The 55976-nt window shown below is 70.1% G+C and carries 53 protein-coding genes (1 of these 53 running past the window's edge); 26 read left to right on the top strand and 27 right to left on the bottom strand.

Annotation, left to right across the window (positions count from 1 at the left end):
* The 7 genes from MFF06_RS11480 to MFF06_RS11450 all read left to right on the top strand — a co-directional run.
* Positions 1–258, top strand: partial view of a hypothetical protein gene (locus MFF06_RS11480; protein WP_238203886.1) — the 3' portion only. 24 nt of this gene lie to the left of the window's left edge; 258 of the gene's 282 nt are visible here — the last part of the coding sequence; the start codon falls outside the window, past its left edge; the stop codon is at positions 256–258.
* 143 nt (positions 259–401) lie between these two features.
* Positions 402–584, top strand: coding sequence for a hypothetical protein (locus MFF06_RS11475; RefSeq protein WP_238203884.1), 183 nt, complete (start codon positions 402–404; stop codon positions 582–584).
* Positions 585–615: 31 nt separating this feature from the next.
* Positions 616–882, top strand: a complete 267-nt coding sequence (locus MFF06_RS11470) for a hypothetical protein (protein ID WP_238203883.1) — start codon at positions 616–618, stop codon at positions 880–882.
* Between the two features lie 84 nt (positions 883–966).
* Complete coding sequence (locus MFF06_RS11465) at positions 967–1218, top strand: hypothetical protein (protein WP_238203881.1); 252 nt, start codon at positions 967–969, stop codon at positions 1216–1218.
* Positions 1215–1661, top strand: a complete 447-nt coding sequence (locus MFF06_RS11460; protein ID WP_238203879.1) for a UCP034077 family protein — start codon at positions 1215–1217, stop codon at positions 1659–1661. Before MFF06_RS11465 ends, MFF06_RS11460 begins: the two co-directional genes overlap by 4 nt.
* A gap of 205 nt (positions 1662–1866) precedes the next feature.
* Positions 1867–2220, top strand: a complete 354-nt coding sequence (locus tag MFF06_RS11455) for a hypothetical protein (protein ID WP_238203877.1) — start codon at positions 1867–1869, stop codon at positions 2218–2220.
* A 140-nt stretch (positions 2221–2360) separates the two neighbouring features.
* Positions 2361–2738, top strand: a complete 378-nt coding sequence (locus MFF06_RS11450) for a PH domain-containing protein (RefSeq protein ID WP_238203875.1) — start codon at positions 2361–2363, stop codon at positions 2736–2738.
* Between the two features lie 21 nt (positions 2739–2759).
* On the opposite strand, the gene MFF06_RS11445 is transcribed toward MFF06_RS11450, so the two are convergent.
* The 11 genes from MFF06_RS11445 to MFF06_RS11395 all read right to left on the bottom strand — a co-directional run bounded on the left by MFF06_RS11445 (position 2760) and on the right by MFF06_RS11395 (position 14432).
* Positions 2760–3086 (bottom strand): Rieske (2Fe-2S) protein, encoded by a 327-nt coding sequence (locus MFF06_RS11445; RefSeq protein WP_238203873.1) that lies wholly within the window; start codon positions 3084–3086, stop codon positions 2760–2762.
* Positions 3079–3783, bottom strand: a complete 705-nt coding sequence (locus tag MFF06_RS11440) for an ABC transporter ATP-binding protein (protein ID WP_238203870.1) — start codon at positions 3781–3783, stop codon at positions 3079–3081. Before MFF06_RS11440 ends, MFF06_RS11445 begins: the two co-directional genes overlap by 8 nt.
* Complete coding sequence (locus MFF06_RS11435; RefSeq protein ID WP_238203869.1) at positions 3776–4603, bottom strand: ABC transporter ATP-binding protein; 828 nt, start codon at positions 4601–4603, stop codon at positions 3776–3778. Before MFF06_RS11435 ends, MFF06_RS11440 begins: the two co-directional genes overlap by 8 nt.
* Entirely contained in the window at positions 4600–5634 is a 1035-nt protein-coding gene (locus MFF06_RS11430; protein WP_238203867.1) for a branched-chain amino acid ABC transporter permease, read from the bottom strand. Before MFF06_RS11430 ends, MFF06_RS11435 begins: the two co-directional genes overlap by 4 nt.
* Positions 5631–6503, bottom strand: a complete 873-nt coding sequence (locus tag MFF06_RS11425; RefSeq protein ID WP_238203866.1) for a branched-chain amino acid ABC transporter permease — start codon at positions 6501–6503, stop codon at positions 5631–5633. The genes MFF06_RS11430 and MFF06_RS11425 overlap by 4 nt, the downstream gene beginning before the upstream one ends.
* Positions 6504–6665: 162 nt before the next feature.
* On the bottom strand, positions 6666–7814 hold the full coding sequence (locus tag MFF06_RS11420) for an ABC transporter substrate-binding protein (RefSeq protein ID WP_238203865.1): 1149 nt from the start codon (positions 7812–7814) through the stop codon (positions 6666–6668).
* Between the two features lie 29 nt (positions 7815–7843).
* Positions 7844–9049 (bottom strand): xanthine dehydrogenase family Fe-S subunit, encoded by a 1206-nt coding sequence (locus tag MFF06_RS11415; RefSeq protein WP_238203864.1) that lies wholly within the window; start codon positions 9047–9049, stop codon positions 7844–7846.
* Positions 9046–9921: an FAD binding domain-containing protein gene (locus MFF06_RS11410; RefSeq protein WP_238203863.1), complete on the bottom strand. Its 876-nt coding sequence runs from the start codon at positions 9919–9921 to the stop codon at positions 9046–9048. Before MFF06_RS11410 ends, MFF06_RS11415 begins: the two co-directional genes overlap by 4 nt.
* Positions 9918–12272, bottom strand: a complete 2355-nt coding sequence (locus MFF06_RS11405) for a xanthine dehydrogenase family protein molybdopterin-binding subunit (protein ID WP_238203862.1) — start codon at positions 12270–12272, stop codon at positions 9918–9920. Before MFF06_RS11405 ends, MFF06_RS11410 begins: the two co-directional genes overlap by 4 nt.
* On the bottom strand, positions 12269–13138 hold the full coding sequence (locus MFF06_RS11400) for an alpha/beta hydrolase (RefSeq protein WP_238203861.1): 870 nt from the start codon (positions 13136–13138) through the stop codon (positions 12269–12271). Before MFF06_RS11400 ends, MFF06_RS11405 begins: the two co-directional genes overlap by 4 nt.
* 10 nt (positions 13139–13148) lie before the next feature.
* Complete coding sequence (locus MFF06_RS11395) at positions 13149–14432, bottom strand: amidohydrolase/deacetylase family metallohydrolase (RefSeq protein WP_238203860.1); 1284 nt, start codon at positions 14430–14432, stop codon at positions 13149–13151.
* A gap of 127 nt (positions 14433–14559) precedes the next feature.
* On the opposite strand from MFF06_RS11395, the gene MFF06_RS11390 reads away from it, so the two are divergent.
* Positions 14560–15123, top strand: a complete 564-nt coding sequence (locus MFF06_RS11390; RefSeq protein WP_370876749.1) for a MarR family winged helix-turn-helix transcriptional regulator — start codon at positions 14560–14562, stop codon at positions 15121–15123.
* Positions 15124–15241: 118 nt separating this feature from the next.
* On the opposite strand, the gene MFF06_RS11385 is transcribed toward MFF06_RS11390, so the two are convergent.
* A complete protein-coding gene (locus tag MFF06_RS11385; protein WP_370876748.1) occupies positions 15242–15556 on the bottom strand; it encodes a PilZ domain-containing protein in 315 nt (104 codons plus the stop codon).
* A 1305-nt stretch (positions 15557–16861) separates the two neighbouring features.
* Between MFF06_RS11385 and MFF06_RS11380 the strand changes: the two genes are divergently transcribed.
* Positions 16862–17782: a GNAT family N-acetyltransferase gene (locus MFF06_RS11380; RefSeq protein ID WP_238203858.1), complete on the top strand. Its 921-nt coding sequence runs from the start codon at positions 16862–16864 to the stop codon at positions 17780–17782.
* A 254-nt stretch (positions 17783–18036) separates the two neighbouring features.
* Positions 18037–18930: a hypothetical protein gene (locus MFF06_RS11375; protein WP_238203856.1), complete on the top strand. Its 894-nt coding sequence runs from the start codon at positions 18037–18039 to the stop codon at positions 18928–18930.
* A gap of 51 nt (positions 18931–18981) precedes the next feature.
* Here the strand turns inward: MFF06_RS11375 and MFF06_RS11370 are convergent, their stop codons facing one another.
* Positions 18982–21018: a YgiQ family radical SAM protein gene (locus MFF06_RS11370; RefSeq protein WP_370876747.1), complete on the bottom strand. Its 2037-nt coding sequence runs from the start codon at positions 21016–21018 to the stop codon at positions 18982–18984.
* 144 nt (positions 21019–21162) lie between these two features.
* On the opposite strand from MFF06_RS11370, the gene MFF06_RS11365 reads away from it, so the two are divergent.
* The 7 genes from MFF06_RS11365 to MFF06_RS11335 all read left to right on the top strand — a co-directional run bounded on the left by MFF06_RS11365 (position 21163) and on the right by MFF06_RS11335 (position 29204).
* Entirely contained in the window at positions 21163–22230 is a 1068-nt protein-coding gene (locus MFF06_RS11365) for a spore photoproduct lyase family protein (RefSeq protein ID WP_238203855.1), read from the top strand.
* A gap of 126 nt (positions 22231–22356) precedes the next feature.
* Entirely contained in the window at positions 22357–22845 is a 489-nt protein-coding gene (locus MFF06_RS11360) for a hypothetical protein (protein ID WP_238203853.1), read from the top strand.
* Between the two features lie 81 nt (positions 22846–22926).
* Complete coding sequence (locus MFF06_RS11355) at positions 22927–23337, top strand: FixH family protein (protein WP_238203851.1); 411 nt, start codon at positions 22927–22929, stop codon at positions 23335–23337.
* Positions 23334–24884, top strand: a complete 1551-nt coding sequence (locus MFF06_RS11350; RefSeq protein WP_238203850.1) for an efflux RND transporter periplasmic adaptor subunit — start codon at positions 23334–23336, stop codon at positions 24882–24884. The genes MFF06_RS11355 and MFF06_RS11350 overlap by 4 nt, the downstream gene beginning before the upstream one ends.
* Positions 24881–28054 carry an efflux RND transporter permease subunit gene (locus MFF06_RS11345; protein ID WP_238203849.1) on the top strand — a complete coding sequence of 1058 codons (3174 nt, stop codon included), beginning with the start codon at positions 24881–24883 and terminating at the stop codon, positions 28052–28054. The genes MFF06_RS11350 and MFF06_RS11345 overlap by 4 nt, the downstream gene beginning before the upstream one ends.
* Positions 28055–28092: 38 nt before the next feature.
* Complete coding sequence (locus MFF06_RS11340; RefSeq protein ID WP_238203848.1) at positions 28093–28839, top strand: MauE/DoxX family redox-associated membrane protein; 747 nt, start codon at positions 28093–28095, stop codon at positions 28837–28839.
* Positions 28840–29003: 164 nt separating this feature from the next.
* Positions 29004–29204, top strand: coding sequence for a hypothetical protein (locus tag MFF06_RS11335; protein WP_238203847.1), 201 nt, complete (start codon positions 29004–29006; stop codon positions 29202–29204).
* Between the two features lie 79 nt (positions 29205–29283).
* Here the strand turns inward: MFF06_RS11335 and MFF06_RS11330 are convergent, their stop codons facing one another.
* The 5 genes from MFF06_RS11330 to MFF06_RS11310 all read right to left on the bottom strand — a co-directional run bounded on the left by MFF06_RS11330 (position 29284) and on the right by MFF06_RS11310 (position 35308).
* A complete protein-coding gene (locus MFF06_RS11330; protein WP_238203846.1) occupies positions 29284–30138 on the bottom strand; it encodes a PPC domain-containing DNA-binding protein in 855 nt (284 codons plus the stop codon).
* Positions 30135–31553, bottom strand: a complete 1419-nt coding sequence (locus MFF06_RS11325; RefSeq protein ID WP_238203845.1) for an FAD-binding oxidoreductase — start codon at positions 31551–31553, stop codon at positions 30135–30137. Before MFF06_RS11325 ends, MFF06_RS11330 begins: the two co-directional genes overlap by 4 nt.
* Positions 31554–31608: 55 nt before the next feature.
* Positions 31609–32910 carry an MFS transporter gene (locus tag MFF06_RS11320; protein ID WP_238203843.1) on the bottom strand — a complete coding sequence of 434 codons (1302 nt, stop codon included), beginning with the start codon at positions 32908–32910 and terminating at the stop codon, positions 31609–31611.
* Positions 32911–33452: 542 nt separating this feature from the next.
* Positions 33453–34781: an MFS transporter gene (locus MFF06_RS11315; protein ID WP_238203842.1), complete on the bottom strand. Its 1329-nt coding sequence runs from the start codon at positions 34779–34781 to the stop codon at positions 33453–33455.
* An 83-nt stretch (positions 34782–34864) separates the two neighbouring features.
* Positions 34865–35308, bottom strand: coding sequence for a DMT family transporter (locus MFF06_RS11310; protein ID WP_238203841.1), 444 nt, complete (start codon positions 35306–35308; stop codon positions 34865–34867).
* A gap of 285 nt (positions 35309–35593) precedes the next feature.
* On the opposite strand from MFF06_RS11310, the gene solA reads away from it, so the two are divergent.
* The 8 genes from solA (at position 35594) to MFF06_RS11270 (ending at position 42509) form a co-directional block, all read left to right on the top strand.
* Positions 35594–36763 carry an N-methyl-L-tryptophan oxidase gene (gene solA, locus MFF06_RS11305; RefSeq protein WP_238203840.1) on the top strand — a complete coding sequence of 390 codons (1170 nt, stop codon included), beginning with the start codon at positions 35594–35596 and terminating at the stop codon, positions 36761–36763.
* 82 nt (positions 36764–36845) lie between these two features.
* On the top strand, positions 36846–37688 hold the full coding sequence (locus tag MFF06_RS11300; RefSeq protein WP_238203839.1) for a transporter substrate-binding domain-containing protein: 843 nt from the start codon (positions 36846–36848) through the stop codon (positions 37686–37688).
* 37 nt (positions 37689–37725) lie between these two features.
* Positions 37726–38475, top strand: a complete 750-nt coding sequence (locus tag MFF06_RS11295; protein WP_238203838.1) for an amino acid ABC transporter permease — start codon at positions 37726–37728, stop codon at positions 38473–38475.
* Positions 38472–39317 (top strand): amino acid ABC transporter permease, encoded by an 846-nt coding sequence (locus MFF06_RS11290; RefSeq protein ID WP_238203837.1) that lies wholly within the window; start codon positions 38472–38474, stop codon positions 39315–39317. The genes MFF06_RS11295 and MFF06_RS11290 overlap by 4 nt, the downstream gene beginning before the upstream one ends.
* Positions 39318–39319: 2 nt before the next feature.
* Entirely contained in the window at positions 39320–40099 is a 780-nt protein-coding gene (locus tag MFF06_RS11285) for an amino acid ABC transporter ATP-binding protein (protein ID WP_283207265.1), read from the top strand.
* A 242-nt stretch (positions 40100–40341) separates the two neighbouring features.
* A complete protein-coding gene (locus MFF06_RS11280; protein WP_238203836.1) occupies positions 40342–41196 on the top strand; it encodes a YfdX family protein in 855 nt (284 codons plus the stop codon).
* 154 nt (positions 41197–41350) lie between these two features.
* Positions 41351–41836 (top strand): hypothetical protein, encoded by a 486-nt coding sequence (locus MFF06_RS11275; RefSeq protein ID WP_238203835.1) that lies wholly within the window; start codon positions 41351–41353, stop codon positions 41834–41836.
* Positions 41837–41870: 34 nt separating this feature from the next.
* A complete protein-coding gene (locus MFF06_RS11270; protein ID WP_238203833.1) occupies positions 41871–42509 on the top strand; it encodes a VOC family protein in 639 nt (212 codons plus the stop codon).
* A gap of 33 nt (positions 42510–42542) precedes the next feature.
* Here MFF06_RS11270 and MFF06_RS11265 read toward each other — a convergent pair whose 3' ends face one another.
* The 4 genes from MFF06_RS11265 to MFF06_RS11250 form a co-directional block, all read right to left on the bottom strand.
* Entirely contained in the window at positions 42543–44072 is a 1530-nt protein-coding gene (locus MFF06_RS11265; protein WP_238203831.1) for a putative bifunctional diguanylate cyclase/phosphodiesterase, read from the bottom strand.
* Positions 44062–44613, bottom strand: coding sequence for a heme NO-binding domain-containing protein (locus tag MFF06_RS11260; protein WP_238203829.1), 552 nt, complete (start codon positions 44611–44613; stop codon positions 44062–44064). The genes MFF06_RS11265 and MFF06_RS11260 overlap by 11 nt, the downstream gene beginning before the upstream one ends.
* A 290-nt stretch (positions 44614–44903) precedes the next feature.
* Entirely contained in the window at positions 44904–47153 is a 2250-nt protein-coding gene (locus tag MFF06_RS11255) for a CHASE domain-containing protein (protein WP_238203828.1), read from the bottom strand.
* Positions 47154–47390: 237 nt separating this feature from the next.
* Positions 47391–47975, bottom strand: a complete 585-nt coding sequence (locus MFF06_RS11250) for a phospholipase A2 family protein (RefSeq protein ID WP_238203827.1) — start codon at positions 47973–47975, stop codon at positions 47391–47393.
* A 273-nt stretch (positions 47976–48248) separates the two neighbouring features.
* Here MFF06_RS11250 and MFF06_RS11245 point away from each other — a divergent pair, with 273 nt between their 5' ends.
* Entirely contained in the window at positions 48249–48824 is a 576-nt protein-coding gene (locus MFF06_RS11245) for a c-type cytochrome, methanol metabolism-related (RefSeq protein ID WP_238203826.1), read from the top strand.
* A gap of 23 nt (positions 48825–48847) precedes the next feature.
* Here the strand turns inward: MFF06_RS11245 and MFF06_RS11240 are convergent, their stop codons facing one another.
* The 5 genes from MFF06_RS11240 to MFF06_RS11220 all read right to left on the bottom strand — a co-directional run bounded on the left by MFF06_RS11240 (position 48848) and on the right by MFF06_RS11220 (position 55530).
* Complete coding sequence (locus tag MFF06_RS11240; RefSeq protein ID WP_238203825.1) at positions 48848–51496, bottom strand: MGH1-like glycoside hydrolase domain-containing protein; 2649 nt, start codon at positions 51494–51496, stop codon at positions 48848–48850.
* A gap of 117 nt (positions 51497–51613) precedes the next feature.
* Positions 51614–52930 (bottom strand): MFS transporter, encoded by a 1317-nt coding sequence (locus MFF06_RS11235; RefSeq protein WP_238203824.1) that lies wholly within the window; start codon positions 52928–52930, stop codon positions 51614–51616.
* Between the two features lie 121 nt (positions 52931–53051).
* Entirely contained in the window at positions 53052–53315 is a 264-nt protein-coding gene (locus MFF06_RS11230) for a hypothetical protein (RefSeq protein ID WP_238203823.1), read from the bottom strand.
* 126 nt (positions 53316–53441) lie between these two features.
* On the bottom strand, positions 53442–54836 hold the full coding sequence (guaD, locus tag MFF06_RS11225) for a guanine deaminase (RefSeq protein WP_238203822.1): 1395 nt from the start codon (positions 54834–54836) through the stop codon (positions 53442–53444).
* Position 54837: 1 nt separating this feature from the next.
* Entirely contained in the window at positions 54838–55530 is a 693-nt protein-coding gene (locus MFF06_RS11220) for a cysteine hydrolase family protein (protein ID WP_238203821.1), read from the bottom strand.
* Between the last annotated feature and the right edge of the window lie 446 nt (positions 55531–55976).

Genomic DNA, 55976 nt, shown 5'->3' with positions numbered 1-55976 from the left:
GTCATGTCCGTGGCGATGATGATGGGCGTCGGCACCGCCGACGCGAAGGGGTGCATCAAGGGAGCGATCATCGGCGGGATCGCCGGCCATTACCTTGCGGAGCGCGGGGTCGTCGGTGCGGTGGCCGGGTGCCTCGCCGGGCGCGCCATCGCCAACCGCCGCGCCCAGCGCGACGTCGATTACGGCTCGCGCGTCCAGCCCCGCGACACGGGCTACGGGCCGTCCCCGACCTATCCGCGCCGGAGCTACTCCTACTGAGACCGGGGCGGGGGCGCCGTCCGGCGCTCCCGCCGCGATCCGGACGGACACGGGGTCGTCCTCTCTCACCTCTACTGGTATCAACGGGTTGCACCGGGGCGGAACTGACGCGACACTGCCCCGCGACCTCGTGGAGGCCGATCATGGTCCGTTGGATACACGCGCTCCGTCTCTGGCTGTGGCGCCGCCAGGTAGTGGCCCTGGCCCGCGACTGCCGGCCCTGCGGCACGGGCGAGGGGGACGGCGCCGCCGCCACCGTCGCGGCGGGCATCGCCGCGTCCGGCCATGGCGGTCCCGCCTCCTACTCGACCGGCGCGGTGGCCTGACGTGATCGAAACCGGCGACCAACCCGGACAGATGACGGAGATCGCCGGTCTGGCCTCCTCGCTGGCGGACCGCATCCTCGAGAAGCATGCGGCCGGCACGACCATCCCCCCGGACCTGTTCCGCATGCTGGTCCGCGCGGCGCGCGTCCTGCACGACGGCGGCATCCCCTGGCCGCCCTCGGTGGACTTCCTGATCATGGAGGTCGGGCGGCGGGTCGAGGAGGCGGAGGCCCAGGGCGGCGACATCAACGCCCATCTCGCCCAGGTCCTCGACCGCGCGAAGCAACCGAGCGAGTAGCCGCGCCATTCCCGAACCGTCGCGGCCCCCTACGTGATGGGCGATCCGCGCGGAACCACGGGACGCGGTTCGGGAGGGTCGGTCATGCCGCCGAGACTGATGAAGACGATCATCGGGGCCGTCATCGCCGTCGCCCTCGCGGCAGCCGTCTCCTACGGCCTGATCAGCCAGCAGACGGCGGACCAGATCCAGACCCAGGCGAACCAGTCGCTCGCGACCGACCAGCCCTCGGCCGGCACGCAGCGGCCCCTGCCGACCCCGCCGGAGAACTCGATCCCGCAGGCGCCCGCCCAGCCTGGCTCGTCGCCGCAACCGCCGGCGCCCGCCCCGAAATGACGGGCGCATCCCTCCGGCCGGGGATGCGGGCACTGGGCCTACTCCTCGCCTCGCTCGCCGCCGTGACGGCGCCGGGGCACGCGGGCGCGCAGGAGACGCCCGTCAACAACTGGGCGGAGTTTCGCCGGACCGTGGCGGCCTGCTGGACAGTGCCGCCGGGCACGGAGGGCTCGCTGATCGCCTACCGTTTCGGCCTCGACAAGACCGGCGCCATCCGCGGCAAGCCCCTGATCACCGCCCGCCGCCTCACCGGGGACCGGGATGCGCAGAAGAGCTTCGAGGATTCGGGGGCGGAGGTGCTGGCCCATTGCTTCCCGGTCAGGGTCACGCCCTCCTTCGGCGCGGTGTTCGGCGAGAGTCCGATCTACCTGCGCCTCGTCAACACGCCGCCCACGGCTGCCTACCAGATCAACAACAACGTCACGATCTTCGCGCCGCAATGAGAGCCGCTCGCGAAACTTTCCTTCGCTGGGAGGGCTCTCCCGGCCTTGCCGGTGCGGGGAAGGCGTGTGGAAGGCTTCGAGTTTCGCGGCCTCCCGCGCCCGTCCACGGGTGAGCGTTGAAAGCCGAGCAGTTTCAGCGGATGACATCCCGGCGAACCACTTCGAACCTTGAGCGTTGTGGTTCCTCGAAATGGGGATTTGCAACATGAAGGTGATCTCGGCGACCCTGGTGGGGCTGACGCTGCTGGGCTCCGTGGCTCCCGCCCTGGCCCAAGGCTACGGCCGCGACTACGGCTACGACCAGGGCTACGACCGCGGCGATTACGGCCGCCGGGACCGCTACGACTACGACCGTCGCAGCCGCGACGACGACTACCGCGACCGCGGCGATTACGGCCGCCGGTCGAGGGGCGAGCCGGGCGACTACGCTTTCGACGAGCAGGAGTACCTGCGCTGCAACCCCGACGTGCGCAAGGCGGTCGTCAACGGGCAGGTCAAGAGCGGCCTCTTCCACTACCGCAAGGTCGGCCGCGCCGAGGGCCGCCGCCTTAGCTGCTGAGGATTGCCGACCTCGCGAGCCACGCGAAGCGGGAGCGGTGAGTGTGCGAGGGGACCCCGTGACGTCTCCGGTCGCGCTCCCGGCATGAGGGGGCGGGGACGGGCGCACGGCGTCCCGTCGGTCTGCGAAGGGAGACAGCAATGGGTCTGCTGGACGGATTGTTCGGGCACGGCAGCGCCGTCGATGCCGCCTCTCTCCGCGACCGGCTGGATGGGGTGCTGATCGAGGGCGAGAGCGTGCGGCTCGCCTTCCGGATCATCCGCGACCTGTTCGTCTTCACCGAACGGCGCCTCATCCTGGTCGATGTCCAGGGCGTCACCGGCAGCAAGATCGAGTTCACCTCGGTGCCCTACCGGGCGGTCGTGCGCTTCTCGGTCGAGACCGCCGGGACCTTCGACCTCGACGCCGAACTCAAGATCTGGGTGTCGGGCACGGGCGAGCCGCTCACGCGGACCCTGAAGAAGGGGACGGACGTGCGCGGCATCCAGCGTGCGCTCGCCGAGGGCGTGCTGCGCTGAGGCGGCTGGACGTGTCCGCCCTCATCCGAGGGTGAGCCAGAGACCGTCGGGAGCGACCTCCACCGCGAACAGGCGGAGCGGCCGGAACGACCAGCCCGGCGAGACGGAGCCATCCCGAAGGTTGAAGGAGGCGAGGTGCCTCGGGCAATGCAGCCGCCCGCCGCCGCACCGGCCGAGCGACAGGTCGGCCCCCTCGTGCGGGCAGGCGCGCTCGGTGGCGACGATCCTCTCGCCATCCCGCACGAGGAGCAGGGAGCGGCGTCCCACGGTGACCGGCACCAGCGCCCGGTCGCCGAAGGCGTCCGCCGGGCCGAGGTGGATCCGTCCCGCGCAGCCGGGCTCAGCCACCGAGATAGGCGTCGCGCACATGGGGGTCGGCGATGAGGGCCTCCCCCTTGCCTTCGAGGACGATTCGGCCGGTCTCCAGGAGGTAGGCATAGTCGCAGAGTTCGAGGGCCGCGAAGGCGTTCTGCTCCACCAAGAGCACGGTGGTGCCCGCGTCGCGGATCGCGCCGATCACCGAAAACATCCGCTCCACGATGTTGGGGGCGAGGCCGAGCGACGGTTCGTCGAACAGCACGAGCTTCGGTCGGCCCATCAGAGCCCGGCCGATCGCCAGCATCTGCTGCTCGCCGCCCGACAGCGTGCCCGCCGCCTGGTCCCGGCGCTCCGCGAGGCGGGGGAACTCGGCGTAGATCCGCTCCCGGTCGGCGGCGACCCCCGCCTTGTCGCGGCGGAGGTAGGCGCCCATGGCGAGGTTCTCGGCCACGGTCATCTGCGGGAAGACTCGGCGGCCCTCCGGGCAATGGGCGATGCCCGCCTCCAGGATCCGGCGGGGCTCCGCGCCCGCGATGTCCCGGCCCGCGAACCGGATCTCCCCGGAGCGCGGCGGAACGAGGCCGGAGATCGCCCGGAGCGTCGTGGACTTGCCCGCCCCGTTCGCGCCGACGAGGGCCACGAGCTGGCCCTCGCCCACGGTGATCGTCAGGCCCTTCAGCGCCGTGACGTGGCCGTAGCCGCAGACGAGGTCGCGGATCTCAAGCATGGACGGGTTCCCGAGCGGATCCGTGCGCAGATTTGGCGGCCTGCCGGGCGGAGCTGCCCTGGCCGAGATAGGCCTCGATCACCGCCGGATCGTTGCGGATCCGGTCCGGAGGCCCCTCGGCGATGAGGCGGCCGTAGTTCAGGACGACGATGCGGTCGGAGACCTCCATCACCATCGGCATGTCGTGCTCGACGAGGAGGATGGTGATACCCCGCTCGCGGACCTGCCGGATCAGCCGCACGAACACCCGCGTCTCGGACGCGTTCATGCCCGAGACCGGCTCGTCGAGGAGCAGCATGGCCGGTTCCGTAGCGAGCGCCAGGGCCACCCCGACGAGGCGCTGCTCGCCGTAGGCCAGGGCCCCCGCCTTCTCGTGCATCCGGCCCGAGAGCCCCACCCAGTCGAGCAGCGCGGCCGCGCGGGCGCGCAGTTGCCGCTCGCCGGCGCCGGCCCGGCCCAGGAGCGCGTCGAGGACCGGCGCCCGGCCCAGACGGCCGCCCACCTGATGCAGGCCGATCATCACGTTGTCGAACACCGTGTCGTCCGGGAAGACGCTGGTGCGCTGGAAGGTGCGGGCGAGGCCGAGCCGGGTGATCGCGTGCGGCGCCAGCCCCTTCAGGGAGGTGCCCCGGAAGCGGACCTCGCCCTGGCTGGGCTTGAGGAAGCCGGTCATCACGTTGAAGGCGGTGGTCTTGCCCGCCCCGTTCGGCCCGATCAGGCTGACGATCTCGCCCTCGCGGACGTCGAAATGCAGGTCGGCGATGGCGACGAGGCCGCCGAAGCGCACCCCGACGTGATCGACGGAGAGGATCGCGCTCATTGCGGCACCGCCGGGCTGGCTTCGAGGACGGGGGCGCTACGGGCCGGGCGGCGGCCGAGCCGCGCGGCCATCCCCGGCACGATGCCCCGGGGCAGCACGAACAGGATCACGATCAGCACGAGGCCGTAGACGATCCACTGGGCCTCCGGCGCCATCACCGGGCGCAGAGCCACGGGCAGGAGGCCGAAGATCAGGCCGCCGACGACGGGGCCCATCAGGGTCCCCTTGCCGCCCGCCACCACCATGATCACCATGGTGACCGTGGTGGCGAAGAGGAACACGTCCGGGTCGATGATGCGCAGGTAGTGGGCGTAGAGGCTGCCGGCGGCGCCTGCCATCGCGGCCGAGATCACGGCGGCCACCGTCAGGGTGCGGGTGGCGTTGATGCCGACGGAGAGCGCCAGGGACTCGTTCTCCTTCAGCCCCCGCATCGCCCGGCCGAAGCGCGAGTGCACGAGGCGGGCGATCAGCAGGTAGCAGAGAGTGCCGACGGCGAGCACGAGGTAGTAGTTCTGGAGCTTTGACTTCAGCGTCCAGAAGCCGAGGCCGGGCAGGCCCAGCGTGAATGCCGGGATGTTGGTCAACGCCAGCGGCCCCTGGGTCAGCTCCACCCAGTTGAGGGCCACGAGGCGCACGACCTCCGCGAAGGAGATCGTCACGATCACGAAGTAGGCGCCCCGCACCCGGAAGGAGAGCCGCCCGATCAGGTAGCCGCAGGCCCCCGCCGCCACCGTCGCCAGGAGGAAGCCCACCACCGGCGGCCAGGGCTCGTGGACGGCGCGGAGGCCGAAGCCGAGCTCCACGTCGAAGCCGAGGCTCGTCAGCGCGCTGACATAGGCGCCGATGCCGAAGAAGGCGATGTGGCCGAGGCTGAGCTGCCCGGTGAAGCCGAGCAGCAGGTTCAGGCTCATGGCGCCGATCGTCAGGATGCCCGTCACGATCAGCGCGTTGAGGAGGTAGGGGTTGGCGCCCAGCGCCAGGGGCAGGGCGACGAGGCCGGCGAGGAGGGCGAGGGGGAGGAGGCGGGTCATCCGATGCGCTCCGCCTTCGCGAACAGGCCGGTCGGCCTGCACAGCAGCACGGCGATGATGATGAGGAAGCCCATCGCGTCCCGGTAGCCGGAGGAGACGTAGCCGGCGCCCAGCTCCTCGGCGAGCGCCAGGATGAAGCCGCCGATGGCCGCGCCGGTGACGTTGCCGAGGCCGCCCAGGATGACGATGGCGAAGGCCTTCAGTTCGGCGAGCCCGCCCATCTGCGGGAACACCACGTAGACCGGCCCGAGCAGGGCGCCCGCCGCCGCCGCCAGCGACGATCCCAGCGCGAAGGTGGCGGTGTAGATGCGGCGCACGTCGACGCCCATCAGCGCCGCCGTGTCGGAATCCTGGAACGCGGCGCGCATGGCGAGCCCGAGCTTGGTCCGGTTGATCAGCGCATAGGTGAGGGCGATGAGGGCGAGCGCCGCGCCGAGCACGAACAGGCGCAGCCAGGAGACCGAGACCATGCCGATCTGGAGCGGCGCCTCCGGGAAGGGCGAGGGGATCGCCTTGGCGACCCCGCCGAAGGTCCAGAGCGTGCCCGATTGCAGGATGATCCCGGCGCCGATCATCACCAGCATCGTCGTGTCGATGTCCGAGCCCCGGAACGGGCGCAGCAGGGCGACCTCGATCACCGCCCCGAGGACCAATCCGCCGAGGATCGCCACCGGCAGCGCCAAGAAGAAGTTCAGCCCGAGGGCGGCCACGGTGAGGTACATGACGTAGGCGCCCACCGTGTAGAGCGCGCCGTGGGTGAAGTTCACCACGTTCATGATCCCGAAGATCAGGGTCAGCCCGATGCCCAGGAGCGCATAGGTGCCTCCGAGGATCAGCGCGTTGACCAGGTGCTGGATCAGTTCGTCCATGGTGTCCTCCTGGCGGGTTCTGTGCGGGTCGTCCCGGAAGTCCACGCCGTCATTGCGAGCGTCAGCGAAGCAATCCAGTGCAGCGGGACGTCTCGAGATCGTGGCGGATCCCTGGAATGCTTCGCTTCGCTCGCAATGACGGGTTTGCTGATGGAGCGTATTCTACATCGTCGGCACGATCACTTTCCCGTCCTTGATCTCGATGAGGTACACATCGGGCTTGCTCTGGCCGCTTTCCTTGCCGGCGGGGCCGGCCTTTGCGAAGCGGATCGGCCCGTTGAGCCCGGTGAAGTCGACCGACCAGAACGCCTTCGTGATGGCCGCCGGCTCGGCGGAGCCCGCCTTCTCGATGGCGTGGGCGATGGCGCGGATGCCGTCGTAGCCGCGGAAGCTCTCGGTGACGCCCGCGAAGGCGAAGCCGCGCTGCTTCCAGGCCGCGATGAACGCCTCCGTGGCCTTCGGGTCCGGCGTCTTCTCGGGCACCCACGGCAGGAAGGTCGTCAGGTGCATGGTGCCGTCGGCGGCGGCGCCGGCCTGGGCGATGATCTGGTCGGGGTTCTGCGAGCCGCCGGTGGTGATGACCCGCTTCTTGAGGCCGAGCGCCGCCATCTGCTTGAACAGCAGCACGAGCTGATCGACGGAACTCGTGATCATGATCGTGTCGGCGTCCGACGCCTTCAGCTTGGAGAGCTGGGCGCTCATGTCCTGCGCGCCCTGGTCCATGGTCTCCACGAGGCCGACCGTGACGCCCTTGTCTTTGAGCATCTTGCCGAAATCGGTCGCTGCGCCCCGGCCGAAATCGTTGTTGAGGACCAGGAAATCGACCTTCTTCATCCCGAGCTTGTCGACCGTCGGCGCGAAGGTCGCGGCCTCCAGCGAGGAGGGCGGCGAGATGCGGAAGACGAAGGGGTTGCCCGAGGTGGTGATCTTGCCGGACGAGGAGGTCTCGACCAGCATCGGGACCTCGTAGTCCATCAGCTTCGGCATCACCGCGAGCGTCAGGCTGGAGCCCCAGGCGCCCATCATCACCGGGGTCTTGTCGCTGGTGATGAGCTTCTCGGCGACCGCCGCCGCCTCCGTCGGGTTGCTCTTGTTGTCCTCGATCACGAGTTCGATCTGTCTGCCGAGGACGCCGCCCTTGGCGTTGATCTCCTCGGCGGCGATCTTGGCGCCATTCACCACGTAGGTGCCCGAGGCGGCGAAGGGGCCGGTCAGGGGCTCGTTGACGCCGATGCGGATCGCCTCCGCCCGTGCCCCCGTCGCCGCAAGGGCCAGCAGGATCGCGGTCGTGAGGGTGAAACGGCCAGTCATACGCGTCGTCTCCGGTGGGGAAGGGGGGATCAGGGACGGCCGAGCCACGCGGCGAAGCGCGCGCGGACGAGGCCGAGGAGCAGGCGGAGCGGATTCAGCCCGGCGGGCGCCGGGGCGGCGCCGCCCGAGAGCCGGGCGTCGAGGTTGCGTGAGAAATCCGCCGCGATGCGGCCCGCAAGGTCGCGCACGAGGCCGGGGCGGCCGAACTGCGCCAGCGGCCCGGTGAGGGTGTAGCCCACGTCGAGGTCGAGGCGGCTGGTGCCCGCCTCCGGGCCGTCGCTCACCCGGTAGCGGATCCGGCCCTCGGTGGCCGAGCGCCCGCCCGCGTCGCTGCCCGCCCCATGAACGGACCCTGTGAGCGCCGCCTCGTCCCGCGTGATGCGGGCGCGGCCCCGGAAGGTTGCCGCGATCGGGCCGATCCGCACCTGGAGCCCACCCTCGACGGTGTCGGCCGAGGGTCGGGCGGTCAGCACGGCGCCCGGCAGGCAGGCGGCCACCGCCTCGATATCGCCGAAGAACGCGAAGACCGCCGCGGGCGGATGGGCGAGGTCGAGGCTCTGCGTGAATTCGTGAGCCGGTTCGAAGGCGTCGCCGAGTTCGGCCATGAAGGCCGGCCCGGCCGTCGCCGCCACCGCCACGGCATGGGGCGCAGGGGAAGCCGTGATCGCCTCGCCGGTCCGGGCGCCCACGGGGCCGAGGGCGCGGGCCGCCCCGGTCTCGGGAGGGATGCCCCGGCCGCGCCGCTCCGCGATCACCGCCATCACCGCGCGGACGATGCCGGCATAGCCGGTGCAGCGGCAGAGGTTGCCCGCGAGTCCGATGCGGATGCGCCGCTCGTCGGCCTCGGGCAGGCGCAGCACCAGATCGCGGGCGGCCACCATCATGCCCGGCGTGCAGTAGCCGCACTGGAGCGCGTGCTCGCGGTTGAAGGCCGCGCGCAACTCGCCCGCGATGGCGTCGCCGTCCAGGCCCTCGATGGTGGTGACGCTGGCGCCGGAGCAGGCGCCTGCGAAGGTGAGGCAGGCGCGGGCGGGCTCGCCGTCGAGGAGGACCGTGCAAGCGCCGCAGACGCCGTGCTCGCAGCCGAGATGCGTGCCGGTGAGGTCGAGCCCGTCCCGCAGCACGTCGCCGAGATGGCTGCGGGGCTCCGCCTCCACCCGCACCGGGCGGCCGTTGACGGTCAGCGCCAGGGCGAGGGTCGGCGTCGTCCGGGGTTCGATCAGCGCGGCGCTCATGCGGCCTCCGGGCGGGCGGCGGGGGTCGGTGAGGCAACAGGCGCGGCGGCGGCCACCGCGCGGGCCAGCACCGTGACGTGGATGTGCCGCTCCACCGCGTCGGCCATCCCGGCCTCGCGCAGGATCGCGTCCGCCGCGAGGGCGTCGAAGCGGGTGGCGAAGCCGGCGTCGATCCGGCCGCCGAAGAGCGGCCGGGCGTCGGCCAGCAGCACGGGCGGCCCCTCGACGGCGCCGATCACCGCCCGGCCCCGGCCCGCCTGCGGTTCGAGGCGGACGGCGCCGATGGCGTGGGCGAACTCGCCGACCTTGGCGCAATGCTTGACGTAGCCCCAGGCCGCGCCCTCCGGCAGGGCGGGTACGCGCACGGCCACGACGACCTCCGCCGGGCCGAGCGCCACGGAGAGCGCGCCCGTCACGAACCGCTCCACGGGCAGGCGGCGGCGTCCCATCGCCCCAGCGATCTCGACCTCGGCGCCGAGCGCCGTGAGTGCGGTGACCCAGTCGGCCGCCGGATCCGCATGGGTGAGGCTGCCGCCGACCGTGCCCCGGTTGCGCACCGGGCGGTAGGCGATGGCCGAGGCCACCCGTTGCAGGGCGCCGCCCGTCACGTCGGGCACGCGCCCGTCCTCGATGTCGGCATGGGTGACGCAGGCGCCGAGCACGAGGGTGCCGCCCTCGATATGGGCCTGCCGCAGTTCCTCGATCCCGGTGAGGTCGAGGACGAGGTCGGGCTCGACCAGGCGCAGGTTCAGCATCGGCCCGAGCGATTGCCCCCCCGCGATCAGCTTCACGGGGCCGGTGGCCTCCGCGAGGCGGGCGAGGAGGGCGGGAAGGCTCGCGGGCCATTCCCAGGCGAAGGGAGCGGGCTTCATGCGGCCTCCCGGGCGATGCCTGCCGGGGCTTTCGCGGCGAGCATCGCCTCCACGATCCGCCGGGGGGTGACGGGGGAGTGCCGCATCTCGACGCCGAGCGGCGCCAGCGCGTCGTTGATCGCGTTGGCGAGCGCGGCGGGGGGCGCGATGGCCCCGCCCTCGCCGATGCCCTTCTGGCCGAAGCGCGTGTAGGGCGAGGGGGTCTCCATGTGGTCGATGCGGGCCATCGGCACGTCCGGGGCGCCGGGCAGGAGGTAGTCGGCAAGCGTCGAGGCGAGCGGCTGGCCGCGCCCGTCGAAGCGCATCTCCTCGAACAGCGCGGTGCCGACGCCCTGCGCGAGGCCGCCATAGATCTGGCCGTCCACCACGAGGGGGTTCACCAACGTGCCGCCGTCCTCGACGATGACGTAGTCGAGGATCTCCACCGCGCCGAGATCGGGATCGACCGCCACCACGGCCGCATGGGCGGCGTAGGAGAAGGTGCCGGAATCGCGCACCGGCTTGTAGCCGGCGGTGACTTCGAGGCCGCCGGGATCGGTGTCGGGCGCCAGATCCTGCGGGCGCCGGTACCACGTGCGGGCGACGGTCTCGAGCGGCACGTCGCCCGAGGGGCCGACCACGTGCCCGCCCTCGAAGCGGCAGGCGTCGGGGCTCGCCTGGAGCAGGTGGGCGCCGATCCGCACGGCGCGGTCCCGCAACTCCTCGCAGGCGGCGGCCACCGCGCCGCCCGCCATCACCATCACCCGCGAGCCCCAGGAGCCCGTGGAGTAGGGCGTCATCGCCGTGTCGCCGTGGACGAGGCGGGTGCGGGCGACGGGCACGCCGAGGATCTCGTGGGCCACCTGGGCGAGCGTCGTCTCCAGGCCCTGGCCGTGGGAATGGGCGCCGATCCGCAGTTCCAGGCCTCCGTCCGGGGTGAGGCGGGCGCTCGCCTGCTCGTGGCCGGGCACCATCGGGATGCCCCAGCCCGAATAGACCGAGGTGCCGTGCGCCGCCTGCTCGCAATAGACCGAGAGACCGAGGCCGATCCGCCGCCCATCCGGCTCGCCGGCCTTCTGGCGGGCGCGGACGGCTGCGACGTCGATCGCCGCGAGGGCGCGGGCCAGCGCCTGCGGGTAGTCGCCGCTGTCGAAGTGCTTCTTCGTGATGTTCTCGAAGGGCATCTGCTGAGGCCGCACGAGGTTCTTCTCGCGCACCTGCTCGGGCGGGATTCCGGCCTCGCGGGCCACGGCGTCGAGGACGAGCTCGAGGGCGAAGCAGACGCCCGTGCGGGCGACGCCGCGATAGGGCAGGATCGGGCACTTGTTCGTCGCCACCGACCATGTGCGGCAGCGATAGGCCGGGAAGTCGTAGGGGCCGGGCAGGATGCTCGCCACCTGCGCCGCCTCCAGACAGGCCGAGAACGGGTAGGCCGAGTAGGCGCCGGAATCGACGGTCGCCTCGCAGTCGATGCCACGCAACGTGCCGTCCCGCTCCGCGTAGGCGGTGATGCGGTAATGGTGCTCGCGGCAGTTGGCATTGGCGGTCAGGTGCTCGCGCCGGTCCTCCAGCCAGCGCACCGGACGGCCGCAGCGCAGCGCGAGCCAGCACAGGGCCACGTCCTCCGCGAGCAGGATCGCCTTGTAGCCGAAGCCGCCGCCGACATCGGGGGAGACGATGCGGATGCGTCCCTGCTCGATCCCGAGGCATTCGGAGAGGCCGTTGCGCACGATGTGCGGCATCTGGCTCGCCGTGTGGACGACGAGCTGGTCCAGGCGGTGGTCGAGGTGGACCACGGTGCCCCGGCCCTCGATCGGCGCCATGCACTGGCGGCCCGTCGAGATGGTGCGGCTCACCCGGATCGGCGCATCGAGGGCGCTCGCGATGTTCACATCGACGAGGGTTTCCAGGAAGACGTTGTCGCCCCACTGCTCGTGGACCAGGGGCGAGCCCGGCTCGCGGGCGGCGAGCATGTCGTGGATCGCGGGCAACTCCTCCAGGTCGAGAACCACGGAGGCCGCGATGTCCTCGGCCTCGGCGCGGGTCGGCGCCACGCAGAGTGCCACGAGTTCACCCACCTGCCGGACCTTGTCGGTGGCGAGGACCGGTTGCTCGGAAGCCTTGAAGCCCGGCAGGCCGGACACGGCGCGGATCGGCGACACGCCGTCGAGGTCGCCGGCGGTGAAGACGCGGTCGCGGTAGGCGTCCGGCACGTGGATGGCGCGGATGCGGGCATGCGCCAGCGGGCTGCGCACGAAGGCCACGTCCTGAAGCCCCGGCAAGCGGAGGTCGCCGACATACTGGCCGCGCCCGCGCATCAGGCGGTCGTCCTCCTTGCGGGGCAGCGGCGCCCCGACACCCTCGCCGCTCATCTCTCGCCTCCGAGGAGATCCTGCGCGGCGCGCACCAGCAGGCCGTCGGGCCGCCGGAACTCGTTGAGGATCGAGAAATGGTCGGCCCCCGGCACCGGCAGCAGGGCGCCGGGGGCGTGGGCAGCGCTGCGCAGCGCGTGGAGGTTGCGGCCGTCGCGGATCAGCGCGGGCAGTTCCCGGCTGCCGTAGGCGAGCGTCATCGGCTTGTCCGCCACGGGAAGCCGCAGGGGCGAGAGCGTGGCGATTTCGTCGTCGGTCAGGTGGAGCTTGTCGTCGAGGTAGGTGTCGCGGATCGGGGCGAGGTCGTAGACGCCGGAGATGGCGAGCGCCGCCGCCACGGCGGGGTGCCCGAGATGGAACGCGGCGAGATGCCCGCCCGCCGACCAGCCCGACAGGACGATCCGGCCGCCGATCCCATGGTCGCGCCCGTGGGCGGCGAGCCAGTCGAGGGCGGTGCCGATCTCCGCCACGATGGCCGCGAGGCTCGCCTCGGGCGCCAGGGTGTAGCCCGGCATCGCCACGGACCAGCCGGCCGCGTTCAGCCCTTCCGCGAAGCAGGCGAAATCGGCCCGGGCGTTGCGCTGCCAGTAGCCGCCATGGACGAAGACGAGGCAGGGCGCGTCGGCCGCCGCCGCCGGGTACAGGTCGAAGGCCGTGCGCTCGCCCCCCGCATAGGGGATGTCGAGATGGGCCGGGTGGGCCGCCCGGTACGCGGCCGAGGCGGCGTTGCGGGCGGCCACCTGGGCCGCGCTGTCGGGCACGGCGGCATTGTTGTCGTAGCAGGCGCCCCGGCCCGCGAGGTCGAGGTCGCCCCAGCGATGGCGCGGATCGGTCGGCGTCGGGTCGTCGAGGCGGAAGTCGGTCATGGGGTCTCCCTCAGGCCGCGATCGCCTGGGGCAGGATCGGCGAGTCGGCCTCGAACCGTTTACCGGCCCGCAGGCAGAAGGCGGGGCGCAGCAGGCGGTCGGCGACAACCTTCGTGTCCTCGTTGTCGCGCAGCAGGAAGCGGCCGCGGTCGTCGTGCAGCACCGAGACGTCGGCGGCGAAGCCGACCGTCAGGGCGCCGATCCGGTCGCTCATGCGCAGCATCTCGGCCGGGTGCGAGGTCACCATCGGCACCACCTCCTCGAAGGGGATGCCGAGCGCCATCATCGAACTCATCGCCTGGGTGAGGCTGAAGCGGGCTTGGCCGAGGAAGGGATGGTTCTCGTCGTCGTGGTGCTCGTCCGGCGTGCCGGCGGGCTGGGGCGCCTCGGGCACCTGCGTGTTGTAGCCGTGCATGTCGGCGCCCAGCGTGTAGGGGATCACCCCGGCGGGCAGGGAGGCGCGGGCCACCCGGTAGGAGAAGTGGCTGCCGTGGCCGACATCCACCTTCAGCCCCGCATCCATCGCCCGGCGGATGATGTGGTGGACCTCACCCTGCTCGTTGATGAAGCCGCCCGGATGCCGGGTGAAGGGATGGGCGAGCACGTCGCCGGGCCGCAGCAGCGGGATCACCCGCTCGACGATGGTGTCGGCGTCCTCGCCGTTCGCGCCGGATTCCGGCAGGCCCCAGAGCTGGCCGAAATGGACGTAGAGCGGCAGATCCGAGCGGCGGCTGATCTCGGCGGCCATCTCCATGACCTTGATGCCCCAGCGGGCGAAGCCGCCGATCTCGGCATGGCCCTTGATGCCGCGCACGAGGTCGCGGTTCTCGGTGGCCGACTTCACCGTGGCGTCGATATCGACCCCGTCCGGGCTGTAGAGGTTGGGGTAGAAATGCCCCTCCAGGCCGCCCACGAGGTAGGCCGAGAGGAAGGCGAGCACCTGCGTCTGCGACCGCTCGGCGATGAAGTGGCGGAAGCCCGGCAGGGTCATGCAGGAGGGGCCGCCCTGGTCCACCACCGTGGTCACGCCGGAGCGCACGCCCACCATGTCGGGGTTCAGGCCGAAGCGGCCGGTGACGTACTGGTAAACGTGGGCGTGGGTGTCGATCATGCCCGGCAGGACGATCTTGCCCGAGACGTCCACCACCTCGGCGGCGGCGGAGGGCAGGATCGTCTCCTCCACGGCCGCGATGCGCCCGTCCTTCACCGCCACGTCGCGGATGCCGTCGATGCCGGAGGCCGGGCAGACCACCCGGCCGCCTCGCAGAACCAGATCGTAGCGGCGATTGTCCATGGCGACCTCGTGATCTCCGTCGGCCCGCCTCGCGGCGCGCCTGGGCTTGCCAAAAGCGAAGTGTGCTTCGTATTTTTGGTGAAGCACAGGCCGTGCCAGGATCGGCGGGGTGGCCGGAGAGAGCGCCATGGACGAGGGGTCCAACACGCGAGGGGCAGGGGGCGTCCCAAAGGTCGCGGAGGCTGTGGCGGCAGAGGCCGTGGCGGCAGGGGTCTTGGCAGCAGAGTGCTTGGCGGCGAGGCCGTGGGCGCTGGACGAACGGCCGGGCTTCCTCGCCCGCCGGATGCACCAGATCCACGTCAGCCTGTTCGCGGAGCGATGTGCCGCTTTTGGCGTCACTCCCCTGCAGTACAGCCTGCTCTCGCTCCTGCGGGACCGGCAGGAGGCCGACCAGACGACGCTGGCGCAGGCGGTGGCCCTCGACCGCACCACGACGACGGGGGCGCTCAAGCGGTTGGAGGCCCGCGGCCTCGTCAGCCGGACGACCTCATCGGTGGATCGCCGGGCGCAGGTCTGCCGCCTGACCGCGCAGGGCGCGGCCCTCCACGCCGCGATGGAGTCGGCGGCACGCAGCGCCCACGCCCTCACCGTCGCGGCGTTGAGCCCGGCGGAGCAGGAGCAGCTGACGCGCCTCCTCCGGCGGGTGATCGAGGGCCACGCCCACCGGCGGGGCGACGCCGCGATCGCGTGAGGGCGTCACTGCGCCAGTGCAGTGACGCCCTCACTTCGTTCATGCGAGTCTGCACTCGCTCATTGTTTTCGCATCAATTCTTGCAGTCTCGGCTGAGGCCTCCGACGGGATCGCTGCCCTAAGCCGGTGGGGCAATCTCCGGTCGTACCGGCACGTCCGGCGCGCCTTCGCACAGCTTGATGCCGACCTCATCGCCGTGCCGCCAGACTCTCTCGACCTGGAAAGCCTTGTTGCTGCGGTTGACGACCAGCACGAAGGTCTTCGGCAGGGGATGCCGGCGCGCCACCGAGAGTCGGGCACCGCCCGCGGAATGGTTGCGCATGACGCAGGGCAGGCGGCGGCCGTCCGTCAGGACGACGGTCCCGATGGTCATCGTGGTCCGCCGCGGCGCCTGCCTGCGATGCCCGGCCCCGGGACCCTCGCGGTCGCCCATGCCCTGCGCCTCCCCCGAAGCAAGGCCGCCTATCGCCGGAGGGCGCCTAAGAGCGCGTAAACGCCCGGCGAAATTCGAAGTGAAGCGAAAGATATCGATGTCGCTGCCGGCCTTGTGATCAATATTACCGGAACGACGACGGTCAGGGCCATCACACGCTCCGGAGCCGTTTCGGTCGACCTCGGATCGAGGCGCTCTGTCTCGTCACTGCGAGCGGAGCGAAGCCCTTCAGGGATGCGCTCCGTTCGGAGGCGTCCCGCTGCCCTGGATTGCTTCGCTCCGCTCGCAGTGACGGTGTTGCGGATGCCGACTTGGGCGGCGTCAACTCGCGACTCACCCGCCGTCAGCGCGACGGCCGACCTGCGGACTCGTCCAGGGGAGAGCGGACTGCTTGTTGCATCGATCCGGAGAGAGTCGGTGCAATTGAGCCCCGACTGTCCGGGAGCGGAGCTGAGCGCCGAAGACGAGCGGGCTACGGAAACAGCCAAGATCAAGCCCAGCACTTGTTCAATACGGCGCGAATCTCGGGCCGTCGACTCGCTGGGATCGATCAAATCATCCGTTGCAGTCGCGACTGCCGCCGCAGTGACAGGCTTATGCTCATCTATGAGGATCACAATACTGTGATCGTTCGGGCATCGTACGACGGGGCGCATCTCTCCGCGGCGCCGCCGCCGAGCTGTGGCAAAGCCGAAACGAGCGATTTTCGACCGGGCGGCCAGGACGGCAGGAAGCCTCCACACAGCCTTACGGTCTGTGGATGCTTCCGCCCAGAAATATCGCATCTCTGCTTTTGCTCGACAATATTCACGTTGATCCAAGACGCTTGGGCTGATTAGCCGATCGAGTAAGCCGTAATTTCTCTGCCGATTTCAAAATATCTTGTCGCACCGCCGTTTTGGCACTTGTCGATCGATCTGCGAAGTCAATACTTAGCCGGGCATCTACGTATTTCGTAAAATTGGACCGGCTTGACCACTCAAGAAAGACTGGTAGATCAGAAATCGGTATGTTCAATCAATATCAAGTTATGGCGAATAATTGAGCGGATCAGTAAGTAAAAACTAGATATCTCGACATCGGTCACGTCCGATTTGCTTCATTGGAGATTTGAGCAATAAATCTATGGATTGTTGTGTCGCAATTTTTCAGGAAATTTTGGGTAAATGGTTTATAAATCTCTAACGGCGAACTTTGAAGTATCTTAGAGGCAAAAAGTGCGACGGGGAGAGATCTGTGAAGAGCAATAGCGCACTCTCGTTGCCTCCGATCGATGTAAGGCCCCCTCACAACGATTCGAAGCTGGTGCCGACCGTGTTCCATGAGCGTTGGTGGCTGGAGATCACCGGCGAGGGTGCCTACGAGGAAGTCAGCGTCGAGAATGGGGGGCGCGTCGTCGGGCGATTGCCTTACAGGATCACCAAGCGCGTAGGGCAAAGCATTCTCAAAATGCCGATCCTGACCTATGCACTGGGCCCGGCTATCAATGTAGACAGCAATGATATCTCACGGGTTACGACCGAATTTTCCATCATTTCACGGTTGATTTCCCAGTTGCCGCCTGCGGCGCACATCCACATGCGATTGCATAGGAGTCTCAAGAGCACCATGCCGTTCCAGGCGGCAGGGTTCGAGACCGGCGTCGATTTCACCGTCACGGTCGAGCCGGTCCCGGAGGATGTGCTCTGGAAAAAGATGCGCGATAAAAATCGCAACATCATCCGGCGTGCGGCCGAAAAGGTCGAAGTTCGCGAGAGCTTCGATGGCGATGCGTTCGCATCTCTTTATGAAAACAATATCATTGCGAAGAGCAAGCGCAATTCATACTCCAAGGCGACGCTGTCCGCGATCGTGGGGGAGACGTTGTCTCGCGGACGGGGCCGAATCATCACCGCCGTGGATCCGGGTGGCGAGCCCCACGCGGCGATCTTCACCGCGTGGGACAGGAATACGGAGTATTACCTGCTCTCCACCCGCAAGCACGAGGGGATCAACGGTTCCGTCAACCTGCTGCTGTGGGAGTGCATCAAGCGCGCCCACGCCTGCGGCCGATCCTTCGACATGGCGGGCCTCCATGTCGTCGGTCCGAACTTTCCAAACCTTCACCTGCTCACGGGGTTCGGTGGTGAGATCAACCCTGTCTTTTTCGTGCGACGAACGTCGGCCGCACTGAAGCTGATGCGAATTATCAAGCAGAGATACTGGCGGCAATTGTCCAGCGCGTGAGAGGACGATCGCATCGCCCAGGACGGTCGGAGGCATCGGCCGAGACTGGACAAATTGATGCAACAACAATGAGCGAGTGCAGACACGCATGAAGGAAGTGAGTGCGTCACTGCACGACCTTCCTGTTCCTACGACGATGTTCAAGGCTTGGCAGACGTTCCCGTCCGGATCGTTGCACCCGTCGGTCGTCGCCTCGCTGACCTGATGCCCTGTCCGTTTCTCGTAGCATGATTTGAGATGCGTAGCGGTGACCGATGACGACGCTTGCAACGTTCTGGGCAGGGTCCCGGCTGGCAGCCCTGGAAATGGCTTGCCTGCATTCCTTGGTTCTGCGCGGTTACGAGGTCGTCTTGTATTCCTACGACGACATCCAGTCGCTCCCCGCCGGCGTGACGCTGCGACCGGCCCATGATCTGGCCCCACGCGCTTATCTCAATCGGTTCCACTACCAGGGCAGGCCCAACTACGCGCATTTTGCCGATTATTTCCGTTGGAAAATCTTCGAGAAGACTGACTTCGCATGGGTCGATGCCGATATCTTGCTGCTCACTCCCTCCCACCTGATCGAATTGCCCAACCTGCTGATTGCCAGCGACGTCGAGATCGTCAACAACGCAGTCATAAAGCTCGACAAGAATAAGCTCGATTTGCATTTGCTCATCAAAAACACAGAAGACTTGATGGACCGCGATCTTCTATGGGGCGCGACCGGGCCGAGGCTGCTCGTCAAGACATTCGGGCTTGCCAACGAAATGTTCGAGCATGTGTATCCGGAGAACACGTTCTTCCCGATCCATTACGACGACATCTGGAAGGTGCTTCTCCCGGAATACGCGGACGAGTGCGAGGGGATTTGCAGGGGCGCGATCGGCCTGCATCTCTACAACAACATCCTGACCCGCATCGGGATCTGGAAGGATCTCGCGCCGCCGGTGGGATCGTACCTCTGGAACCGGCTGAAGGAGGACGACTCGCTTCGATTTTTCGAAGGCACCTACCCGGAGCCGGTCATGGGACGAATGATCGAGAACTTCCATTTCCGATCGAACGGAAAGGATGTGACGCTCCGGGCGCTCGCGACGCGGCTCGTCCCCGCCTTGATGCATTCGGTCAACAGCGCGCTCTATCGACGGTGGGGGAGGGGGTAGGTCGCTCCCGCTCGCGGGACGCCGGGGCCCGCCGCCCCCTCCGGCGTGCCCTCACTTGCGCAGGGGCACGCCCTTCGTCGTGAAGACCGGGCGGCCCGCGTGGCGCGGCCGGCCTCCCGGCTTGCCCTCGGCCTTGCCCATGCCGGTCCCCGGCGGCTGCGAAAAGGGTACCAGCTGGTCCGGCCGCGGACCGATGAGGTCGGCCCGGCCCATCTCGCGCAGGGCCTCGCGCAGGAGGGGCCAGTTCTCGGGGTCGTGATAGCGCAGGAACGCCTTGTGCAACCGGCGCTGGCGCATCCCCTTGATCGCCTCGACGGACTCGCTGCCGCCCCGCCGCACGCCCCGCAGGGGGTTGATCTCGGTGTGGTACATCGCCGTGGCGGTGGCCATCGGCGAGGGCAGGAAGGTCTGCACCTGGTCGGCGCGGTAATCGTTCTTCTTGAGCCAGAGGGCGAGGTGCATCATGTCCTCGTCCGTCGTGCCCGGATGCGCGGCGATGAAGTACGGGATCAAATAGTACTTCTTGCCCGCCTGCTTGGCGGCCTCGTCGAACATTTCCTTGAAGCGGTCGTAGGTGCCGATTCCGGGCTTCATCATCTTGTCGAGGGGCCCGCGCTCCGTATGCTCGGGCGCGATCTTCAGGCGCCCGCCGACATGGTGCGTCACGAGCTCCTTGACGTATTCCGGGCTCCTGACCGCGAGGTCGTAGCGCACGCCCGAGGCGACCATCACCTTCTTGACGCCCTCCACCTCGCGGACCTTCCGGTAGAGCCGGATCAGGTCGTCGTGGGAGGTGTTGAGGTTCGGGCAGATGTCGGGGAAGACGCAGGACGGCAGGCGGCAGGCGGCCTCGATCTTCGGGTCCTTGCAGGCCATGCGGTACATGTTGGCGGTCGGGCCGCCGACATCGGAGATGACGCCCGTGAAGCCCGGCGTCTTGTCCCGGATCTGCTCGATTTCCTTGAGGATCGACCCCTCCGAGCGGTTCTGGATGACGCGGCCCTCGTGCTCGGTGATGGAGCAGAAGGTGCAGCCGCCGAAGCAGCCGCGCATGATGGTCACCGAGAACTTGATCATGTCCCAGGCGGGAATCTTGGCGTCGCCGTAGGCCGGGTGGGGGGCGCGGGCGTAGGGCAGGTCGTAGACCGCGTCCATCTCCTCGCTGGTGAGGGGGATCGGCGGCGGGTTCAGCCACAGGTCGCGGTCGCCGTGGCGCTGGACCATCGGCCGCGCGTTGCCGGGGTTGGCCTCCCGGTGCAGCACGCGGCTGGCGCGGGCGTAGGCTTCCTTGTCGTCCTTCACCACCTCGTAGGCGGGGAGCCGGATCACGGTGTCGCCCGGCTTGCGGGTGGCGGCCTCGTCCGTCGAGTCGAGGTCGTCGGCGGGCAGCTCCGTGTAATGCTCGGGCACCCGGCGGAACAGGGCGACGCCCCGGATCGAATCGAGGTCCTGCGGCGCGGCACCGGCCGCGAGGCGGTGGGCCACCTCGCACACGGCCCGCTCGGCGTTGCCGTAAATCAGCAGATCCGCCTTGGCGTCGGCCAGGATCGAGCGGCGCACCTTGTCGGACCAGTAGTCGTAATGCGCGATCCGGCGCAGCGACGCCTCGATGCCGCCGAGGATGATCGGCACGCCCTTGTACGCCTCGCGGCAGCGCTGCGTGTACACGATGGTGCAGCGGTCCGGCCGCTTCCCGCCCTCGCCGCCGGCCGTGTAGGCGTCGTCGTGGCGCAGGCGCCGGTCGGCCGTGTAGCGGTTCACCATCGAATCGAGATTGCCGCCCGTCACGCCGAAGAACAGCCGCGGCTGGCCGAGTGCCTTGAACGGCTCCGCCGACTGCCAATCGGGCTGGGCGATGATGCCGACCCGGAACCCCTGCGATTCGAGCAGGCGGCCGATGATGGCCATGCCGAAGCTCGGATGATCGACATAGGCGTCGCCCGTGACGAGCACGATGTCGCAGGCGTCCCAGCCCAGTGCCGCCATCTCGGCGCGGCTCATGGGCAGGAAGGGCGCCGCCCGTCCGGCCGAGGTCGGGGGACGGACGAAGGTCGCCGGGAGGTTGGGGGCGGAAGCCTGGAGTTCCATGGCCCCTGCATAGGCCGAGAGGGCCGCGATCTCAACGAATGGCAGGCTTGAGCCGATGTCGCTGCCGGGTCGAGCTCCCCCCGTGTGGCCCCCAGCATGGCTCTCCGCCGTGGCCGGCGGATCCCGCCGTCCCATATGCCGGAGATGGCGAAGCCCCTGACGCTGATCGACCCCAGGCGGATCTACCTCGAGCCCGCCGTCCGGTCCTACCCGCGCGGGCGCGCGGTGCTGGCCCGCTTCCCCGATGCCGAGCAGGTCGAGGTGGCGAGCCACTGGAAGATCCCGGACCTCACGCAGGACCCGGACCTCGCCGCAGACTGGCTCCGCCTCAAGCGCGAGATCCTCGTGCTCGGCGTCAAGAAGGGGCTGACGCTCCGGCCGAACGGGCGCTCGGCCGATTTCATCGCGCCGTCCTCCTCGAACGGCTGCGCCATGGCCTGTTCCTACTGCTACGTGCCCCGCCGGAAGGGGTATGCCAACCCGGTGAGCGTCTTCGTCAAGCTCGACGAAATCGCCGCGGCCATCGCCCGGCACGCCGCGCGCCTGGGCCCCAAGCCAGAGCCGAACACCGTCGATCCGGTCGACTGGGTCTACGACCTCGGGGAGAACGGCGACCTGTCCCTCGACGCGACGCTCTCCGACAACGTCCGCGACCTCGTCGCCGCGTTCCGGACGATCCCGAACGCCAAGGGCTCCTTCGCCACCAAGCTCGTCAACCGGGACCTGCTCTCCTACGACCCGCAGGGGCGCACCCGCATCCGCTTCTCGCTGATGCCCGAGGCGGTCTCCAAGGTGCTGGACGTGCGCACCTCGCCGATCGCCGAGCGGATCGCCGCCATCGACGACTTCGTGGAGGCGGGCTACGAGGTGCACCTCAACTTCAGCCCGGTCGTCGTACACGAGGGCTGGCAGCCCGAATGGCAGGCGCTGTTCGCCGAGATCGACGACACGGTCTCCGAACGCGCCAAGGCGCAGCTCAAGTGCGAGATCATCATGCTCACGCACAACGAGCAACTGCACGAGACCAACCTCGCGTGGCACCCCAAGGGCGAGACGCTGCTCTGGCGCCCCGACATCCAGGAAACGAAGGTGAGCGAGGGCGGCATGCGCAACCTGCGCTACCGCGTCGCGTGGAAGCGGAGGTGGCTGGACCAGCTGCTGTCCTGGCACGGGGCGCGGATCCCGTACTGCACCGTGCGGTACGCATTCTGACGGCGCCTGCCGCCGCCCGCCGACCGGCGGGTCTCCCGCGTCCCATCTCTCCCGCGCCCCATCTCTCCCGCGCCCCATCGGCCGGACGGGCTTCCGTGCCGGCCCGGAATTTGGCATTCTCGCACCGTGACGTTCTGGCTCGCCCTCCGGCGACTGTTGCCGCTCCTGGCGGTCCTCAGCCTCGCCCTGACGCCGGTGGCCTCCCCCGCGGCCACCGCGGGGATGCACGCGCCGTCGGCCCAGGGCCGCCACGCCACCGCCATGGACGGCCATGGGATGGGTCATGGGATGGGCCATGCCGCCATGGACCATGCCACGATGGGCCACCACGCCGCCCAGTCGGCCGGGATGGCGGACGTGGACACGGCTGACGTGGACATGGGCAACATGGACATGGGCGACATGCCCTGTTGCCCCAAGACGGTCGCGGCCGAGCCCGATTGCGGCAAGGGTTGCCCGCTGATGGCCCTGTGCCTGGCGAGCATGGCCTCACTTCCGCCCGCCCCGATTCCGGTACCGGTGCCCGTCGCCACCCGCGCGGGGGTGATCTGGCCGGACCCGGCGGCCTTCGCCAGCGTGGACGGGACGCCGTACCCCGAGCCACCCCGAGCCTGAACCCGATGCCGCCGGCGCCTGCGCCGGCACGGTGACGCGCGCCCGCGCGCCGCCTTTCATCGCGTTCAGGAGACATCACCCGTGACCAAGAACACCCTCGCGCGCGCCCTCGCGGCCGCGCTTCCCGGCGCCGTCCTCGCGGTGGCGGCGCCGACCTTGCCCGCCCTGGCGGACATCAAGGACTACGGCTTCCAGCTCGTGCAGCAGGAGGCGAAGGTCGGGGAGGCCATCGTCGCCGTGCGGCTCGTGGACAAGCGCACGGGCAAGCCCGTGCCCGACGCCGTGATCTTCGCCAAGCGCCTCGACATGGCCCCCGACAGCATGGAGGAGATGGTCACCAAGCTGGAGCAGGTGCCCTCGACAGAGCCGGGCATCTATCGCTTCAAGGCCAAGCTCTCCATGGCCGGCGGCTGGCGCCTTTCCCTGGGGGCGAAGGTCCAGGGCGAGACGGGCACCGTCGAGGACAGGCTCGTCTTCCAGGCCGTCAGATGAGCCGGTCGGCATGGCTCGCCGGAGCCCTCGCCGCGCTCGCGGCGGGGGGCGCCGGCTACGCGGCCGGGCACGGCACCGGCGCCGTTCCCGCCTCCGTGGAACGGGTGCGGACCGCATCCATCCCCGGCCTGTCCGAGGGCGTGCAGACGCTCGGCGCCCGCTGGCGTCCGTCGGGCGGGGCCGGGGCGGCCACGCCGGGCCCGGCCGCCGCGAAGGCGCCCGGTCCGGTGCTCTACTATCGCGACCCGGACGGGAAGCCGGTCTACTCGGCGTCGCAGATGATGACCGAGGACGGGCGCGCGTTCCGGGCGGTGCACGTCGGCGAGGATGTCGGCTTCGACGACCCCGACGACGGCGAGGCCATGCCGGCGCAGGAGATGGCCGCCCGGGAAGGGTCCGAGCGGGCGCAGGCCGGGTCGGCCACGCCCGCCGGGGGCGCCCGCAAACTCCTCTACTACCGCAACCCGATGGGTCTGCCGGACACCTCGCCGGTGCCGAAGAAGGACTCGATGGGGATGGACTACATTCCCGTCTTCGCGGGCGAGGACGAGGGCGGCGCCACGGTCACGGTCTCGCCCGGCCGGGTCCAGCGGACCGGCGTGCGGACCGAGGCCGTCGCGCGGCGGATCGTGGCGCAGCCGGTGCGCGTGCCCGGCACCGTCGCCCTCGACGAGCGCCGCGTCACCGTCATCGCGACCCGCTCGGACGCCTATGTGGATCACGTCGAGGACGTCACGACGGGGGATAGGGTCCGCAAGGGCCAGCCTTTGGTCCAGGTCTACTCGCCCGAGATCAACGCCGCCGCCGCCCAGCTCATCGCCAACCCCGGCTTCGACGGGGCGCGGCGCAGGCTCCAGAACCTCAACGTGTCCGAGGCCGTCATCGATATGATGGAGCGCACCCGGAAGGTGCCGATGGCCGTCACGTGGTCCTCGCCCCGGGACGGGCTCGTGCTGCAACGGAACGCCGTCGAGGGCATGAAGGCCGCCGCCGGGGACACCCTGTTCCGCATCGGCGACATCGCGACGATGTGGGTGCTGGCCGACGTGCCCGAGCGCGACCTCGCGGCGGTGCGCGTGGGCCAGCCCGCCTCCGTGCGCCTGCGCTCGGCCCCCGGGCGGGACTTCTCCGGCCGGGTGGCGGTCGTCTACCCGCAGGTGAACCCCGAGACCCGGGCGACGCGGGTGCGGATCGAGTTGCCGAACCCGGACGGCGCACTCCTGCCCGACATGTACGCCGACGTGGTCATCGCCACGGGCGGCGCCGAGCCGGTCGTGGCCGTCCCGGACGACGCGGTGATCGACACGGGCGAGCGCCAAGTCGTGCTCCTCGACCGGGGCGGGGGCCGCTTCGAGCCGAGGGCCGTGACGGTCGGCGTCCGCGGCGGCGGCCATACCGAGATCCGGGAGGGCGTCGCCGTCGGCGACCGGGTGGTCACGGCGGCGAATTTCCTGATCGACGCGGAGAGCAACCTGAAGGCGGCGCTGCAATCCCTCGCCGCCCCGAAGGACGACCGGCAGGCCGCCAACGCGGGAGGCACGCCGTGATCGCGCGCCTCATCGGCTGGTCGGCCCGCAACCTCGTCCTGGTGCTGGTCGGGACGGTCTTCGCCGTCGCGGCGGGCGTCCTGGCGCTGAGGACGTTGCCGCTGGACGCGATCCCCGACCTCTCGGACGTGCAGGCTATCGTCTACACCGAGTTTCCGGGGCAGGCCCCCCAGGTCGTCGAGGACCAAGTCACCTATCCGCTCACCACGGCGATGTTGACGGTGCCGAAGGCGAAGGTCGTGCGCGGCTTCTCGTTCTTCGGCGTGTCCTTCGTCTACGTCATCTTCGAGGACGGCACCGATCCGTATTGGGGCCGCTCGCGGGTGCTCGAATATCTCAACGCGGCGGCGGGCCGCCTTCCGGCGGGCGTGACGCCGACGCTCGGGCCCGACGCGACGGGCGTCGGCTGGGTGTTCCAATACGTCGTGGTGGCCAGGGAGCGGACCCTCGCGGAGCTGCGCTCGCTTCAGGACTGGGTGATCCGCTTCGGCGCCTCGCGCGCCGAGGGCGTGGCCGAGGTCGCGGGCGTCGGCGGCTTCGTGAAGCAGTACAACGTCGTCGTCGATCCGAACCGCCTGCGGGCGCAGGGCATCGGCCTCACCAAGCTCCGGGACGCGATCCGGGCGAGCAACGCCGACGTCGGCGGCCGGACGGTCGAGCTTTCCGAGTTCGAGTTCATGGTGCGAGGCCGCGGCTACCTGAGGGGCGTCTCCGACATCGAGGACATCGTGCTGAAGACCACGGGCGGCACGCCCCTGCGGATCCGGGACGTGGCCCGTGTCGAGCTCGGGCCGGACGAGCGGCGCGGCCTCACCGAGATGAACGGCGAGGGCGAGGTCGCCGGGGGGATCGTCCTGCAGCGCTTCGGCGCCAACGCCCTCAGCGTCATCGAGGGGGTCAAGGCGAAGCTCGCCGAAGTGGCACGGAGCCTCCCGGCCGGCACGGAGATCCTGCCGGTCTACGACCGGTCCCAGTTGATCGACGCGGCCATCGCCACCCTGCGGCACACGCTGGTGGAGGAGAGCCTCGTCGTCTCGCTCGTCTGCGTCGTCTTCCTCCTCCACGTTCGCAGCGCCCTGGTGGCGGTCCTGATGCTGCCCGTCGGCATCCTGATGGCGCTCGCCGGCATGAGGGCGCTCGGGATCGGCGCCAACATCATGTCGCTCGGCGGCATCGCCATCGCCGTCGGCGCCATGATCGACGCCGCCATCGTGATGATCGAGAACGCCCACAAGCACCTGGAGCGGGCGCCGCCGGGCAAGCCGCGCATCGAGATCCTGACCGAGGCCGCGAGCGAGGTCGGGCCGTCGCTGTTCTTCTCCCTCCTCGTCATCACCGTGAGCTTCCTGCCGATCTTCACCCTGGAGAGCCAGGAGGGGCGGCTGTTCGGGCCGCTCGCCACCACCAAGACCTTCGCCATGGCGGCGGCGGCGCTGTTGTCGGTGACGCTGGTCCCCGCGCTGATGGTGCTGTTCGTGCGCGGACGCATCGTCCCGGAGCACCGCAACCCGGTGAACCGCCTGCTGATCCGGCTCTACCGGCCGCTCATCGCGGGCGTGCTGCGGGCGCGGGTCCTCACCATCCTCTTCGCCGTGGCCGTGCTGGCGGCGACCGCCTGGCCGGCCCGGCAGCTCGGCTCCGAGTTCATGCCCGACCTCGACGAGGGCAGCCTGCTCTACATGCCGACCACCCTGCCGGGGATCTCGGTGACGAAGGCGGGCGAGCTGCTGGCCACCCAGGACCGCATCATCAAGTCCTTCCCCGAGGTCGCCTCGGTCTACGGCAAGGCGGGCCGCGCCAACACGGCCACCGACCCGGCGCCGATGGAGATGGCCGAGACGGTCATCGCCCTGAAGCCGAAGGCCGAGTGGCGGCCCGGCGTGACGCTGGCGAGCCTCAAGGCCGAGATGGACGCGGCGCTACAGTTCCCCGGCGTCTCGAATGCCTGGACGCAGCCGATCCGCGCCCGCATCGACATGCTCTCGACGGGCATCCGCACCCCGGTCGGCATCAAGGTGCTGGGTACCGACCTGACGCAGATGGAGGGCGTCGCCCGGCAGGTCGAGGCGGCGGTACGCACCGTGCCGGGCACGTCGAGCGCCTACGCCGAGCGGGTGATCGGCGGGTACTTCCTCGACATCGCCCCCGACCGCGGGGCCCTGGGCCGCTACGGCCTCATGGTCGGCGACGTGCAGGACGTCGTGGCGACGGCGCTCGGCGGGCAGGCCGTGACGACCACGGTGGAGGGCCGCGAGCGCTACACGGTGAACGTGCGCTACCCCCGAGCCCTCCGCTCCGACCCGCGGGCCATCGCCGACGAGGTGCAGGTGCCCTTGCCGGCCGGCGGCACGGTGCCCCTGCGCGAGGTCGCCACGGTCGCGCTCGCGCGGGGGCCGACCTCGATCCGCACCGAGAACGGGCAACTCGCCGTCTACATCTACGTGGACATCGCGGGCCGGGACCTCGGCGGCTACGTGGCGGAGGCGCGCAGGGCGGTGGCCGACGCGGTCGGGCTGCCGCAGGGCACGACGCTCCAGTGGAGCGGGCAATACGAGTACCTGGAGCGGGCCGAGGCGCGGCTCCGGATCGTGGTGCCGTTGACGCTGCTCGTCGTCTTCTTGCTGCTCTACCTGAACTTCCGGCGGCTGACCGAGACGTTCATCGTGATGCTCTCGCTGCCCTTCGCCCTGGTCGGCGGGGTGTGGCTGCTCAAGCTCATGGGCTTCAACATGTCCGTCGCCGTGGCGGTGGGGTTCATCGCCCTCGCGGGCGTCGCCGCCGAGACCGGCGTGATCATGCTGGTCTACCTCGACCACGCCTGGGACGAGGTCCGGGCCGCCTGCGGACGGGAGGCGCGTCCCCCGACGCGGGAGGACCTGCGCCGGGCCATCATGGTCGGTGCGGTCGAGCGGGTGCGGCCGAAGATGATGACCGTCGTCGCGATCATGGGCGGTCTCGTCCCGATCCTCTGGAGCACCGGTTCGGGCTCGGAGATCATGCAGCGCATCGCCGTGCCGATGATCGGCGGGATGGTCTCCTCCACCGCGTTGACCCTCGCGGTGATCCCCGCCGTTTACGCCCTCGTGAAGGGCTGGACGCTGCCGCCGGGCAACCAATCCCAGGCGACGGCCGTCGAGGAGCCGACACATCACCGGACTGCCGCCGAGTAGCGACGCCGCACCCCCGACTTGCATCGAAGGAGCAACCCATGTCGTCACCGGCCCGCAAGGCCGTCCTCTATCGGATGGTCACGCCCGAGCACACCTGTCCCTATGGCCTCAAGGCCAAGGACCTCCTCGAACGCCAGGGTTTTGCGGTCGAGGATCACCTCTTGACCGACCGGGCGGAGACCGACCGCTTCAAGGCGGAGCACCAGGTCAAGTCGACGCCGCAGACCTTCATCAACGGCGAGCGGGTCGGCGGCTTCGACGACCTCCAGCGTCATTTCGGAAAGGCCGCGAACGACCCGAACGCCACCACCTACACGCCCGTCGTCGCGGTCTTCTCGATGACCGCGCTGATGGCGCTGGCGGCGAGCCACGCCGTCTACGGCACGCCGTTCACGATGCGGGCGGCCGAGTGGTTCATCGCCTTCAGCATGTGCGTGCTGGCCCTCCTGAAGCTGCAGGACGTGGAGAGCTTCTCCTCGATGTTCCTGGGCTACGACCTGCTGGGCCGGCGCTGGGTCCGCTACGCCTACGCCTACCCGTTCCTGGAGGGTATCGCAGGCGTGCTGATGGCGGCGGGCGCCCTGGACTGGATCTCGATACCTGTGGCCCTGTTCATCGGCACGGTCGGGGCGGTCTCGGTGTTCAAGGCGGTCTACATCGACAGGCGCGACATCAAGTGCGCCTGCGTCGGCGGGTCGAGCAAGGTGCCGCTCGGCTTCGTCTCCCTCACCGAGAACGTGATGATGGTGGCCATGGCCCTCTGGATGCTGGCCGCCCACCCCTGAGCACCGCCCAGGCCACCCCTCGAGACCACCCCGTCGCCCCTCGCGGCGCGCCCCGGAGCGGGACGAGACCGGCCCCGGGAACCGACGTGCCCCGGCGCCGTTGACCTCGCACATTGGATCTGTTCTAATTCTCAACAGGACGGACGACCCCACAGGAGCGAGACATGGCTGACGCCCACTGCGAGAGCTGCAAGTTCTTCGACGAGCACAAGAGCAACGGTGCCGCGGCCCAGGGCGATGCCGGGCTGTGCCGCTTCAATCCGCCGGTGAGCCAGCCGGCGCCGGAGTCTAAGGGCCTGTGGCCCGTCGTCTCGTCGAGCGACTGGTGCGGCCACTTCACCGCCGAGATGACGGCGGCCGAGTAAGCGACCTCCTCCGCCCCTTCGCGGCGGATGGCCGGGCCAGCCTTCGGGCTGGCCTTTTTTTTGGCGAGACGGCCGCCCGTTAGTCCTCGACCACGCAGAGTTCGCCCGTGATGCAGACGGGATTGCCGGGGGCGAGGCGGCCTTCGTGGAGCGTGCCGTCCATGGCGACGAGGGCGATGTCGAGGGCGATGTCCTCGCCGTCGGGGCCGAGCCGCACCCGGCCGCGGTCCAAGAAGACTTCGGTCGCGGGCGAGGCGACCTCGCGCCCGTCCGCGAAGCGGGCGCCGACGAGGCTCCCCACGCCGTGCACGGAGGCCGAGGCGATGCCGTGCTCTCGGCAGGCCGCCAGAATGGCCCCGTCGAGGGGCTCGTTCGGCTGCACCTTCAGGAGCAGGAGGCGCCGGGCCGGGCCCGCGTCTCCGGTGGCGACGGGCGTGAACAGCGAGAAGTTCGTCTCGGCATCGGGCAGGACGCGGAAGAGCGCGTCGCCCGTGCCGAAGGCGTGGGCCGCGATCGGCTCGCGCACCACCGTCTCCTGGGGCATCACGTGCCCGCCCCGGCGGCCCTGCGCCTCCCGCCAGAGGGCATGGCAGTGGATGAACGGTGCGCCCTCCCGCTCGCCGAGGATGGCCACGCCGCGCTCGAACCCCGTGCGTCCCGGCGGGGTGTGCGGGGCGCTGTAGAAGGCGGCGTAGCGCGGGTCGGCCGAGAGGGCCGGCGTCACGTAGGTGAAGGGCCAGAGCGCGCCGCCCGACAGGGCGACGACGCCCCCCGTGATCCCGGCTCGCCGCAGGGGGCCGGTGATCGCGGCCTCGAGCGTCAGGCCGGGCGCAAGGGTGAAGGCGGCCTCGCGCACGGCGCCCCCGGCGGCGAGCCATCGCTCCGGCCGTGCGGGTCCCGGCTGCCGGAGGCGGCGCGGCGCGGGCACGCTCACGGGATGAGCTTGCCCGGATTCATCAGGTTCTGCGGATCGATGGCGCGCTTCAGCGTGCGCATGAGCCCCAGCGCCTCCGGCCCGTGCTCGCTCTCCATGAAGCGCATCTTCTTTTGGCCGATGCCGTGCTCCCCCGTGCAGGTGCCGCCGAGGCTGAGCGCCCGGGCGACGAGCCGGTCGAGGAAGCCCGCCACCGCCGCCATCTCCTCCGGGTCGGCGGAATCCACCAGCGGCAGGGAGTGGAAGTTGCCGTCGCCCACATGGCCGGCGATGGGCGCCGTGAGGCCGCTCTCGGTGATGTCGCGCTTCGTCGCCTCCACGCATTCGGCGAGCCGCGAGATCGGCACGCAGACGTCCGTCGACATGTTCTTGATCGTCGGGCCGGGGCGCAGCGCCACCGCCGCCCAGTACACGTCGTGGCGGGCCTGCCAGAGGCGGGAGCGCTCCTCCCCCTGTGTCGCCCAGTCGAAGGGACCGCCGCCGAGATCCTGCGCGATCTCGCCGAACCGCTCGGCCTGCTCGCGGGCGCCGGCGTCCGTGCCGTGGAACTCCACCAGCAGGAGCGGGGTCTCAGGCAGGGAGAGCTTCGAGTAGCGGTTGCAGGCGGCGACCTGCACCTCGTCGAGGAGTTCGATCCGCGCCACCGGGATGCCGGACTGGATCGTCAGGATGGTGGCGTCGCAGGCCGCCTTGATCGACGGGAACGGGCAGATGCCCGCCGAGATCGCCTCCGGAATGCCATGGAGGCGGAGCGTGATCTCGGTGATGACGCCGAGCGTCCCCTCCGAGCCGATCAGCAGCCGGGTGAGATCGTAGCCCGCCGAAGATTTCCGCGCCCGGCGGGCCGTGGTGACGATGTCGCCGTTGGGCATCACGGCGGTGAGCGCCAGCACCGCATCCTTCATCGTGCCGTAGCGGACGGCGTTGGTGCCCGAGGCCCGCGTCGCCGCCATGCCGCCGAGCGTGGCGTCCGCCCCCGGATCGATGGGGAAGAACAGGCCGGTGTCGCGCAGGTGCTCGTTCAGCTCCTTGCGGGTGATCCCGGCCTGGACCGTGCAATCGAGGTCGTCGGCGTTGACGCTGACGACCCGCTTCATGCCGCTCGTGTCGATGGAGACGCCGCCGAAGGGCGCGTTGACGTGGCCCTCCAGCGAGGTGCCGACGCCGTAGGGGACGATTGGCACGTCGCGCTCCGCGCAGGCCCGCACCACCGCCTGCACCTCCTCGGTGGAGGCCGGGTAGACCACGAGGTCCGGCGGTTCGCAGGGCGCCCAGGTCAGCTGGTTGGCGTGCTGCTCGCGCACGGCCCGGCCCGCCGCCACGCGCTCGCCGAGCAGGGCGCGCAGGACATGGCCGAGGTCCGCGATCGTCGCCTCGTCCGGGCGGGGCCGCGACACGGTGGCGAAGGCGTTCATGGGCGGCTCCGGTGGGTTCGCTTGTCGATGGGCTCCGGCATGGGCGTCCCCCCGGCTATTGCGCCGCCTGGGCGCCCGGCGCGGGCGCCCGTTCCAGGCGGCTATCGTGGCGCAGGCACAGCACCGTCGCCATGGCCGCGAAGCCCGCCCCCGCGATGAGGAGGAGCCCGCCCGTGAAGGTGCCGGTGGCGTCCTTGATGGCCCCCACCGCGTAGGGCGCGGCGAAGCCGGAGAGGTTGCCGAGCGCGTTGATGATGGCGATGCCGCCCGCCGCCGCCGCACCGGAGAGGTAGGCGGTCGGCAGGGTCCAGACGATGGGCAGGCCGCCGAAGATGCCGAAGGCCGAGACGCTGAACAGGGCGATCTTGGCATAGGGGTCGGCGACCAGCGCCGCCGCCGCCGTCCCGCCCGCCGCGAGCAGCAGCGCGAAGGCGACATGCCCCTTGCGCTCGGCCATCCGGTCGGAGGAGCGCCCGAGCACGGCCATGCCGACGACGCCGATGGCGGCGGGGATCAGGGTCACGAGGCCGGTCTGGAAGTTCGTAAGGTCGAACCCCTTCACGATCTGCGGCAGGAAGAAGCTGAGCCCGTAGAGCAGCGCCACGTTGCCGAAATAGACGAAGGCGACCGCGAGCACGCGCCCGTCGGTGAGGGCTTCGCGCACGCTGTAGCTGCGGGCCGATTCCCGCGCCCGCCGCTCGTCCGCGAGGCGCTGCACCAGCCATGCGCGCTCGTCCTCCGGGAGCCACGCGGCCTGCTCCGGCCGGTCGGTGAGGAATGCCAGCACGACGCCAGCGAGAAGGACGGCGGGCAGAGCCTCCAGCACGTACAGCCATTGCCAGCCCTTGAAGCCCAGCACCCCGTCGAGCCCGAGCAGCGCCCCCGAGAGCGGCGAGCCGATGACGCTGGAGAGCGGGATCGCGATCATGAAGGAGCTGATGATCCGGCCGCGATAGCGCGAAGGAAACCACAGGGTCAGGTAGAAGATGATGCCGGGGAAGAAGCCCGCCTCCGCCGCGCCGAGCAGCAGGCGCACGGCGTAGAAGCTCGTCTCGCCCACGATGAAGGCCATCGCCCCCGAGAGGAGGCCCCAGGTCAGCATGATGCGGGCGATCCACACCCGCGCCCCGACCCGCTCCAGGAACAGGTTCGAGGGCACCTCGAAGGCGAAGTAGGTAAGGAAGAAGATGCCGGCGCCGAGCCCGTAGGCGGTGGCCGAGATGCCGAGGTCCTTGTTCATGGTCAAGGCGGCGAAGCCGACATTCACCCGGTCGAGATACGAGATGAAGTAGCAGACGATGAGCAGCGGCAGGAGCCGCCTGCTCACCCGCCGGATGGCGCGCGCTTCCAGATCCATGACCGGATCTCCCCTGAAACTCGGGCAGGACGCATCGGCGCGCCGGCTCGGGCCGGGTCTTCGCCCGGTTCGCTCCAGCCATACGCCCGCGGGCGCGCGCGTCATAGCCGCCCGCGCGGGCTTCGGCGGCGACCGTCGCCGTGCGGCGCCCCCCGTCCCCTGGCCCGGACCGGGGGGCGACCCCTGCCCCCCTGGGCCGGATCCTTGAATGCCAACCCTCCGATGCGTCTCGACTGAATACGGAATCTTCCTCCGCGGGCGGCAACCTTTGTCGCACCCCGGAGTATTCCCCACCCTCTCAGCATAAATGACTGAGGGGGTTACGACAGACGGCGCCTGCGTCATTCCGGGCCTGAGGCCCGCAGGATCAGAGCCGCCGACCGCTTGGGAGGGTGTCGATCATGCATTGGACCGCTGTCCTGCTGGCAGGCTATGCCGCCGCCGTTCTCGAATTGAAGCGGCTCTGCGACGACGCGCCCTCGGCTCCCGACGACGTACCGGATGCCCTCTGAGAGCGCACGGACCGGCGGTTTCCCGGCGGCTCATGACACCCGCCGCTGACCCGCCGTGAGGGTTGGGGCGGGCGAGCCCCCGGCGGCGGCGGGATGGGTGGCCCGGCGGTAGATCAGGAGGGTCGCCACGAGGCCGCAGGCGCCGCCGAAGGCCATCCACAGACCGGGCGCCGCGCGGTTGCCCGTGGCCTCGATCAGCCAGGTCGAGACGAGGGGCGTGAAGCCCCCGAGCAGGGCGGTCGCCAGCGAATAGGCCAGGGAGAACCCCGCCGTACGCACGCTCGCCGGGACGACCTCCGTCAGCGCCACCACCATCGCGCCGTTGTAGCTGCCGTACAGGAACGAGAGCCACAGGAGTGCGATCAGCATGTGGCCGAAGCTGGCGTCGGCCGTCAGCCAGACGAGGACGGGATAGGCGGTCAGCAGGGTGAGCGCCGAGAACACGAGGAGGATCGGCTTGCGCCCGACCCGGTCGGACAGGGCGCCCATCACCGGCAGCCAGAACAGGTTCGAGAGGGCGGTGCAGAAGGTCACGAGCAAACTGTCGGCATCCGACAGCTTGAGGACGTTCTTGCCGAAGGTCGGAGTGTAGACGGTGATCGTGTAGAACGAGATCGTGGTCATGCCGACGAGCAGCATCCCGAGCAGCACGATCTGCCAGTTGCGGGCGAGCGAGCCGAACACCTCCGTCATGGACGGCCGATGCTTGCGCGCCAGGAACTCCTCGGTCTCCTCCAGCGAGCGCCGGATGTAGAACAGGAACGGCACGATGGCGCAGCCGATGAAAAACGGGATGCGCCAGCCCCAGCCGTTCATGTCGGCGGGTGTCAGGATGCCGTTGAGGACGAAGCCGATCAGCGCGGCGACCATGATCGCCACCTGCTGGCTACCGGACTGCCAGGAGACGTAGAAGCCCTTGTTGCCGGGGGTGGCCATCTCCGCGAGGTAGACCGACACGCCGCCGAGCTCGACGCCGGCCGAGAAGCCCTGGAGCAGCCGTCCGACGAGGACGAGGAAGGGCGCGAACAGCCCGATCGCGGCGTAGCCGGGCACGAAGGCGATGAGGATCGTGCCGGTGGCCATGATGCCCAGCGTCACGATCAGCCCCTTCCGGCGGCCGATGCTGTCGACGTAGGCGCCGAGGAAGACGGCGCCGAGGGGGCGCATCAGGAATCCGGCGCCGAAGGTCATGAAGGTCAGCATGAGCGAGGCGAACTCGTTGCCGACCGGGAAGAAGGTCTTGGAAATGTAGGTCGCGTAAAAGCCGAACAGGAAGAAGTCGAACATCTCCAGGAAGTTGCCGCTGGTCACGCGTAGGACTGTGGCAACCTTGGAGCGCGACGGGCTGGCCTCGCTCATGGCTCACCTCCCTCAGGCTTCGGACCGGGGCGACCGCCTCACCGGGGGCGGCCTCGAACCGATCCGTCCGATCGAGGGGCCGGTCAGAACAGTGCCACGAGGGCGACGCCGCCGATCATCAGGACGGCGCCGAGGATCCGCCAGGCGCTCGCCGGGTGTTCCTGGAAACCGACCCAGCCGTAATGATCGAGTACGATGGAGGCAAGCACACCCACGGTCACGATGATGCCAAGGAAGGAGGCGGCGCCGATGGCCGGGGACGCGAAGAGCTGCGCGAGGATCACGAGCGCGCTCAGGAACCCGCCGAGCCACGCCCACCAGGGCACGGCGGCCACCTGCTGCACGGTGGGTACTTCGAGCTTGCCCGTGGCGAGGCCGCCGACGAGCAGCACGGTCGTGCTCACCAGGAGGGTGATGAGCCCGGCCGTGATCGGCAGGGTGAGCGACTTGGCGAGGGTCGCGTTCTGGCCGGGCTGAATCGCGTTCGCGAGGCCGGCGGCGATGGTGAGACCGTAGAGGTACAGCATGTCCCCTCAAGCGCCGGCGGGGACCGCCAAGATCCGGCGCGGCCCCCGATTCCCTTTGACGCGGCCCCTCGGGGCCGGGTTCGACGGCGGTGACGCCGGCCCGGCCCGTGCATGGGCCGGGATGCCCGCGCGGATGCATCCATGCTAGGCCCTTCCCCGAGGCGAGGGCCCGCCGCCCCCGTCTCCACCCGCCTGCCTCGATCGAGATCGCTTCAGGATGCCCGGCCCCGCCGCTCCACGCCGCCCCGACAGGACGCCTGCCGCCCCGCCCGCCGGGGGGCGCCGATGAGCCGCCGGTTCGACGTCGCGGTGCTCGGCCTCGGCGCCATGGGCAGCGCCGTTCTCTATCAGCTGGCCAAGCGCGGCGCCGCGGTGGTCGGTCTCGACCGGTTCGCGCCGCCCCATGCCCTCGGATCGAGCCACGGCGAGACGCGCATCACCCGGCAGGCGGTGGGAGAGGGCAGCGACTACGTGCCCTTCGTCGTCGCCTCGCACCGCATCTGGCGCGAATTGGAGGCCGAGACCGGCGAGACCCTGCTGAATGCCTGCGGCGCCCTCGTCATGGCGCCGGGCCACGGCGTGTCCTCCCACCACGGCAAGCCGGACTTCGTCGGGCGATCGATCCGCGCGGCGGAGGGGGCGGGGATCGCCCACGAGGTCCTCGACGGCGCCGAGGTCGCCCGCCGCTTCCCGCAATTCCTCAACCTCGCCGGGGACGAGAAAGCCTATTACGAGCCCGGCGGCGGGTTCGTGCACCCGGAGCGCTGCATCGCCGCGCAGCTTCGCGGCGCGGGCGCGGCGGGCGCAGAGATCCGGACCGGCTGCGAGGTGCTGGCCCTGCGCCAGGAGGCCGAGGGCGTGCGCATCGAGACCGCCGACGGCCCGATCCTCGCCGACCGCGCCGTGGTGGCGGCGGGCGCCTGGACCGCTCCCCTGCTCGGGAGCCCCTTCGACCGGCTGCTCACGGTCCGGCGCCAGCTCCTCCACTGGTACGCGCTCGCGGACGGCACCGCCTACGGGCCGAATGCGCCGGTCTTCATCTGGATGTACGGCACCGGCGACACGGACTACCTCTACGGCTTCCCGCCCCTGCCGGGGGAGGGCGCGATCAAGGTCGCGACCGAGCAGTACAGCAGCGTGACCACCGCCGACTCCGTCGAGCGGCAGGTCGGCCCGGACGAATCCGCCGAGATGTACCGGCTGCGGGTCGCGGGGCGCCTCGCCGGCACGACGCCGGAGGTCGTGCGGGCGGCGGCCTGCCTCTACACGGTGACGCCGGATCGCGGCTTCATCATCGACCGGCATCCCGACACGGACCGGGTGCACGTGGTCTCGGCCTGCTCCGGCCACGGGTTCAAGCACTCGGCCGGCATCGGCGAGGCCGTGGCGGCCGACCTCGCCGGCGGCGCCGGACGGATCGACCTCTCTCCCTTCGCGGTGACACGCTTCGCGTAAATCATCGCGCTTGGCTCGTGGCATGGCTCGTGGATTGCTTCGAACCGTGCGAAGATCAGCGCAAGCGAACAGGACCGACCCGATGCGCCAGACGATCCGCACCCTCCTCGGCACCGGGACGCTCGCCGCGCTCGCGGCGGTCCTGATCCTCGCGGGCCCCGGGCGGGCGGAGGCCGCCGACGGGGTGGAGGCGATCAAGCAGCGCGGCACGCTCATCGTCGGCACCAAGGCGGATTACCGGCCCTTCGGCTTCCGCGACCCGAGCGGAGCGATCATCGGGCTGGAGCCCGATCTCGCCGCCGACATCGCCAAGCGCCTCGGCGTGAAGCTCGAACTGGTGCCGGTGGTCTCGGCCAATCGGATCGAGTTTCTGCAGCAGGGCAAGGTGGACATGCTGATCGCCACCCTGTCCGACAAGCCGGAGCGCCGCCGCGTCGTGCAGGCGATCGATCCGCAATACTATTCCGACTTCGTGAACGTGCTTCTCCCGAAGAAGTCCGGCATCACCGATTGGGCGCAGCTCAAGGGCAAGCCGCTCTGCGCGACCTCGGGGGCGTGGTACAACAAGGACGTCGCCCGGACCTACGGGGCGGAGATCATCGCCTTCGACGGGTCCGAAAAGCCGCTCTTCGCCCTGAAACAGGGCAATTGCATCGGCTACGTCTACGACCAGAGCATGTTGCAGGGAAAACTCCTCGATGAGGACTGGAAGGCCGACTACGCCCTGCCGCTGAAGGGCATCCTCGATGCGCCATGGATGATGGCGGTGGCGCAGGGCAACACCTCGCTCCAGGCCGTGGTCGAGGCCGCGACGAAGGACTGGATGAAGACCGGCTTCATCGTCGAGGAAGAGAAGAAGTGGGGCATTGAGCCGACCGCCTATTCGAAGGCGATGCACGAGAAGTACAAGAACGCCACCAACTGATGCGCCCCCGTCCGACGAGCCCGACCGTCAGGCCGCGATGATCGAGGCGATCCAGGCGTGGTTCCAGCGTCTCTACGAGACGACGGGATTCAATTTCACGGTCTTCTACGATCCGTACGACTTCGACCGCTACGTTGCGGGCCTGCGCACGACGCTGCTGCTGGCGCTGAGCACCATCCTGGCGAGCCTCGTGATCGGCGCCGTCGGGGCGCTCCTTCAGAGCGGGCCGTCTCGCCTGCTCCGGGGTCTGGTCAACGGCTTCGTCGTGGTGTTCCGCAACACGCCGCCGCTGGTACAGATCTTCTTCTTCTACTTCGGCCTCGGCACGCTCCTGCCGGACCTGCGCACCGCCGACGGCCTGCGCACGCCGATCCTCACCAACGTCCAGTGGGCGATCGTCTCGCTCTCGCTCTTCGCGGGGGCCTTCAACGTGGAGATCTTCCGCTCCGGCATCGAGGCCGTGCCGAAGACCACCATCGAGGCCGCCGAGGCGCTGGGCTACACGAGGGTCGGCGCCTACCGCCACATCGTCCTCCCGCTGGCCCTGCGGGTCTGCCTGCCGGCGCTCAACAACAACCTGATCAACCTCTTGAAGACGACGACGCTGGCCTACGCCATCGCGGTCCCGGAGACGCTCTACGCGGTCAAGCAGATCTGGTCCGAGTCACAGAACGTCCTGGAGATGATGCTGGTGCTCCTCGCGACCTACGCCGTCCTCGTCGGCCTCCTCGTCTGGATCATGCACCGCTGGGAGCGGGCGCTGCGCATCCCCGGATACGGCCGGTGAGCGCGGGCGAGCCGCAGCGCCCCGGCACCTTGCCGGTGCTGTTGCCCTTCGCGCCGTCGCGCACGCCCGCGCCGGCGCGGCTGCGGCCCGTCCACGGCTGGCTGCTCTGCGGGCTGGCGGCCCTGGCCCTCCCGGCCTGGGCGCAGGGAGGCGCGGCCGCGCCCTCGCCGCTGGAGGTGGTGATCAAGTGGGCGCCGCTGCTCCTGACGGGCTTCGCCTTCAACGTCGCGATCTCGCTGATGGCGATGGCGATCGGCACCCTCGCCGGCACCGGCCTCGGCCTCGCCATGCTGGCCGAGAACCGGGTGGTCTCCGCAGTCGCGTGGGGCGCCACCCAGGTCTTCCGCAACGTGCCCTGGCTGGTGCTCCTGTTCTTCGTGATGTTCCTCGTGCCCTTCCAGATCACGGTGTTCGGGCTCCGCCTGCCGCTGCCCGATTGGGTGAAGGCGACCTTCGGCTTCAGCCTGCCGGTGATGGCCAACGTCGCCGAGATCGTGCGCGGGGCGGTGCGCTCCGTGCCGGACACCCAGTGGGAGGCGGCCGAGTCCCTGGCCTTCACCCGGCGGCAGACGCTCTGGCGGATCATCCTGCCGCAATGCCTGAAGCGAATGCTGCCGCCCTGGATGAACGTCTACTCGCTCATCGCCATGGCCACCGTGCAGGCCTCCATCGTCGGCGTCACCGAGATGCTGACGCTGACCGCGCAGGTCCACGCCGCCGAGGGCGGGCGCCCGGAGCTCTTCGCCCCGCTCTACGGCTTCGCCCTGCTCTGCTTCTTCGTCTACTGCTACCCGATCGACCGGCTGACCGCCCGGCTGGAACGCCGCTTCGAGACCCGCTGAGCATGACGCGCGCGACCCCCGACGGCCCTCCGTCTCCGGCCTGGACCCCGGATCGGCCGATCGTCCGCCTTCGGGACGTTCACAAATCCTTCGGGACCTTCGAGGTGTTGAAGGGCATCAGCTTCGACGTCGCCAAGGGCGAGGTGGTGTGCATCATCGGGCCCTCGGGCTCCGGCAAGTCGACGCTGATCCGCTGCATCAACGCCCTGGTACCGGTCAGCGCCGGCTCCATCGTGGTCGAGGGGATCGAGGTCACGGATCCAGGGCTCGACAAGCTGGCCCTGCGCCGCAAGGTCGGCATGGTGTTCCAGCAGTACAACCTGTTCCCGCACAAGACCGCCCTGCAGAACGTGATGATGGCGCCCATCCACGTCCTCGGCCAGGACCGGCGCGAGGTGGAGGCCCGCGCCCGCGCCCTGCTGGCCAAGGTCCGGCTCGCGGGCAAGGAGAACGCGTATCCGGGCGAGTTGTCGGGCGGGCAGCAGCAGCGCGTGGCCATCGCCCGTTCGCTGGCCATGCGGCCGGACGTGATGCTCTTCGACGAGGTCACCGCCGCCCTCGACCCGGAGACGGTGAAGGAGGTGCTGGTGACGATCCGCGAATTGGCGGAGGAGGGCATGACCTGCATGCTCGTCACCCACGAGATGAACTTCGCCCGGGACGTGGCCGACCACATCTACTTCACGGATCGCGGCGTGATCGTGGAGCATGGGCCGCCCGCGACCTTCTTCGCCTCCGCGCGCGACGAGCGCACCCGCCGGTTCCTCTCGCAGGTGCTCTGACCGGCGCGGGCCTCCGTCGAGCCGATTCCCGAATGGACCGTGCGCGCGCCCGTTCCGCGGGGGCCGTGGGCTGCGCCGCTCCGGCCCCCGTGCTGCGCCACATTGCGGATGTTTAACCCAATGGACATGCGACTTTCAGCGCCGGAATCTATTGTTTGAACACGGGATGAACGAGGCCAACGAAGTCGAAGGCCGCTATTCCGCGCTTCAGATGGAGATGAAAGATGGCACATCGCAAATCTATGGCTGCAGCGCTTGTTCTCACCACGATCCTCGGTGGTACCGCCTTCGCCGCCGAGCAGGCGGCCCACCAGGGTGCCGCCCACGCGAGCGCGATCGATCGGGACGTGGGCAAGCTGTCGAAGGACGGGGCGCAGGGCTTCCGGGATCTTCAACTCACGCGGCTCGCGATCTTCGAGGCCGACCCGGCTCAGGCCAAGGCGATGATCGCCAAGACGCAGGCCGCCTTCGGGAAGGCGAAGACCGACGACGCCCAGTTCACCAAGGCGGAAGCCGACCTGAAGACCCAGGCCGACCTCGCCGGGCAGAAGGGCGCGGCCCCGGCCGCGACGGCCGACGCCAAATCCGCCTCGGCGCAGCCGGCCGCCAAGGAGCAGATCGCCTGGGTGCCCGTCGATGCGCAGCTGACCCTCGGTGACGACTTCGTGGCCACGCCCGAGAAGGCGTCCGCCGTGACGGAGGCGAACAAGAACCTCGCCCGCGGCGACCAGCAGGGCGCCATCGACAAGCTCAAGCTCGCCCATGTCGACGTCAACTTCACCATGGCGGTCCTCCCCCTGAACAAGACCGTCGCCGACGTCGATCAGGCCGCCACGCTGATCGGGCAGGGCAAGTATTACGAGGCGAACGCGGTCCTGAAGTCGGCCCAGGACAACATGCGCTTCGACGTGATCGATGCCGTCGCCGTCCCGCAGAAGGTCGGTGCCGCCACCACCGGCACGGTCATGACCAAGGAGCCCCAGGGCCAGCGGGACGAGGCGGCCATGAAGGACACCCAGCACCAGATCGCGGCCCAGCAGAAGGAGAACAAGGAGGCGAACAAGAACGTCGACAGCCTGATCACGAACAGGAAGTGAGGCCGCATCCCTCACGCGGCGGCGGCAAGCGAGCCGCCGCCCGCCCGGATCGGCAGGCGGGAACGTCCCGGCATCCCTGATCTTGTTAGCCTGCCGCCCGGAGCGGGCATCGCCACGGGAGGCGGCGCCCGCCCCGCCGTGGCGGGATCGTTCGATGGATGGGGGGATCCGCATGGCGGCCGGGACGGGGGGCAAGCTCAGCATCGGGATCGGCATCGCGTGGCTCAGCCTCGCGGCAGGCGTCACCGCCGCCGGGGCCGCCGGGCCGCCCCTCGCCAGCGCGGGCGATTGGACCCTTGCGCGGGCGGACGGCCCGTCTCCCTGCATTCTCGCGACCACGTCGCCGTCGCGCGTCCAGGTCGTCGGCTCCCGCCTCGAGGTCACGGGGCTGCCGAAGGAGTCGCTCTTCAACTACCAGTACCGGATCGACGATCAGCCGGTATCCAACGCCATGATCCCGTCGCCCGCCATGCAGAAGGCCGGCGCGATCTGGTTCGAAGGCGATGCCTTCGACGCGATCCTGAAGGGCCGTCGCTTCCAGATCCGCATCCTCGACCGATGGCACGAGGCCATCACCGAGGACGTGAGCCTGAACGGGCTGCGCAGCCTCCAGGATCAGGCTCGGACCGAGTGTCAGTGAGAGTGGCGGCTCCGGCTCGGACAGGCGAGATGCCATGCTGACGCTCGACCACCTCGCGATCATCGCGCCCTCCCTCGCGGAGGGCGCCGCGCATGTGCGCGACCAACTCGGCATCGACATGCCCGCCGGGGGGAAGCACCCCGAGATGGGGACGCACAACCTGCTTCTGCGGCTCGGGGACGACACCTTCCTCGAAGTGATCGCCGTCGATCCCGAGGCGCAGCGCCCGCCCCATCCCCGTTGGTTCGGCCTCGACGACCCCCGCGCCGTCCGCGCCGCCTGGGACGAGGGACGCCGCCTGCGCGGCTGGGTCGCCCGCACGGACGACCTCGGTGCCGCCCTGGCCCGGCACGGGGCGCTGCTCGGCCACGCGGTGCCCGTCTCGCGCGGCGACAGGAACTGGGTCTTCGCCGTGCCCGCGGACGGATCCCTGCCCGCAGGCGGCCTCGCGCCCTCGGTCATGGATTGGGGAAGCCGGGGCAACCCGGCCGCCGCGATGCCGGACCTCGGCGCGCGGCTGCGCTCGTTCGGGATCGAGCACCCGGACCCGGAGTGGGTGAGCGCGCTCCACGCGGCCCTCGCCCTCCGCGATCCGCCGGCCGTCGAGCGGGGCGCGCGGTTCCGCCTCCGCGCGGTGATCGAGACGCCCTCGGGGCTCAGGACCCTGACGTAGCCTCGGCGCGGCCGGCCCCTCAGGACGGTCCGGTCAGACCGCGGCCCGCCGGGGCGAGGCCCCGTGACGGAAGAAGGCGTCGAGTTCGGCCTCCGGCATCGGACGGCCGAAGAGGTAGCCCTGGAGGTCGCGGCAGCCGAGATGGGCGAGGAGGAGCGCCTGATGCGGATCCTCGACGCCCTCCGCGACGATTCCGAGGTCCAGCGCCCGCGCCAGATCGACGATGGCGCTGAGCATGACCCGCACCTTCGGATCCTTGCCGAGATCCGCGATCAGCGAGCGGTCGAGCTTGAGCTTGTGGAACGGCAGGTGGCGCAGATAGCCGATGTTGGAATAGCCCACGCCGAAATCGTCGAGGGCGATGCGGACGCCGAGGGCGGCGATGTCCTGCAATTGCCGCCGCGCGCCGTCGAGGTCGAGCATCAGGATCTCCTCGGTGATCTCCACGACGAGGCACTCGGCCGGGAAGTCGAGTTCGGCGAGGAGGGCCGCGAGGTCCTGGACGAGGTTGCCCGACCGGAACTGGCTCGGGGAGACGTTGACCGAGAGGAACTGGATCACGCCCTCCGCCAGCCACCGCTTCGCGACCGGGCAGGCGGCGCGCAGGATCCGCGCGAACAGCTCGCCCATCAGGCGGCGCTCCTCGGCGATCGCCAAGAAGTCACCGGGGGAGACGAGGCCCCGTTGCGGGTGGTGCCAGCGGGCCAGGGCCTCCACGCCGTTCGGCCGCAGGGACGTCCCGTCGACGATGGGCTGGAACCACGGCACGACCTCACCGATCCGCAGGGCCCTGGCGAGTTCGCTGCCGAGTTCGCGGCGTACCTCGATCTCCCGGCCCATGGCGGCCTCGTACCGGGCATGGCAGTCCCGCAGCACCTTGGCGCGGAACAGGGCGATGTCGGCAAAGCGCTGGAGGTCCCGGGAGTCGGTCGCGTCCTGCGGGAAGAGGGCGACGCCGATCGAGGCCGAGACCTCCAGGCGCTGCCCCTGGAAGCGGAGGGGCTTGCGCAGCCGCGCCTGCAGGGCCTGCACCTGCGCCTCGATACCGTCCTCCGTCGCGGGGACGATGGCGGCGAACTCGTCTCCGCCGAGCCGGGCGACACACCATGCGCCGGGCAGGCGGACGAGCCGCCGCGCCACGCAGCGGAGCAGGGTATCGCCCGCCTCGTGGCCGAGGGCGTCGTTGGTCTCCTTGAAGCGATCAAGGTCGAGGAGGAGGAGGGCGAACCCCTCGCCGCTTTGCCGCGCCTGCTCGATGAGGGCGCCGAGCCGATCGGTGAAGCGGACGCGGTTGGCGATACCCGTCAGGCTGTCGCGCTCGGCCAGCGCCACGGCGCGCTCGCGGGCGTCGTTCGCCTCCAGGGTGCGCTCGGCCACGCGGGTCTCCAGCGAGGCCGCGAGCTGGGCGAGGTTCCGGTTGGCGGTGAACAGCGCGCGCGATTTCTCCTCGAGCAGGCTCTCGGCCTCCAGCCGCGCCCGGCGCTCGCGCTCGACGCGGCGGGCTAGGCGCGCAAGGCGTTCGTCCGGGTTGTCCCCGGGGGGAGGGAGGGGATCAGGCGGCAAGGCGGGCCTCGACCTTGCGAATCACGAAGCGCGTGACGGTCCGGCCCTCGGTCGGGAGATGGAGCTTCTCGATCTCCACCGCTTGGCCGAAATGGTCGGACGCCGCCAGGATCATGCCCTCCGCGAGGGCCTCCAGCGGGCGGCAGCTGTCGTAATCGAGAAAGACCGTATCGTGCCCCCCGTGGGTCATCTCGAAGCGCGGAAGCTCCGCCTCGGGGTAGAGCTTGTGGACCTCGACGTGGATGTGCCGGTCCACGCTGTCGAGGAAGGTGAAGAACTCGGAGTCGGCGGGGAAGAACTCGGGGAATCGCACGACGAACCGTCCGCAGAGGTGACGGCCGAAGGTCTGCAGCAGGTCGGGCACGGGGCACCCCGTCCTGCGGCCGAGGGCGGCGACCAGGGCGCCCATCTCGGCATAGGGATAGGTCCCCACGGCAGTATAGGCCCCGGCATTCGGCGGGGCGGCATCCTCAATGATGTCATCGACCATGTCGGCACCGAGGCTTCCCTGCACGAAATCCAGGAACTCCGTGAAAACCATGCCCTTCATCGTCGTCCCAAAACCCCGCTCCTGGCCTCGCAACCATGTGAGCAAAAGGTTGATTGCGACTTAATTCAAATTATCGAAGATGTGTGATTGTATTGGACGGCATGATATGACCGGTTATTTGTCAGGGCCGTAGCACTCGCCGGATGCCCGGCCCCGCTCCGCCGGGCGGAATTGGCCCCGGGGCGGGGAAAGACATGAAACGCGGCACGGGAGGGCGACGCCGAAGTTGGCCGCGCCGAGCCGACGGTGCCAGCCCAGGCTCTTCGGCGCCGTCCGCCCGGTCAGCGTGCCGCCACGCGCCTGCCGTCCGACGGCCCGGCGCGGGACCCGATCATCTCGCGGATGCGCGAGGCCAGCACGTCGACTGCGAAGGGCTTGGTCAGGACCGCCATGCCCGGTTCGAGGTGGCCGTCGCCGAGCACGGCGGCCTCCGCGAAACCGGTGATGAACAGGACCCGCAGGTCCGGGCGCCCGACCCGCGCCGCGTCGGCGAGCTGGCGGCCGTTCATGCCGCCGGGCAGGCCGACATCCGTCACCAGAAGGTCGACGCGCGTCCCGGATTGCAGCACCCGGAGGCCCTCCGCGCCGTCCGCCGCCTCCAGCGCAAGGTAGCCGAGGTCGCCCAGCACGTCGGCCACGAGCATCCTCACGCTCGGCTCGTCGTCGACGATCAGCACGGCCTCGCCCGCCTCGGCCGGGGCCAGGGGGCGCTTGGCCGGATCGTCCCCTTCCTCGTCCACCTCGCCCCGGTGACGCGGCAGGTAGATGCAAACCGTCGTGCCCTGGCCGACGGTGGAGGCGATCCGCACCTGTCCGCCCGACTGCTTGGCGAAGCCGTAGATCATCGATAGGCCGAGGCCCGTGCCCTCGCCCATGGGCTTCGTGGTGAAGAACGGGTCGAAGGCCCGATCGACCACATCGGGCGTCATGCCGGTGCCGGTATCGGTGACGCAGAGGGAGAGGTACTCGCCCTCCGGCATGTCCTGAGCCCTTGCCTGCGCCCCGTCGATCCGGCGGTTGTCGGTCTCGATGATGATGCGGCCGCCCTCGGGCATCGCGTCCCGGGCGTTGATGCACAGGTTCAGGAGCGCATTCTCCAGTTGTGACGGATCCGCGAGGGCGGGCCAGAGTCCGTCCACGCTACGGTGCCGCACCTCCACGCCGGGCCCGACCGTGCGCCGGATCAGGTCGAGCATCCCCTCCACCAGCCTGCTCGCATCGATGGCCTTGGGCGCCAGGGTCTGGCGGCGGGAGAAGGCGAGCAGGCGGTGGGTCAGGGCGGCGGCGCGGCGCGCGGCCCCCTGCGCGACGGCGATGTACTTGCCGATCTCCTGCGAGCGCCCCTGGGCGAGGCGGGTCTCCATCAACTCCAGGGAGCCGGAGATTCCCGCGAGCAGGTTGTTGAAGTCGTGGGCTAAGCCGCCCGTGAGCTGGCCCACCGCCTCCATCTTCTGCGATTGCCGCAGGGCCTCCTCAATCCGTGTCCGCTCCTCGCTCGCCTGCCGCAGGCGGTCGGCCGCCTCCGTCAGGTCGCGCGTGCGCTCCTCAACCCGGGCCTCCAGGGACGCGTTGAGGCGGTGAACCTCGTCCTGCGTCCGGCCTTGGCGGAAGGCGGCAAAGGCCAGCAGTGCGGTGGCGAGGAGGCCCCCGCCGCCGATGAGCCAGATCTCCGACAGCGCCGAGGCGCGGGCGGGCGCGATGCGCTGCTGGAACTGGACGGTCCAGTTGCGCCCGCCGAGATCCAGCGTCGCCTCCCGCGTGAGGCGGCCGGCGGCGGGGGAGACCCGTGCCGACCGGTGCATCAGGGTCGTCTCGCCCGGCGGGCCGTCGTAGATCGTGAAGGCGGCATCCTCCTCGGCCTCGGCCGCCACGATGCTGCCGAACAGGTCGTCGGCCCGGAAGGCGCCGAAGATGAAGCCGAGATATTTCTCCCGCCGCGCCGCGACGTCCGGCGGGATGCCGCCGCCGGCATAGACCGGCAGGGCGACGAGGAAGCCGGCCTGCTTGTCCGCGTCGATCTCCTGCACGAGCTGGATGCGGGCCGAGGCGGCGGGCCGCCCGGTGTCGCGGGCGCGCTCGACCATGTCCCGCCGGACGGGATCGGACATCACGTCGTAGCCGATGGCGGCTTGGTTGCGCGGGTTCGGCGGCTCCGCGAAGAGCACGGGGCTGATCGCGGGGTTGTCCGTCGCCGGGCGGACCTGGAAGTTTCCCACCCCGAGTGCCGCCGCACGCGCCGCGAACCGCTCCTTTTCGGAGGCGGGCAGGGTCGGCGTGAAGCCGATGCCGAGGTAGCCGGGATACAGGGCCTGGAACTCGATCCGCCGCACGTAGGCGCGGAACTCGGCGAGGGTCACGCTGTCACCCTCGGCCGCGAACAGGCCGGCGGCTCCGCGGAGGAGGGCGGTGTAGGTCCGGAACTGCTCCTCGATGGCGCGCAGTTCGATCTCGGTGGCATGGGTGAAGGTCAGGCGGTCGCGCAGCTCCGCCGCCCGCCACGTCAGCGCGGTGCAGACCGCCGTCGCCAGCACTCCCGCAGCCAGGATCGCGGGGAGGATCCAGCGCGCCGTCCGCGCCGCCGGGGAGCTCGCGGAAACCCGGCGCTCTACACGACCCTGCGGTGGGGGAGGTGGGACCAAGGGGTGAGACCGAAGCGTTCATCCGGCCCGTGTGCCGGACCTCTCAGGGTAAGAAAGCCGATTGTGGCGTGAGAGCGGTGGTTTCGCCGACAGCCGGGCGTGGCGCGCCCCATCCGTGCCGCGATCGCGTCAGGGTGAACGGCACGTCATGGCCTCCGCGGCCTCGATCACGCTGAGGGCCCGGCGCCTGACCTCCAGGGAGGCGTTCGGACTGTCCGAGACGCGGGACGCCTCACGCTTGAGTACGGCGTCGCAGGCGCAGGAGCTGTACCCGGCCGTGTCGTAGCAGGCGTCGTGGCGCATGCAGGCGGCGTCGAGGTCGTCGGTGGGCGCCAGACCCTCGCCGCGCTGCCCCTTCCCGCAATAGTTGCCGTGGAACAGCTCCTCACCCGCGACGACCCGGCCGAGGTCGCCCTTGGGCGGGGCCGGTTCCTCGGCGCGCCCGCCCGGGTTGAGGTCGTTCGCCGGGCCGCCCGCCCGGGAGCCGGAGGCGCGCAGCGCCTTCGGGATGCCGGAGCGCTCGCCCGGCTCGTTCAGGGCCTCGCCCGCCCGGCCGTTGGGATCCGACAGGTCGGGCAGGGGCGGAGGCGGACCCGGACGTGGCTTCTCCACCTCGACGGTCGCGGCGGGCGCCTCAGCGGCGACCTGCGCCCGGGAGGCGTGCGGCCAGACCGCCAGAAGCAGGCCCAGCACGACGAGAAGAGACGGTCTCACGCAGCGGCCCCCGGATTACCGGCGCCTCAACGCCAAGCTCGGCTTTCCCGTTCCGGAAGGCGCTCCGCGACGGTTACGGAGACCTTGCGGGTCCACGGTGATGCGGCGCGGCGTGCGGAGCCCGGTCTGCGCGGGCGGACCCGACCGGGATTCGGGGTTTCTGCCCGGACCGCCGTCATTCGCGAGAATGTGATTGTTCATCGCGGTATAGATCGTCGAGGCTCGAAGTTGTTCCACGACAGAAGCAAGCAAAGGTCGAGGGAGAACACAATCATGCGATCAGCAATAGGCGTTGCCGCCTTGTTCGCCGTGGGGCTCCTCGGGGGCGGCGCTGCGTGGGCTGCCGGCGCCGACGCGCCCGCTCCGGCCTCCTCACAAGCCTCGGCCTCCACCGACCTGAAGAGCGAGGGGCCCACGCAGCCCGCCAAGGTTCAGGACGGCCAGTATTCGGACAAGAACGGCGATCCGACCTACCACATCGCAGATGGCGGCAAGAAGGTCGATTGGTATACGATGTCCGGATACTTGCGGTACAACGCCAACTGCATCGTCTGCCACGGGCCGGACGGCATGGGATCGACGTACGCGCCCTCCCTCGTCGACGCCCTCAAGGGAATGGACTACGCGCACTTCGCCGGGATCGTCGTCGGCGGCAAGAAGGACGTGAACGCCTCCCAGGAACTGGTGATGCCGGCCTTCGGCGAGAACCGGAACGTCATGTGCTACATGCCGGACATCTACACCTATCTCCGGGCACGCTCCGACGGCGCCCTCGGCCGCAACCGCCCCCCCGAGCACGAGCCGAAGCCCGCCGCCTTCGAGAAGGCCGAGGATGCCTGCATGAAGTAACGCCGCCTGGGCCGGCGCTCCGGTCAACCGGGCGGGTTCGCCCGGTGATGCAGCAGGTTGACGATGAGCGCCGTCCAGCCGGTCTGGTGCGAGGCGCCGAGACCGCGGCCGGTGTCGCCGTCGAAGAACTCGTGGAACAGCAGGGGCTCCTCGGCCCCCTCGGCCGAGGGCACCGGCGGCCGGTCCCCGAAGGCCGGGCGGCGGCCGGCCTCGTCCTTGGTGAAGAGGGCGATCAACCGGTCCTGGAGGGCGTCGGCGATGGACGCGAGGGTGTGCATGTCCCCCGAGCCCGTGGGAAATTCGACCAGGAAATCGTCGCCGTAGTAAGTGTGGAAGCGGCGCAGCGCCTCGATGATCAGGTAGTTCACCGGCATCCACACCGGCCCGCGCCAGTTGGAGTTGCCGCCGAACATGTTCGAGCTCGACTCGGCCGGATCGTAGCGGACCGTGAAGGAGGCGCCGAATTCCTGGAGCGAGTAGGGTGCATCGCGGTGCGCCTTCGAAAGGGAGCGCACGCCGTGGGCGGAGAGGAACTCCGCCTCGTCGAGCATCCGCCGCAGCAGCGCCTTCATGCGGTGGCCGCGGAGCAGCGAGAGCAGCTTGCGGTCCTTCACCCCGCCCTCGTCCCAGCGCGAGACCAAGCGGGCGAGGTGCGGGCGGTTCTCGAGCAGCCAGTTGAGGCGCCGCGCGAAGTCCGGCAGCCGCTGCAGCACCCAAGGCTCGATGACCTCCACCGCGAAGAGCGGCACCAGCCCCACCATGGAGCGGACGCGCAAGGGGAGCTTGCCGCCCCCGGGGATGTCGACCTCGTCGTAGTAGAACTCGTCGTCCTCGTCCCAGAGGCCGAAGCCTTCTCCGCCCATGTCAGTCATCGCCTCGGCGATGAGGAGGAAGTGCTCGAAGAACTTCGAGGCGGTGCTCTCGTAGACGTCGTTGTGGAGCGCCAGTTCGAGGGCGATGCGCATCATGTTGAGGGCGTACATCGCCATCCAGGCGGTGCCGTCGGCCTGATGCACCATGCCGAAGCCCGGCGGCGGGCGCGACCGGTCGAACACGCCGATGTTGTCGAGGCCGAGGAAGCCGCCCTGGAACACGTTGAGGCCGCCCGCGTCCTTGCGGTTCACCCACCATGTGAAGTTGATCAGGAGCTTGTGGAAGACGCCTTCGAGGAAGGCGAGGTCGCCGGCTCCGCCGCGCCGGGCGCGGTCGATCTCGAACACCCGGTAGGCCGCCCAGGCGTGGACCGGCGGGTTGGTGTCGGAAAACTCCCACTCGTAGGCCGGGAGCTGGCCGTTGGGGTGCATGTACCATTCCCGCGTCAGCAGCAGGAGCTGCTTCTTGGCGAAGTCCGGATCGAGCAGGGCCAGCGGCAGGCAATGGAAGGCGAGATCCCACGCCGCGAACCACGGGTATTCCCACTTGTCGGGCATGGAGAGCACGTCGCAGGCGGCGAAGGACCGCCAATGGACGTTGCGACCGCCCTCGCGCTCCCGGGGCGGCACCGGCTGCAGCGGATCGCCCTTGAGCCATAGCCGCACGTCGTAGGCGTAGAGCTGCTTCGACCAGATCAGCCCCGCCGCGGCCTGCCGGAAGACCGCGCGGGCATCCGGGTCGGCGATGCCCTCCTGCAGGCCGTCGTAGAAGGCGTCGGCCTCGGCGATGCGGAGGTCGCGGACGCTGCCGTCCGCATCGAGCGGCCGCGTCCGCGAACCCGCCGAGAGGCGCAGGCGGATCCGCTTCGTCTCGCCCGGCTCCAGCCCGAGACGGTAGTGCAGGCCCACTTTCGTCCCGGCATCCCGCCGGATCGCTGTGGCGTCGCCCTCGACGATGGCCGCGTGCAGCCCGTCCTTGAACGGCCCCCGCGCCTCCGGCTGCCCGGCATGGCGGCGCAGGTTCGTGTCGTTGGCGCAGAACAGCACGTCGGGCTCGCCCTCAAAGACCAGCCGGTAGGGGCCGAGGCGCGGATGCTCCGTCAGGATCCCGCCCTCGGGATGTGGGGAGAGGCGCGGCGCCGGGCCGTTCTCGTGCCAGGACCACGTGTTGCGGAACCAGAGCTGCGGGACGAGGTGGATCTCGGCGGCCTCCGGCCCGCGGTTCGTGGCCGAGACGAGGACGTGGATGTCGTCCACGTCGGCCTTGGCGTAGTCCACCGTCACGTCGAAGAAGCGGTCGCCCTCGAAGATCCCGGTGTCGTCGATCTCGTATTCCGGCACGTCGCGGCTGCGCTGCATCCCCTCGCGGACGAGCTCGTCATACGGGTAGGCCGCCTGCGGGTAGCGGTAGAGGAACTTGAGGTAGGCGTGGCTCGGGACCGCGTCGAGGTAGTGGTAGTGCTCCTTCACGTCCTCGCCGTGGTTGCCCTGCTCGTTGGTCAGGCCGAACAGGCGCTCCTTCAGGATCCGGTCGCGCCCGTTCCAGAGGGCGAGGGCGAAGCAGAGCAGGCCGCGCTCGTCGCAGAGGCCGGCGAGGCCGTCCTCGCCCCAGCGGTAGGCCCGCGAGCGGGCGTCCTCGTGGGTGAAGGATCGCCACGCATCGCCGTCGCTGCTGTAATCCTCGCGCACGGTGCCCCATTGCCGCTCGCTCAGGTAAGGCCCCCACAGGGACCACGGCCGCTCGCCCCGCGCCTGCTCGGCGATGCGGCGGCGCTCCGCCCAGTCGGTCGCGTCGCTCACGCGCGGATCCTTAGGGGGGAGGCCGGGGGACGGGACGGATCGTGGGGGAGGTCTCGGGGCGGGGTGCGGGTCATGGGCTTCCGGTGCCGGGGCGGCGGGCAGGGGCGCGATGCATCATCAGCGCCAAAGCCGCCGGGAAGGCGGCGACGCCCCCTCCGCCGCCCCTTCCACCAGTCCTTCGGCCGCCCCTTCGCCCCGTCCGCGCCGACTGCGCGCCACGGCCCCGGTGAAGGCGGCGCCGGCGGCCATGAGGAGGCAGGTCCCGAAGAAGACCGCGCGCATCCCGAAATGCCCGCCGACATAGCCGCCCACCAACGGCCCGGCGACCTGCCCCACATATTGCGACGAGGTGGAGTACCCGAGCGCCATCCCCACCGTGTGCTCCGGCACGGAGTGGCGGATGACGCTGGCGACGCAGGGCAGGAGCCCGCCCAGCGCCGCGCCCATCAGGAAGCGCAGGAGCACGAGCTGCCAGCCCTCCGTCACGAAGGCCTGGGGGATCAGCAGCAGCGCGCAGGCCGCGAGGCAGCCGACGATGACGGTCCACGGCCCGACGCGGTCCGCGAGCTTCCCGAGCCGGGGCGCGGACAGGATGCTGCCGAGGGCCGCCCCCGCCATTACGAAACCCGCCGTCACCGTGACCCGCGCCGGGTCGTCGACGAGCTGCGCCACGTAGACGGTGATGATCGGCTCGATCGACATGGTGGCGAACATCAGGAGCATCCCGGTGATCAGCATGGTGATCAGCGGCCCCTTGTCGGGGATCGCGGCGAGCCCGCCCCGGACCGTCGCGGCGGCGGCCCGTCCGGGCCGGCGCCTCTCGCGGATGAGGAAGGCGGTGGCCAGGAAGGCGACGAAGATGATGCCCCCCGAGGCCAGGAAGGTGGCCCGGATGCCGATGAGCGGCGGCAGGAAGCCGCCGAGCAGCGGACCGGCGAGGTTGCCGGCCATGATTCCCGAACTCAGCGTGCCGAGGGCCCAGGCCGAGCGCGCCTTCGGGCTCTGCGTCGCCACCAGCACGTAGGACCCGGAGGCGTAGCCGCCGAGCAGGCCGGTCAGCAGGCGCAGGCCGACGAGCTGGTACACGTCGCCCACCACGCCGATCAGCGAGATCGCGATCGCCATGCCGAGGCTCGCGCGGATCAGCATGGGCTTGCGCCCGTAGCGGTCGGCGAGGCGGCCCCAAAGAGGGGCGACGAGGGCGGCCGAGAGGAAGGTCGCGCCGAAGGCCACCCCGGACCACTGGACGATGGCGGCCTCGTCGGTGACGCCGAGTTCGGCCACGTAGAGCGGCAGGAAGGGCAGCAGCAGCGTCATTCCGACGATCGTCGTGAACGAGCCGAAGGTGCAGACGAGGAGATTGCCGAGCCAGTGCTCGGAGCCGCCCCCGGTCGCGGGGGCGTCCGTCGCGCCGTCGGCATCCACCTTGGTCATCGAGCGATCCACGGGGCGGGATCCGCCGGGACCGCCGGACTCACCGCGCCGGGCCGATACATCCGTCGGCGCGGCGCCCGTGGCAAGCGCCGTGGGGTGGCCGGAGGCGGCCGCCCGGTCGCTACCGGGGGTTCACGCGGGTCGGGATCGGGCGGCCGCGGCACGCGGCGCGGAACTGCTGGCGCGAAAGGCCGCGCATGCTGCGGCGGTCGGCGGCTTGCGTGCAGGCCATCTTGCGGTCTGCCTTGTTCAGTTCCCTCGTGCCGGTCGTCGGCACGTCCGTCGGGGCCGGGGCCGTATAGCTCTGGGCGAGGGCGCCCGCCGGCACACCGGTCGACAGCAATATCGCAAGACCGAACCCACGAGCGAGACCGAACATCCGCATCGATACCCTCCATGTCCCGGGGCGAAACTTAGCAAGTCCCGCACCAGGGCAAGTCTCGCACCAGCGTTGTCTCACGGGGATGATTCCTCAATGGGGATGCCTGTCCCGTGCGGGCGAGGGCGTGGATCAGCGCTGAGCCCGTCCGGCGGCCGGGTAGCGCAGGGGGGCGCCCGCCCGGCGGGCGTCGTAGACGCATTCGCCCGCCACCCAGGTCGCCCGCACCGTGCGGTGGTCGCCCAGGGTCATCAGGACGAACAGCAGGTCCTCGATGTCCTCGCAGAGGCCGGTGCGGAAGCCGAGGAGGGGCGTCGCCGCCAGATCGAGGACGCAGAGGTCGGCCTCGTAGCCGGGCGCGATCCGGCCGATGCGGTCGTCGAGGCGCAGCGCCTCCGCGCCGCCGAGGGTGGCGAGCCAGAAGGCGCGCGCCGCATCGAGCTTGGCCCCGCGCAGGGCGGCGACCTTGTAGGCTTCCCCGAGGGTCTTCAGCAGGGAGAGCGTCGTCCCGGCCCCCACATCCGTGCCGAGGCCGACCCGCACCGGCCGCCGCGGATCGAGGGCGTCGAACAGCCGGAACAGGCCGCTGCCCAGGAACCCGTTCGAGGTCGGGCAATGGGCGAGCGCCGCGCCGGTGGCGTGGCAGGTGCAGAACTCCTCCTCCCCCACATGGATCGCGTGGCCAAAGACGGAGCGTGGCCGGACGAGGCCCGAATGGGCGTAGATGTCGAGGTAGCTCGCCCGGTCGGGGAAGAGGCTCATCACCCAGGCGACCTCGTCGGTGTTCTCCGACAGGTGGGTCTGGAGGAAGAGCCCGTCATGCTCGTCGAGCAGCGCCCCGGCGGCATCGAGCTGCGCCGGGGTGCAGGATCCGGCGAAGCGCGGGGTGACGGCGTAGAGCTGGCGACCCCGGCCGTGCCAGCAGGCGATCAGAGCCTTGCTCTCGTCGTAGCCGCGCTGCGCCGTGTCGAGGAGGGCGGCGGGCGCGTTGCGGTCCATCAGGACCTTGCCGGCGATCATCCGCGTGTTGAACCGCTCCGACTCGGCGAAGAACGCCTCGACGGAGCCGGGATGGACCGTGCAGTACACCATCGCCGTGGTCGTCCCGGCGCCCAGGATTTCCCGGAAGAACAGCTTGGCCACCCGCTCGGCATGGGCGCTGTCGGCGAACTGGAGTTCGGCGGGGAAGGTGTAGGCGTGCAGCCACGCCAGCAACTGCTCGCCGTAGGAAGCGATCACCTGGAGTTGCGGGTAGTGGACGTGGGTGTCGATCAGGCCCGGCAGGATCAGCGCGTTCTCGTAGTGCTCCACCGGCACGTCCGCCTGAAGCCGTCCCGCCGTCTCGGCATAGGGGCCGAAGGCGGCGATCCGCCCGTCCTCGATCAGGATCAGAGCGTCCTCCACATGGTCGAGGCAGCCGTCGGCGAGGAACGGGTTGCCCGACAGGCTCGCCGCGCGGCCGCGCAGGGCCCGTCGCGCGGGCGCCGCCGGGGAGGCGGCCGAAGGGTCCTGAGAAGGGGCGGCCATCTCAGGCCACCGCCGCGCCGAGGGCGGCGACGGCCGCCGGGGACTCGGCGACCCAGCCGAAGATGCCGCCCTGCGCCTTAATCATCGCCAGCCCCGCCTCGTGGAAGGCCGGGATATAGGATGCGCAGGCATCCGCGATCACCACGCAGCGATAGCCGCGGTCGTTGGCCTCGCGCACCGTGGTGTGCACGCAGACCTCGGTGGTCACGCCGCAGACGAGGAGCGTGTCGATCCGCCGGGCCGCCAGGATCCCGGCGAGGTCGGTGGCATAGAAGGCGCCCTTGCCCGGCTTGTCGATCACCGGCTCCCCCGGCTGCGGCCGCAACGCCGGGACGATGTCGTGGCCGGGCTCGCCACGGATCAGGATCCGGCCCATCGGTCCGGGGTCGCCGATGCGGGCCGAGGGCGCGCCGCGGGCGATCTTGGCGGGCGGCGCGTCCGACAGGTCCGGCCGGTGCCCCTCCCGCGTGTGGATGACGAGGAGGCCCGCCCGGCGGGCAGCGGCCAGGAGGGACGCGGCGGGGGCGACGGCGGCGGCGAGGCGCGAGACGTCGTTGCCGAGGCTTTCCCCGAAGCCCCCCGGCTCCAGGAAGTCCCGCTGCATGTCGATGATGACCAGGGCCGTGGCCGAGGGCACGACATCCAGGGGAGCGGGCTCCGCCTCCAGGCGGACGGGCGATGGAGCTGCCGGCATGGATCTTTCTCGCGCCTGTTGCTGCCATTCCGATAGGCATGGCGACCGTGAGCCTGCGGCTTAGCAATTCCCGTGCATGGCGCCGGGGCCGAGGAAACAGCCCCCCCGCGAGTCGATCTCCCTGAAACTTGACCGATCGGAAGGCAATCTGACCGCATCCGCGAGATTTTGTGGTGATTTGGCCACATGAAGCGGAGTCGTTCCCAGGCTTGATATCGCTGGCATAGCGGTTGCGGTACTGACCCCGGCCATTCGAAAGCCGGGGGATTGGCGTGATGTTCAAGGGTGTGTTGGCGGCGGTCGTCGCGATGGGTGTGACGGGGTCGGCCCTCGCAGCGGATCTGGATACCGTGAAGAAGGCCAAGGCTCCCGAGGCGCCGCCGGCCGACAGCCCGTCGTTCTTCCTCTTCTCGGACACGCAGGTGAGCTACCGCTACCAGTTCCCC

Source organism: Methylobacterium aerolatum (genome assembly GCF_022179085.1).
GTDB lineage: Bacteria > Pseudomonadota > Alphaproteobacteria > Rhizobiales > Beijerinckiaceae > Methylobacterium > Methylobacterium aerolatum.
This window is presented reverse-complemented; position numbering and strand designations above follow the sequence as displayed.

Coding starts and splice junctions, on each gene's coding strand:
- MFF06_RS11405 (WP_238203862.1), bottom strand. CDS start 12,272: ATGAGCGGCGAGGGTGTCGGGGCGCCGCTGCCCCGCAAGGAGGACGAC.
- MFF06_RS11395 (WP_238203860.1), bottom strand. CDS start 14,432: ATGGACAATCGCCGCTACGATCTGGTTCTGCGAGGCGGCCGGGTGGTC.
- MFF06_RS11295 (WP_238203838.1), top strand. CDS start 37,726: ATGATCGAGGCGATCCAGGCGTGGTTCCAGCGTCTCTACGAGACGACG.
- MFF06_RS11470 (WP_238203883.1), top strand. CDS start 616: ATGACGGAGATCGCCGGTCTGGCCTCCTCGCTGGCGGACCGCATCCTC.
- MFF06_RS11275 (WP_238203835.1), top strand. CDS start 41,351: ATGGATGGGGGGATCCGCATGGCGGCCGGGACGGGGGGCAAGCTCAGC.
- MFF06_RS11350 (WP_238203850.1), top strand. CDS start 23,334: ATGAGCCGGTCGGCATGGCTCGCCGGAGCCCTCGCCGCGCTCGCGGCG.
- MFF06_RS11340 (WP_238203848.1), top strand. CDS start 28,093: ATGTCGTCACCGGCCCGCAAGGCCGTCCTCTATCGGATGGTCACGCCC.
- MFF06_RS11285 (WP_283207265.1), top strand. CDS start 39,320: ATGACGCGCGCGACCCCCGACGGCCCTCCGTCTCCGGCCTGGACCCCG.
- MFF06_RS11270 (WP_238203833.1), top strand. CDS start 41,871: ATGCTGACGCTCGACCACCTCGCGATCATCGCGCCCTCCCTCGCGGAG.
- MFF06_RS11370 (WP_370876747.1), bottom strand. CDS start 21,018: ATGGAACTCCAGGCTTCCGCCCCCAACCTCCCGGCGACCTTCGTCCGT.
- MFF06_RS11430 (WP_238203867.1), bottom strand. CDS start 5,634: ATGACCCGCCTCCTCCCCCTCGCCCTCCTCGCCGGCCTCGTCGCCCTG.
- MFF06_RS11315 (WP_238203842.1), bottom strand. CDS start 34,781: ATGAGCGAGGCCAGCCCGTCGCGCTCCAAGGTTGCCACAGTCCTACGC.
- MFF06_RS11220 (WP_238203821.1), bottom strand. CDS start 55,530: ATGCCGGCAGCTCCATCGCCCGTCCGCCTGGAGGCGGAGCCCGCTCCC.
- MFF06_RS11475 (WP_238203884.1), top strand. CDS start 402: ATGGTCCGTTGGATACACGCGCTCCGTCTCTGGCTGTGGCGCCGCCAG.
- MFF06_RS11280 (WP_238203836.1), top strand. CDS start 40,342: ATGGCTGCAGCGCTTGTTCTCACCACGATCCTCGGTGGTACCGCCTTC.
- MFF06_RS11310 (WP_238203841.1), bottom strand. CDS start 35,308: ATGCTGTACCTCTACGGTCTCACCATCGCCGCCGGCCTCGCGAACGCG.
- MFF06_RS11465 (WP_238203881.1), top strand. CDS start 967: ATGCCGCCGAGACTGATGAAGACGATCATCGGGGCCGTCATCGCCGTC.
- MFF06_RS11260 (WP_238203829.1), bottom strand. CDS start 44,613: ATGGTTTTCACGGAGTTCCTGGATTTCGTGCAGGGAAGCCTCGGTGCC.
- MFF06_RS11415 (WP_238203864.1), bottom strand. CDS start 9,049: ATGAGCGCCGCGCTGATCGAACCCCGGACGACGCCGACCCTCGCCCTG.
- MFF06_RS11460 (WP_238203879.1), top strand. CDS start 1,215: ATGACGGGCGCATCCCTCCGGCCGGGGATGCGGGCACTGGGCCTACTC.
- MFF06_RS11385 (WP_370876748.1), bottom strand. CDS start 15,556: ATGGGCGACCGCGAGGGTCCCGGGGCCGGGCATCGCAGGCAGGCGCCG.
- MFF06_RS11245 (WP_238203826.1), top strand. CDS start 48,249: ATGCGATCAGCAATAGGCGTTGCCGCCTTGTTCGCCGTGGGGCTCCTC.
- MFF06_RS11435 (WP_238203869.1), bottom strand. CDS start 4,603: ATGAGCGCGATCCTCTCCGTCGATCACGTCGGGGTGCGCTTCGGCGGC.
- MFF06_RS11420 (WP_238203865.1), bottom strand. CDS start 7,814: ATGACTGGCCGTTTCACCCTCACGACCGCGATCCTGCTGGCCCTTGCG.
- MFF06_RS11325 (WP_238203845.1), bottom strand. CDS start 31,553: ATGAACGCCTTCGCCACCGTGTCGCGGCCCCGCCCGGACGAGGCGACG.
- MFF06_RS11230 (WP_238203823.1), bottom strand. CDS start 53,315: ATGCGGATGTTCGGTCTCGCTCGTGGGTTCGGTCTTGCGATATTGCTG.
- MFF06_RS11440 (WP_238203870.1), bottom strand. CDS start 3,783: ATGCTTGAGATCCGCGACCTCGTCTGCGGCTACGGCCACGTCACGGCG.
- MFF06_RS11410 (WP_238203863.1), bottom strand. CDS start 9,921: ATGAAGCCCGCTCCCTTCGCCTGGGAATGGCCCGCGAGCCTTCCCGCC.
- MFF06_RS11375 (WP_238203856.1), top strand. CDS start 18,037: ATGACGACGCTTGCAACGTTCTGGGCAGGGTCCCGGCTGGCAGCCCTG.
- MFF06_RS11425 (WP_238203866.1), bottom strand. CDS start 6,503: ATGGACGAACTGATCCAGCACCTGGTCAACGCGCTGATCCTCGGAGGC.
- MFF06_RS11390 (WP_370876749.1), top strand. CDS start 14,560: ATGGACGAGGGGTCCAACACGCGAGGGGCAGGGGGCGTCCCAAAGGTC.
- guaD (WP_238203822.1), bottom strand. CDS start 54,836: ATGGCCGCCCCTTCTCAGGACCCTTCGGCCGCCTCCCCGGCGGCGCCC.
- MFF06_RS11455 (WP_238203877.1), top strand. CDS start 1,867: ATGAAGGTGATCTCGGCGACCCTGGTGGGGCTGACGCTGCTGGGCTCC.
- MFF06_RS11320 (WP_238203843.1), bottom strand. CDS start 32,910: ATGGATCTGGAAGCGCGCGCCATCCGGCGGGTGAGCAGGCGGCTCCTG.
- MFF06_RS11365 (WP_238203855.1), top strand. CDS start 21,163: ATGGCGAAGCCCCTGACGCTGATCGACCCCAGGCGGATCTACCTCGAG.
- MFF06_RS11335 (WP_238203847.1), top strand. CDS start 29,004: ATGGCTGACGCCCACTGCGAGAGCTGCAAGTTCTTCGACGAGCACAAG.
- MFF06_RS11400 (WP_238203861.1), bottom strand. CDS start 13,138: ATGACCGACTTCCGCCTCGACGACCCGACGCCGACCGATCCGCGCCAT.
- MFF06_RS11300 (WP_238203839.1), top strand. CDS start 36,846: ATGCGCCAGACGATCCGCACCCTCCTCGGCACCGGGACGCTCGCCGCG.
- MFF06_RS11450 (WP_238203875.1), top strand. CDS start 2,361: ATGGGTCTGCTGGACGGATTGTTCGGGCACGGCAGCGCCGTCGATGCC.
- solA (WP_238203840.1), top strand. CDS start 35,594: ATGAGCCGCCGGTTCGACGTCGCGGTGCTCGGCCTCGGCGCCATGGGC.
- MFF06_RS11235 (WP_238203824.1), bottom strand. CDS start 52,930: ATGACCAAGGTGGATGCCGACGGCGCGACGGACGCCCCCGCGACCGGG.